Source organism: Frankia sp. AgB32, from assembly GCF_023243045.1.
Taxonomy (GTDB): Bacteria; Actinomycetota; Actinomycetes; order Frankiales; family Frankiaceae; genus Frankia.
This window is the reverse complement of record NZ_JALKFX010000008.1, coordinates 51,457-97,061: the sequence shown is the minus strand read 5'-3', so window position 1 is coordinate 97,061 and position 45,605 is coordinate 51,457. Positions and strand designations below refer to the sequence as shown.

At 72.1% G+C, this 45,605-nt stretch carries 31 protein-coding genes and 1 pseudogene; 11 read left to right on the top strand and 21 right to left on the bottom strand.

The window, feature by feature from the left end; translation table 11 throughout:
• Positions 1-193 precede the first annotated feature (193 nt).
• Positions 194-1,423, top strand: coding sequence for an HNH endonuclease signature motif containing protein (locus tag MXD60_RS04455; protein ID WP_248817661.1), 1,230 nt, complete (start codon positions 194-196; stop codon positions 1,421-1,423).
• A gap of 26 nt (positions 1,424-1,449) precedes the next feature.
• On the opposite strand, the gene MXD60_RS04450 is transcribed toward MXD60_RS04455, so the two are convergent.
• The 4 genes from MXD60_RS04450 to MXD60_RS04435 form a co-directional block, all read right to left on the bottom strand.
• On the bottom strand, positions 1,450-1,824 hold the full coding sequence (locus MXD60_RS04450; protein ID WP_248817660.1) for a DUF5313 family protein: 375 nt from the start codon (positions 1,822-1,824) through the stop codon (positions 1,450-1,452).
• 82 nt (positions 1,825-1,906) lie between these two features.
• Positions 1,907-3,667, bottom strand: coding sequence for an acetyl/propionyl/methylcrotonyl-CoA carboxylase subunit alpha (locus MXD60_RS04445; protein WP_248817659.1), 1,761 nt, complete (start codon positions 3,665-3,667; stop codon positions 1,907-1,909).
• 115 nt (positions 3,668-3,782) lie between these two features.
• On the bottom strand, positions 3,783-4,037 hold the full coding sequence (locus MXD60_RS04440; RefSeq protein WP_248817658.1) for an acyl-CoA carboxylase subunit epsilon: 255 nt from the start codon (positions 4,035-4,037) through the stop codon (positions 3,783-3,785).
• Positions 4,038-4,149: 112 nt separating this feature from the next.
• Positions 4,150-5,745 carry an acyl-CoA carboxylase subunit beta gene (locus MXD60_RS04435; protein WP_283097765.1) on the bottom strand — a complete coding sequence of 532 codons (1,596 nt, stop codon included), beginning with the start codon at positions 5,743-5,745 and terminating at the stop codon, positions 4,150-4,152.
• Between the two features lie 259 nt (positions 5,746-6,004).
• Between MXD60_RS04435 and MXD60_RS04430 the strand changes: the two genes are divergently transcribed.
• Together MXD60_RS04430 and MXD60_RS04425 are read left to right on the top strand one after the other, a co-directional pair.
• Positions 6,005-6,895: a biotin--[acetyl-CoA-carboxylase] ligase gene (locus MXD60_RS04430; RefSeq protein WP_248817656.1), complete on the top strand. Its 891-nt coding sequence runs from the start codon at positions 6,005-6,007 to the stop codon at positions 6,893-6,895.
• A 59-nt stretch (positions 6,896-6,954) separates the two neighbouring features.
• Positions 6,955-7,479: a PH domain-containing protein gene (locus tag MXD60_RS04425; protein WP_248817655.1), complete on the top strand. Its 525-nt coding sequence runs from the start codon at positions 6,955-6,957 to the stop codon at positions 7,477-7,479.
• A 40-nt stretch (positions 7,480-7,519) separates the two neighbouring features.
• On the opposite strand, the gene MXD60_RS04420 is transcribed toward MXD60_RS04425, so the two are convergent.
• From MXD60_RS04420 to MXD60_RS04395, 5 genes are all read right to left on the bottom strand, one after another.
• Entirely contained in the window at positions 7,520-8,239 is a 720-nt protein-coding gene (locus MXD60_RS04420; RefSeq protein WP_248817654.1) for a hypothetical protein, read from the bottom strand.
• A 31-nt stretch (positions 8,240-8,270) separates the two neighbouring features.
• Complete coding sequence (locus MXD60_RS04415; RefSeq protein ID WP_248817667.1) at positions 8,271-8,960, bottom strand: hypothetical protein; 690 nt, start codon at positions 8,958-8,960, stop codon at positions 8,271-8,273.
• Positions 8,961-10,224: 1,264 nt separating this feature from the next.
• Positions 10,225-11,667, bottom strand: coding sequence for a hypothetical protein (locus MXD60_RS04405; RefSeq protein WP_248817653.1), 1,443 nt, complete (start codon positions 11,665-11,667; stop codon positions 10,225-10,227).
• A gap of 381 nt (positions 11,668-12,048) precedes the next feature.
• A complete protein-coding gene (locus tag MXD60_RS29255) occupies positions 12,049-12,645 on the bottom strand; it encodes a TetR/AcrR family transcriptional regulator (RefSeq protein ID WP_248817652.1) in 597 nt (198 codons plus the stop codon).
• Positions 12,646-13,057: 412 nt separating this feature from the next.
• Entirely contained in the window at positions 13,058-13,540 is a 483-nt protein-coding gene (locus MXD60_RS04395) for a GtrA family protein (RefSeq protein WP_248817651.1), read from the bottom strand.
• Positions 13,541-13,968: 428 nt separating this feature from the next.
• Here MXD60_RS04395 and MXD60_RS04390 point away from each other — a divergent pair, with 428 nt between their 5' ends.
• Positions 13,969-14,601: a beta-class carbonic anhydrase gene (locus MXD60_RS04390; protein ID WP_518467334.1), complete on the top strand. Its 633-nt coding sequence runs from the start codon at positions 13,969-13,971 to the stop codon at positions 14,599-14,601.
• Here MXD60_RS04390 and MXD60_RS04385 read toward each other — a convergent pair.
• The 3 genes from MXD60_RS04385 to MXD60_RS04375 all read right to left on the bottom strand — a co-directional run bounded on the left by MXD60_RS04385 (position 14,518) and on the right by MXD60_RS04375 (position 18,391).
• Entirely contained in the window at positions 14,518-15,954 is a 1,437-nt protein-coding gene (locus MXD60_RS04385; protein WP_248817649.1) for a UDP-glucose dehydrogenase family protein, read from the bottom strand. The two genes, MXD60_RS04390 and MXD60_RS04385, sit on opposite strands and share 84 nt — an antisense overlap.
• 203 nt (positions 15,955-16,157) lie before the next feature.
• Positions 16,158-17,129, bottom strand: a complete 972-nt coding sequence (locus MXD60_RS04380; RefSeq protein ID WP_248817648.1) for a TIGR03089 family protein — start codon at positions 17,127-17,129, stop codon at positions 16,158-16,160.
• On the bottom strand, positions 17,126-18,391 hold the full coding sequence (locus MXD60_RS04375; protein ID WP_283097763.1) for an LCP family protein: 1,266 nt from the start codon (positions 18,389-18,391) through the stop codon (positions 17,126-17,128). Before MXD60_RS04375 ends, MXD60_RS04380 begins: the two co-directional genes overlap by 4 nt.
• A 46-nt stretch (positions 18,392-18,437) precedes the next feature.
• Here MXD60_RS04375 and MXD60_RS04370 point away from each other — a divergent pair, with 46 nt between their 5' ends.
• Together MXD60_RS04370 and MXD60_RS04365 are read left to right on the top strand one after the other, a co-directional pair.
• Positions 18,438-18,815, top strand: coding sequence for a hypothetical protein (locus tag MXD60_RS04370; RefSeq protein ID WP_248817647.1), 378 nt, complete (start codon positions 18,438-18,440; stop codon positions 18,813-18,815).
• Between the two features lie 525 nt (positions 18,816-19,340).
• Positions 19,341-21,398, top strand: a complete 2,058-nt coding sequence (locus MXD60_RS04365) for a glycosyltransferase family 39 protein (protein ID WP_248817646.1) — start codon at positions 19,341-19,343, stop codon at positions 21,396-21,398.
• Here the strand turns inward: MXD60_RS04365 and MXD60_RS04360 are convergent.
• A complete protein-coding gene (locus MXD60_RS04360) occupies positions 21,327-22,406 on the bottom strand; it encodes a glucose-1-phosphate thymidylyltransferase (protein WP_248817645.1) in 1,080 nt (359 codons plus the stop codon). The two genes, MXD60_RS04365 and MXD60_RS04360, sit on opposite strands and share 72 nt — an antisense overlap.
• Before the next feature lie 281 nt (positions 22,407-22,687).
• On the opposite strand from MXD60_RS04360, the gene MXD60_RS04355 reads away from it, so the two are divergent.
• Complete coding sequence (locus MXD60_RS04355; protein ID WP_518467328.1) at positions 22,688-24,394, top strand: LCP family protein; 1,707 nt, start codon at positions 22,688-22,690, stop codon at positions 24,392-24,394.
• A 132-nt stretch (positions 24,395-24,526) separates the two neighbouring features.
• Positions 24,527-25,435, top strand: a complete 909-nt coding sequence (rfbD, locus tag MXD60_RS04350) for a dTDP-4-dehydrorhamnose reductase (RefSeq protein WP_248817644.1) — start codon at positions 24,527-24,529, stop codon at positions 25,433-25,435.
• A gap of 104 nt (positions 25,436-25,539) precedes the next feature.
• On the opposite strand, the gene MXD60_RS04345 is transcribed toward rfbD, so the two are convergent.
• Complete coding sequence (locus MXD60_RS04345; protein WP_248817643.1) at positions 25,540-25,677, bottom strand: hypothetical protein; 138 nt, start codon at positions 25,675-25,677, stop codon at positions 25,540-25,542.
• 1,375 nt (positions 25,678-27,052) lie between these two features.
• Between MXD60_RS04345 and MXD60_RS04340 the strand changes: the two genes are divergently transcribed.
• Positions 27,053-28,651: a hypothetical protein gene (locus MXD60_RS04340; protein ID WP_248817642.1), complete on the top strand. Its 1,599-nt coding sequence runs from the start codon at positions 27,053-27,055 to the stop codon at positions 28,649-28,651.
• Between the two features lie 1,580 nt (positions 28,652-30,231).
• Here the strand turns inward: MXD60_RS04340 and MXD60_RS04335 are convergent.
• The 5 genes from MXD60_RS04335 to MXD60_RS04315 form a co-directional block, all read right to left on the bottom strand.
• Complete coding sequence (locus MXD60_RS04335; RefSeq protein WP_248817641.1) at positions 30,232-31,557, bottom strand: glycosyltransferase family 4 protein; 1,326 nt, start codon at positions 31,555-31,557, stop codon at positions 30,232-30,234.
• 37 nt (positions 31,558-31,594) lie between these two features.
• Positions 31,595-33,238, bottom strand: a complete 1,644-nt coding sequence (locus MXD60_RS04330) for a glycosyltransferase (RefSeq protein WP_248817640.1) — start codon at positions 33,236-33,238, stop codon at positions 31,595-31,597.
• A complete protein-coding gene (locus MXD60_RS04325) occupies positions 33,235-34,713 on the bottom strand; it encodes a glycosyltransferase family 2 protein (RefSeq protein WP_248817639.1) in 1,479 nt (492 codons plus the stop codon). The genes MXD60_RS04330 and MXD60_RS04325 overlap by 4 nt, the downstream gene beginning before the upstream one ends.
• Positions 34,710-36,134: an ABC transporter ATP-binding protein gene (locus tag MXD60_RS04320; RefSeq protein WP_248817638.1), complete on the bottom strand. Its 1,425-nt coding sequence runs from the start codon at positions 36,132-36,134 to the stop codon at positions 34,710-34,712. Before MXD60_RS04320 ends, MXD60_RS04325 begins: the two co-directional genes overlap by 4 nt.
• Before the next feature lie 115 nt (positions 36,135-36,249).
• A complete protein-coding gene (locus tag MXD60_RS04315) occupies positions 36,250-37,185 on the bottom strand; it encodes an ABC transporter permease (RefSeq protein ID WP_248817637.1) in 936 nt (311 codons plus the stop codon).
• 594 nt (positions 37,186-37,779) lie between these two features.
• Between MXD60_RS04315 and MXD60_RS04310 the strand changes: the two genes are divergently transcribed.
• Positions 37,780-40,368 (top strand): HAD family hydrolase, encoded by a 2,589-nt coding sequence (locus tag MXD60_RS04310; protein WP_248817665.1) that lies wholly within the window; start codon positions 37,780-37,782, stop codon positions 40,366-40,368.
• Positions 40,365-42,050, top strand: a complete 1,686-nt coding sequence (locus MXD60_RS04305) for a class I SAM-dependent methyltransferase (protein ID WP_248817636.1) — start codon at positions 40,365-40,367, stop codon at positions 42,048-42,050. The genes MXD60_RS04310 and MXD60_RS04305 overlap by 4 nt, the downstream gene beginning before the upstream one ends.
• 43 nt (positions 42,051-42,093) lie before the next feature.
• Here MXD60_RS04305 and MXD60_RS04300 read toward each other — a convergent pair whose 3' ends face one another.
• Both MXD60_RS04300 and MXD60_RS04295 read right to left on the bottom strand, forming a co-directional pair.
• Positions 42,094-44,817, bottom strand: a complete 2,724-nt coding sequence (locus tag MXD60_RS04300) for a protein kinase domain-containing protein (protein WP_248817635.1) — start codon at positions 44,815-44,817, stop codon at positions 42,094-42,096.
• A 329-nt stretch (positions 44,818-45,146) separates the two neighbouring features.
• Positions 45,147-45,605, bottom strand: a pseudogene (locus MXD60_RS04295) (hypothetical protein); the annotation flags it as partial.

The window sequence follows — 45,605 nt, the reverse complement described above, 5'->3', positions numbered from 1 at the left end:
CCAACAGACACCGGCACCCGACATGATCAGCCACCGAAGATCATCCTTGCCCGGACCGCTTAACTAAGCGCCATTGGACCCTGCGGGCGCGAGTCTTCCTCGGTTTCTGACTGCAGGTGGCAAGGTCGATCTTGAAGGAGTATCGGATACATCTGAATCTTGCGCGGACGGTGTGGGAATTCTCGAGTGCTCGATGATCGACGGTCGCCGTGTAGCTGATCTCGACGCCGCTGACTGCCTGCGCCTCGACGCCGAGATCGGGAAAAAGATTGCCCGATGTGAGGCCGAGAGACTGCTGGTCCGGGCGCAATTTGCTCAGCATCGGCCCCCTCAGCTTGACGGGAGTGAGCAGGCCTATCAGGCGTATGACGAGTTCGCCGGCGATGAGTTGGCGGCTGAGCTGGGGATGTCGCCTGCGGTGGCTGGCCGGCGACTCGCTTTTGCGGTCGGTGTCGTCCGTCGTATGCCGGTGGCGGTAACCGCGCTTGGCCTCGGCATCATTGATCTCGATCGGCTGTCGGCACTGGAGCGATCGACCGCGAATCTCGCTGACGAGCAGGCCGATGAGGTCGCGGGCTCGGTGCTCAAGGAGGGTGGCCGACCGAGCCACAACGCTTTCGCGGCAGCGGTGCGACGCCGAGTAATTCGCATCGACCCGGAAGGCGCAGACCGTCGACGCAGGAAAGCGGCTGCCAAACGCCGAGTGGATATGCGTACCGAGGTCGACGGGATGGGTAGGCTCTCCGCCCTGCTGCCGGCGGATCGAATGGTAATGGCGTTCCGTCGAATCGATGTCCTGGCCAGGCAGACGGGTGGTACTGACGACGAGCGGGACCTGGATCAACGTAGGGCGGACGTTCTCTTCGACCTGCTGATGGGGAGTAATCGCGAGAGCGTTCGGCTGGAAATCCAGGTAATCGTCCCGGTTGACTGCTTGCTCGGCATTTCCGAGAGCCCTGGCGAGATTCCCGGCTACGGGCCCATCCCGGCGGGGATTGCCCGTGAGATGGCGGAGGATGGCCGCAGCACCTGGCGCCGAATTCTGACGGATCCCGCGGATGGCAAGATTCTTGAGGTCGGTGAACGGAGGTTTCCATCTCCTGCTCTGCGTCGGTATGTTCAGGCCCGGAATCCGAGGTGTATCTTCCCGGGTTGCGATAGACCCTCCATGGCCTGCGATCTCGACCACACCAGTCCGCATCGAAACGGCGGTAAAACCCGGGGGGATAATCTTGGGCCACAATGTCGGCGGCATCATCGTCTCAAACACTCGGCGGACAGGAGCTCCCGCGGAGACTCGTCTGGTGGCGCCCGTCCGAGGCGTTACTGGAAGCTGCGTCAGCCCAGACCCGGACATTTCGTCTGGACGAGTCCGGAGGGGCGGCAGTACGAGGTGGTTCCGGAGTCGTGTCTCGTTGGCTGACCAAAGTAGGTTCGGGGCATCTGCCCTTATTCGACGCCCTCGTCGTCATTCTGTGGGAAGACGGGCGGGAATCCGTGTTGTTCGAGCCGACGATTCCGGAAGTAGCCGCTGGTAGCAAACCCCAGCCCGACCCCCGAGATCAGCAGGAAGGCTACGGTCAGAGCCCGCACCGCTATCTCGCCGGGCATCAGCGCAAAGACCAGGGCGAAAGGAAGCATCAGGATGAAGGGGCGGGCCGCCTGGCGCGTCCGCCACCCCGGACCAGTCAGATCGCGCGAAATCCACGCGTTGTAGCTGGGCGGGAGAGTTCCGCCCAGCAGGTAGTGCACGCGCCCCGTCAGCGGGGGGCGTTGGACCTCCGCTGACGGGGTGGTTACCTGCACATCCTGGTCGCTCACCATGGGGCGTTCCTCGCCAGCGTTCATACCCGCAGCTTACGAAGAGGCCGGGCGGTGAGACCTGCTTGACGGTGAGTGGGCTGTGTCAGTCCTTGATCTCACAGAGGACGGCGCCACTGGTGACCACAGCGCCGACGGCGGCCGACAGGTCGGTGACCTTGCCATCTCGGTGCGCGTTGATGGGCTGCTCCATCTTCATCGCCTCAAGAACGACGATGAGGTCGCCAGCCGCGACGGTGTCCCCTTCGCTGACTGCCACCTTCACGATGGTGCCCTGCATGGGGCTGGTCAGCGCATCGCCGGTCACCTTCGCAGCAGCGGCGCCGCCGCGGGCCCGCCGCTTGGGCGCCGCGCCCTTGGCGGTGGTCGTGGCCGAGGCACCGAACCCTGCCGGAAGCACCACCTCAAGGCGCTTCCCACCGACCTCCACGACGACGGCTTCCCTTGCCTCGGAGGTGGTATCCACGTCGGCACCGCCGACGAACGCCGGGATGGTGTTGTCGAACTCGGTTTCGATCCAGCGGTTGTGGATGCGGAACGGCTCCGCGGCGTCGTCAGGGGCGAAAGCGGGATCCCTGACCACTGCGCGATGGAAGGGCAGAGCCGTCGCCATGCCCTCGACGACCATCTCGTCGAGGGCGCGCCGCGCCCGCTCCAGGGCTTCCTGGCGGCTGGCACCGGTGACGATGAGCTTGGCGAGCAGCGAGTCAAAGGCGCCGCCGATGACACTGCCGCTCTCGATCCCGGTGTCCAGGCGGACTCCCGGACCTGCGGGAGCGACGAACGTCGTCACCGTTCCGGGGGCCGGCAGGAAGTTGCGCCCGGGGTCCTCGCCGTTGATCCGGAACTCGATGGAGTGGCCCCGGGGGGCGGGATCCGTGAAGTCCAGCGTCTCGCCCTCGGCTATGCGGAACTGGGCGCGGACCAGGTCCACCCCGGAAACCTCTTCGGTGACCGGGTGCTCCACCTGCAGACGGGTGTTCACCTCGAGGAAGCTGATCATGCCGTCGCGAGCCACGAGGAACTCGACGGTGCCAGCGCCGACGTAGCCTGCCTGCTTGCAGATCGCCTTCGACGCCTCGTACAACGACGTCAGCTGCGACTCCGACAGGAACGGGGCGGGAGCTTCCTCGACAAGCTTCTGATAGCGCCGCTGCAGCGAGCAGTCGCGAGTGCCGACGACGACGACGTTGCCCTGGGTGTCCGCGAGGACCTGGGTCTCGACATGCCGTGGCTGGTCCAGATACCGCTCGACGAAGCATTCGCCTCGACCGAAGGCAGCCACCGCCTCGCGGACCGCGCTGTCGAACAGCTCGGGAAGCTCTTCCATCGTCCAGGCGACCTTGAGGCCTCGACCGCCACCACCGAACGCCGCCTTGATGGCGACGGGCAGCCCGTACTGCTCGGCGAAGGCGACAACCTCGTCCACGCCAGCGACTGGGTCGGCGGTGCCGGGGGCGAGCGGAGCGCCGACAGCGAGGGCGATGTGCCGGGCCGCGGTCTTGTCGCCGAGACGGCGAATGGCCTCCGGCGGCGGCCCGATCCAGGTGAGACCGGCCGCAATCACAGCCTCGGCGAATTCGGCATTCTCGGAAAGAAAGCCGTATCCGGGGTGAACCGCGTCGGCTCCGGACGTCTTGCACGCGTCAAGAATCTTGTCAATACGCAGATATGAGTCGCCGGGTGTGGTCCCGCCAAGGGCGAACGCTTCGTCCGCTACTCGCACGTGCAGCGCGTCGATGTCTGGCTCGGCGTACACGGCAACACTGGTGTAACCCGCATCGCGGCAGGCGCGGGCCACCCGAACCGCAATCTCGCCGCGGTTAGCAATGAGGATCTTACGCACGATGCTCCCGTCCTCGTCCGGCCTGCCTTTGGTTAGGCGAGTCGGGCCGCACAGCTCGCTCTCGTTGAACTCTGACGTGATGTCGCCGGCATCTCACCGTCGTACTTCCGTTCGCTCACCAACCGGCCCGGGTTCGCACACCCGGGTTCAGCCCGGAGCGGCGCCACGAGCCCGCCCCGACGTGCAATGGGCCGCGAAGGGCCTGCGTGGGATCGGCCCAGGCGGAGCGGAGGGGAGGGGGCGGGGCTTCCGCCGGGGCCGACCGGGCCGCGAGCAGCGCCACCACCGCAGCGATCTCCTCGGGTGTGGCGTTGCCACGGATCAGCCGAAGATGCGGCGGGCTGGTCTGCGCGCCTTCGTCCTTGGCCACGGTCGTCTCCTTGCTCGATGCCTGTCCGGCTCGATGCCTGTCCGGCTGGATGCCTGTCCGGCCCGGTGCTCCCGCCGGCACTGCTCCGTCGTTCACTGGTCGGACGTTGCCACTACAGCGGGATGTTGCCGTGCTTCTTCGGCGGCAGGGACTCGCGCTTGGTCCGCAGAAGGCGCAGTGCACGGATGATCTCGCGACGAGTCTCGGAAGGGTTGATCACCGCGTCGAGGTAGCCGCGCTCCGCCGCGATGTATGGCGTGGCGAAGTGGTCGGTGTAGTCCTGGATCAGCTCGGCGCGGCGAGTCTCCGGGGATTCGGACTTGGCGAGATCCCGGCGGTAGATGATGTTGACCGCGCCTCGTGCACCCATGACGGCGATCTCGGCGGTGGGCCAGGCGAGGTTGATGTCGGCCCGCAGGTGCTTGGACCCCATGACGTCGTAGGCACCGCCGTACGCCTTGCGGGTGATGACCGTGACCTTCGGAACGGTCGCCTCCGCGTAGGCGTAGATCAGCTTGGCGCCGCGCCGGATGATGCCGTTCCACTCCTGGGAGGTGCCGGGCAGGAAGCCGGGCACGTCGACCAGGGTCAGCACGGGGATGTTGAAGGCGTCGCAGGTCCGGACGAAACGGGCGGCCTTCTCGCTGGCGTCGATGTCGAGCGTCCCGGCGAACTGCATCGGCTGGTTGGCGACGATGCCGACCGACGCGCCGTCGATCCGGCCGAATCCCACGATCAGGTTCTGGGCGAACTGGGCGTGCACCTCGAGGAAGTCGCCCTCGTCCAGTAGCCGCTCGATGATCTCATGCATGTCGTAGGGCGTGTTGGGTGAGTCGGGGATGAAGGTGTCCAGCTCCGGGTCGACCTCGGCGTCCAGGTCGTCCACGCCGTCGTACGCCGGCACCGGGTCCAGGTTGTTGGACGGCAGGTACGAGAGCAGAGCGCGGGCGAGCTCCAGGCATTCGGCCTCGTCGGCAGCCTGGAAGTGGGCCACCCCGCTGCGCGAGTTGTGGGTCGCCGCGCCGCCCAGCTCCTCCATCCCGACGTCCTCGCCGGTGACTTCCTTGATGACGTCGGGGCCGGTGATGAACATGTGGCTGGTCTGGTCGACCATCAGGGTGAAGTCGGTGATCGCCGGCGAGTACACGGCGCCGCCCGCGCACGGGCCCATGATCAGCGAGAGCTGGGGAACCACTCCGGAGGCCATGACGTTCCGATAGAAGATCTCGCCGTAGAGGCCGAGCGAGACGACGCCTTCCTGGATTCGGGCGCCACCGGAGTCGTTGATGCCGACGACCGGGCTTCCGGTCTTCATTGCCAGATCCATGATCTTGACAATCTTCTCGCCGAAGACCTCGCCGAGGCTGCCGCCGAAGACGGTGAAGTCCTGGCTGAACACGCAGACCTGGCGGCCGTCGACAGTGCCGTAGCCGGTCACGACGCCGTCACCGTACGGCCGGTTGGCCTGGACGCCGAAGTCGTGCGCCCGGTGGCGGGCGAAGGCGTCGGTCTCGACGAACGAGCCCGGGTCGAGGAACGCCTCGATCCGCTCACGCGCGGTCATCTTGCCCTTGGCATGCTGAGCGTCCACGGCCCGCTGCGATCCGGCGTGAACGGCCTCGTCGTTCACCCGTCGCAGGTGAGCCAGTCGCCCTGCGGTCGTGTGCGGGTCGTGAGCAGAATCCTCAGCGGGCGCAGAGAGAGCCATAGGCCGCAGCGTACGGCCCCTGTGCGTCCACGCGCTCGACTCATGTGGAGTTGATCTCATCCAATGTGAGGAATCTGTGGTCGAGCAACGGCCTGCGGTATCGCAGGTCACACCATCGGGTGCCCGGACCGTCCGGCTTGGTAGTGAGTCGACCACTCTGTGGGGCCGATACCTGAGAGTGACGATTGAAGATGAGATGTCAGCGGAGTCCGTTCCTGCTGTCGGCAGTGGCGGCGGTGGCTTCTGGCAGGCTGGCAGCATGACGTCACCGTCGGAGGCATCGTCCGCCGGACCGCCCGTCGCGCCACCGGGATCGTCCGGCCAACGCGGTCCGATGGACGTCGCGCGGCTGACGGAGCTCGTCTCGGCCGCGGGTCTTGATGTCGCGGTGGTTTCCGAGATCGACTCCACGAATGCCGCCCTGGCGCGAGCCGCACGCGCGGTCGTGGCGGAACCCGGTCTCGCCGAGATCTCCCGCCGGTGGCATGCCAGCTCTGCCGACGGAGCGGCTGCGCGTGGCCAGGTGCTGGTCGCTGAGAGGCAGACGGCGGGCCGGGGGCGGCTCGATCGTTCGTGGCTGTCGCGGCCGGGCGCCGGGCTGACCGTGTCGCTGCTGCTGCGACCGTCGCTCGAGACCGCGCGCCTGGGCTGGTTGCCGATGGTGGTGGGAACCTCGCTGGCGGCCACGGTGCAGTCGTTCGCGGGCCAGCCCGCGGTGCTCAAGTGGCCCAACGATGTCCAGGTTGACGGCGCGAAGCTGGCAGGCATCCTGACCGAGCTGGTCCCCGTCCCCGCGCCGGCATCGGTGATCATCGGTTTTGGGTTCAACGTGCTGGCGGAGCCGGATGAGCTGCCGGAACGCTCGACGAGCCTGCTCCAGCTCGGAGCCCCGGCCGCCGCGCTGGATCGGACCGCGTTGCTCGGGCGACTCCTCGGCGATCTGGTCACGGCGCTGGCTGCCTGGGAGGCGGATCCTGGGCAGGCGCGCGCCGCCTACCTGGCGCGGTGCGCGACGGTCGGCCGGCAGGTCCGCCTCATGCTGCCCGGCGGGGGCGTCGAGACCGGGACAGCGACGGATGTCGATCCTGACGGTCGCCTGGTCGTGGACGGCCGCGCCTACAGCGCCGCCGATGTCGTCCACCTTCGATGACCTCCGGGTCCCAGGGACCCCGGCGTGGCTCGTACGGGTCAGGTGCGACGATCGTCACTGTGGCATTTCCCGATGACATCCTCACCCGGGACGAAGAGGTCGTCCTGCACCTGCATCCGCACTGGGTGAGCCTCATCGTCCCCGCGCTGTGGACGGTGGCGGCCATGCTCTTCGCGGTGCTCGGTGTCTTCTTCGCTCCGGGCGGCTTCGTGCAGAAGCCCATCCAGTACCTCGTGCTCCTCGTCGCCCTCGGCGCCATCGCCTACCTGGGCGTCCTGCCGTGGCTGCGCCAGCTGACCACCCACTACGTCGTCACCAGCCAGCGGCTGGTGATCCGCGAAGGGCTCGTGACCCGGGTCGGCCGTGACATCCCGCTGGCCTGGCTGGTGGGCGCGACCGTCCAGCAGAGTCTGTTCGAGCGAGCGGTCGGATCGGGCCGTCTGGTGGTCGAGACGGCCGGCGGGCGGGGGCGGGTCGTGCTGTCGTGCGTACCGCACGTCGAGCGGGTGCAGGAGAACCTCGCCGAGCTCGCGGCGCCGTATCAGGCACGCGGCCATCCCGATTTCCCGAGCGGTGACTACTGACGGCGGCCACCGAAGCGGCCGAGGATTCTCGGGCGCGGTCTCATACCGGGCTGAAGGTGCGCCACCAGGCGAACAGGCGGGTGGGGTCGGCAGCCTCGGCCGTCAAGCCCAGGAGCTCGGCGTCAATGGTCCAGGTGATGGTGAATCCGGTCGGAGTCGCCTCGCACAGGATGGTGCCGCTTCGGCGGGAGCTGTGCGCCCAGTGTTCGACACTGGTCTGTCCCAGCCTGCAGTCCCCGGTGTCGGTGAGTGCCGCCGATCGGCGGCTGACGTCGGCTCGCAGCGCCGAGGCGTCCGCGTACCTGACGATGGAGAGCTGGGTGGGAGACCCGACTGCGCCGGCGCCCGGCGCGCATCGTAGCGCGGCGGTCACGCCAGTGCCGTCGCGTGCGCCTGGTTGACAGTCCGTCACCACGAACGGCCGTAGGGCGGCCAGCAGTCCGGCGTCGGCCGCGTCGAGGGTCCCGGCGGCGCTCGGAAGCGCGGACGTGCCTGGACCGCCGCTGCGAGCGGGGCCTGACCCGGTGGGACGAGGACGTGCGGGGCCGTCCGAGTGCGACCCGCCGGCAACCGTGAGACCGATGGTGACCGCCGCGCCGAGCACGACGAGCACCGTGACGGTGGCGATGATGGCGCTCCGCCGCCGTCCCGCGTGCCCGCGTCGGCGCCGCTGGCCGCCTTCGGCGTCGCTGGCTGGAACCGTCGCGGCCGGGGGTGACTCCGACTCCCGCGACAGATCTGGGTCGGGTTCCGCCGCCATCGGACCAGCCTCCCCGGGTGAGGTCAACCAATCAGTGCCGCAGTGGATCGAACGTGTGCCACCACGTGTTGAGCTGGGCCGCGTCGGGGTCGTCCGTCGAGAAGGCGACGAGCTTGTCGTCGTAGGTCCAGAACTCGTAGAACCGCCTGGCGAAGAAGTAGCAGAGCCGGTTGCCGCCGACCCTGTCCGTCGGAGACGTCCACCGCTCGGTGCTCTGCTGCCCGTCATCGCAGTTTCCCTCGTCGACGTAGAACGCCTCCCGGGCGCCGATCTGCCGGTCGACCGCCGAGCGGTTCGGGAAGCTGAACGCCGACACGTTTCCGCCGGAGGACGCCTTGCAGTTCAGGGTGGCATCCGCGTAGGCGCTGTCGCTGCGGGTCGGAGCCGTGCAGTCGGTCAGCGCGGTCGGGTTCAGCATGGCGCGCAGGCGGTCCTGCGGATTCCCGGCCGGAGCGGCGCTCGCTGCGCCCCCTGGTGCCGCCGGTGTCGGCCCGGCGGGAGCGGCGGCGGTCTTGGTGTCGCCGCCGGCGGCGAAGGCAAGGATGCCGAAGACGACGATCAGTACCACGGCCAGCGCGCCGCCCGCGGCCAGCAGCCGCCGGTCAACGAGGACCTTGTGTCGATCGGCCGCCGGTCGACGGAGATCCTCCGGGGTGGGGGCGGGGGCGCGCGGGCTCGTGCCGGGCTCAGGCGGCAGGCCTGGCAGAAGGCCGGGTAGCACCGCGTCGTCGTCCGGGCCGGACTCGCTCGGTCGGTACCCGCCAGACGCGCGGCCAAGTGCGTCCAGCGCTGGTACCTCGGGCAGGGGGAGTCCGCCCGTGCTCGCGGGTGGGCGATGCCCAGCTGCCGGCGCGAGCTGCGGTGGTGCCATCGGGGCGAAGGGCGGACCCGCCGATCCGGTGGAACTGGCGGGCCCGCGCAGGGCTGTCCGCTCGCCCGCACCGCTCCCCGGCCTTGTCGGCTCGGGCACAGCGCCCGGGTACGGGCCGCCGCCGGAGCCGCGGCCACCCGTGCGCCCGGGCATCGTGGAGCCAGGCGGAGTCAGTCGATAGGTGAGCTCACCGCCGTCCGAGCCTTGGCGGCCATCGCCGGACCACGTCGGTGCAGGGGGCCCCGGTCGCGCGGGAGGCGCGGGGTCAGGGGCTGGCTGACCGGGTCGCGGACCTGATGGCAGGGCCCCCGGGCCGGTCGCTGGCCGGGCCGGCGGGGCGTGGTAGAGCGGCCCGGGTGGGCCGGCAAGTCCGCCGGGCGGGTCCGGCGGTCCCGAGATCCTCGGCGGCGGGTAGGACCCGGGTGGCGGGAACGGTCCGGCGCCAGGTGCTCCAGGTGGGCTCGGCGGCCCTGGCGGTCCCACGGGCCGGGGTCCGCTGGGGGCTGCCTGCGGACCGGCCGGCCCCGTTGCGGGTGGCCAGACCTGGTTGTTCGACGTCGGTGGCCCCGGCGGCCAGCTCGGGCCCCCGGGTGCACCAGGCCGCGCGGGTACGGGCGGAACCGCCGGCCCGCCCAGCCGGGGAGGTGCGGAGGGAACGGGTGGGCCGGGTGGCCCGGCGGGTTCGCGGACACCGGCTCCGGGGCCGGTGGGGTACGGGCCGGTGGGATACGGACCCGCGGGTGGCGGCGACCACGAGGTGTGCCCGGGGCGGGCCGCACCAGGCGGTGAGCCCGGGCCCGGAGGGAACGAACCTGGCGACGGCGGACCAGCGGGCGCTGGCCCCGTGGGTCCACGCAGCGGATACCGCCCGGGGGGTTGCAGGATGGTTCGCTCGGTGTCGTCGAGATCCGCCTGCGCGCCATCACCGCCGCCGACGGGTGGCGGTGATGGCGTCTGGTCGGCTGAGCGTGGCGCTTCGTCGTCGCCACTGCCACGGCTCGGCACGGTTCCTCCCGGGATGGGTGACGTATGCGGCCCCAGCGTAGGCGTATCACCCTCCGGACACGTTCGGTATTGGGCTACTGTCGCACAAATACCGCCCTATGCCGGGAGTTCAGCTCTGCGGGACCGGGTCGAAGCCGCTCCACCATTCGTAGAGGGCGGCGCCGTCGGTCCCCGTGGCCATGAAGGCGACGAGTTTGTTGGTGTAGGACCAGTAGATGAAGTGATCGTTGGTGCGGGTGCTGCAGACCGCGGTGCCCTGGGTCTGGCCGTTGTCGAAGTTCCAGGTGAAGACTTCGTCGCCACCCTCCTTGCACTTGCCGTCCGTTGTCGTGACGAGGGACTTGCGAACTTCCTCGTCGCTGTTCAGGTCGGCAGTCGTGGCGTAGGAGTAGGCGGCGACGACCTTGCCGTCCTCGGAGTTGCAGAACAGCGAGGCCTCGATGTGGTCGCCCTCGCCGTTGGTGTTCGGCTCGCATTCGGTCATGGCCGAGTCGTCCAGCTTGGCCAGCAGGGCGCTCTCCGCCGGGGTGAAGCTTGCCGAGGCGCTTGCCGACGGGCTCGGCGAGGGTGTCGTCGACGGGCTCGGTGATGTGGTCGGCGCGCTGGATGGGGGGGCGGACGCCGTGGCGGCCGCGATCGGCTTGTTGTCGTCGGAGCCACCGCCGGAGAGCAGCGCCACCGGAATAATGATCAGCAGCAGTACCGCCACGACGGCCGCGCCGATGATGATGGCGCGCTTCCGACCCGGGTTGCTCCCGTTCGGACCGCCGCCTGCCGGGTAGCCGCCGTAGTCGCCCGGCTGCTGGTAGCCCGGCTGCGGGTAACCGGGCTGCTGGTACCCCTGCTGTGGATAGGCCTGCTGGTAACCGGCCTGCTGGTAACCGGCGTCTTGATAGCCCTGCTGCTGATAGCCCTGCTGTGGATAGGCGCCCGGCGTGGGATAACCCTGCTGGTAGCCCTGGTTGTAGTCGGTGCCGGGAGCGGGGTAGCCGCCCTGCTGGGCATAGCCCGCGGTGCCGTACTGGCCACCGCCCACCGGCGGAGACTCGCCATACGTTCCACCCGGCGGAAAGCCCGACGGGGGATACTGGTCCGCGGAGTTGTCCCCAGCCCCGCCCGGGGTGCCGTAGGAACTCGTCCCGTAGCCCTCGGGCAGCACCTGCGTGCGCGGATCCGCACCGCTCGGGCCGCTGGGGTACGGGTAGCGCTGATCGACCGGCGGGTTCGGTCCCGCGCCGGGGGGCGCGTCGCGCGACGGAGCGGGCGGTGGCCAGGCTCCGCGCCGGTAGTCGTCGGAGTCACTGACGATCCGGGTCTGCTCCGCGTCGTCGTCCTCGTCACTCGCGCCGTACGAGCTGGCCCCGTATGCCCCGGAGCCGTATGCCCCGGCCCCGTATGCCCCGGAGCCGTGCGGACCGGAGCCGTGCGGACCGGAGCCGTGCGGACCGGAGCCGCCGGGACGACCGTCGGCCGGCCATCCGCCACGCGGCGGCACGCCCGCCCGCCGGGTCTCGGCGTCCGGGTCCTGGGGGCCGGATCCCGGTGACTGCATGAGGTCCTCCTGATGCCGCGCGAGGGCGCCCTCGCCACGCGCCTCCTCGACGCGCTGGTCGGACGGCCGCGTGGTGACCGGTCATCCTGTTCCCCGCGCCTCGGAGGCAGCGCCGGCTCGGAGGCCGTGTCTGCCCAGAAGCGGTGGAATGGATGAACCGCGTGTACAACCCGTGCCGGGTTCATGCCGATGTTAGGGCTTTGCCGTTACTTTGGCGCGGCAGGTCGCCTTCTGGACACATCTTCTGCATTCCGTGACCGGAATATCACGGTGCGGCGTGTTTGGGTGGTGGCCCACCCGGCGCTGACCTCGGCTCCGAGGGCCGGACGCGCCCAGGGCGGGAGCGGACAGCCGCCGCCATGTGCGGGTTCGGGGTGTCGCTCAGCCCGCGTGGCGGATCAGGACCTCGTCCACGATCGTTTCCAGGAATGCCCGGTCGACGGGGTCGCCGGTAAGCAGGACGCGCTGGACGATGACAGCGGTGCCGATCTCGGTGAGAAGGGATCCGTCGACCTCGGCCCGCAGTTCGCCCCGGGCCACCGCTTTTTCCGCGATGGCACGCCAGCTTGCGTCGCGCTGCGCCGACAGACCGCGGCGCAGCGCGTTCCGGAGTTCGGGATTCCGGGGCATTTCCGAGATCAGTTCCGCGAGAATCCGACCGCGGTCGCTGCGGATCGCCTCGTGGAAGGACACGAGGAACTCGAGCAGGTCCAGCCGCAGTGATCCGGTGTTCGGCGTGGGCATCCGTTCCTGGGCGAACGCGTCGATCGAGTCCAGCACCATCGCCAGTTTCGACGGCCAGCGACGGTAGATCGTTGCCTTGCCGGAGCGGGCCCGGGCGGCAACGCGGTCCATGGTCACGCCGTCATATCCGAGCTCGGCCAGCAGGTCGAGCGTAGCCGCCCGAATCGCGAGGTCCCGGCTCTCGTCGCGGGGTCGCCCGCCGGTTCGGGGCGACGTGAGCGAGGACTGGGACACGGCATACCCTCCCGACGAGGTCTGGACCGGTCGGTGCGGGCCGCCAGGGATCCGGGTGCGCACTGACGCATGGTGTCTGCTGGCGGACGCGTAGCGGCGGTTTGGCGCGCAGAGCGTAACTCACCCGGGTTGCCGCGAGCGTGCGTCAGCGCCTGACCGGACCACTCTCGGTGCTGTCCGGTCGGGACCAGTATGGCGGGTGCCGCGGGCGGTCCGCGGCGTTCCCTCGCCGGGCCGGCGACTCGCGCGAACCGCCGGTGCAGGCTCTCTACCTGCGACTGCGCGCGACGCGGAGCCGGGACTGGTAGGCCGCGGACAGATGACAACGGGCTTGTGCCGAGCGGACGGCCCCGGCGGTCCGGCCTGGCCCGGCCGAGGGGCGCCGCCGCCAGCAGGCGCCGGGCGGCGGCTGTCAGACCTGGCCGGCGTGCTCCGGCACCGCGCTGCGGGTTCGCGGGTCGAGATCGGGGCGCGTGGCGGCCTTCGGGTGGTCGGGGTGCAGGAAGACCCACTTCTTGTAGGCCCAGAAGCGGAAGACCGTGCCCAGCCCGGTACCGAGAACATTGCCAAACAGGTTGAAGGCAAGCACGCCACGCAGATCGAGCGCGTATCGGGCGAACCCGAGGCAGCCGAGCGCGATCAGGAGGCCAATCGTATTCAGGATCACGAAGAGCGTGTACTCCCGCCGCAGCCCGGTTCGGGCTCGGTGGTTGAAGGACCACTGCCGATTCCCGATATAGGAGACGGTGGCCGCGATCACCGTGGAGATCGTCTTCGCGCTGAGTGGGCCGACGCCGAGAACCGTGTGACACAGGTTCGAAACCAGGAAGTCGATGGCGTAGCAGGCGCCACCGACCAAGCCGAACTTGCCCATCTCGTGGATGAGTACCTGCATCGGCGAGCGTGCCTGCCGGTGACTCACCACCGACGACCTCGATCGATTCCTACCACCAGTGGAGAGTACCGGCTGGCCCGTTCCGCGGATGGCCCCACCCCCCCGGTCTGACCGCGGGTCCGGCTCCGTCGCCCGTGGTTCGTCATCCCGATCGGCCCCGGGTGGTGATGACCTGTAACGCGAGTGTGTTTGCCGCACCCGTGTTGTGTTCCCTGTTTTACTGTAGGTGATGCAGGTGATTCGCTGCGCCGGGCTACGTGAGTGGCGCAACCCCGTCGAATCCGCTAAACGTTGGCGCTCCTGGGTAGGAGCGCGGCATCCTGGCTGACGCGGCGCGCGGGCTGCACACCGATCGGAGGACCGACGATCATGATCTGCTCTGGGAGCCGGCAGACGTGCTCACCCAGCCGGACGCACGGCTGATGTCGATGTCCAGTAGGCAGTCGATGTCCAGCGGGCAGTCGACGTCCATCAGGCACCGGGAGGCCGCAGACGTGAGCGGTGACAGCACTCGGCCGGCGGATGTCATCCCGCCGGAAGACGATCGTGAGGGCATGGCCACGGCCACGGAACTGCTGCTGACCTACGCCGCCGGCAACCCGGCCCGCCGCCAGGAGGCCGGGCTGGCGGACACCCCGGCCAGCCCGCGACTCGGAGTCGCGGTGGTCGCGTGCATGGACGCGCGGATCAACGTCGAGGCATTGCTGGGCCTGGCCGAGGGCGACGCGCACATCCTGCGCAACGCCGGCGGCGTCGTCACCACCGACGTGGTCCGCTCACTCGCCGTAAGCCAGAACGTGCTGGGCACCAAGGAGATCATCCTGCTGCACCACACCGGCTGTGGGCTGGAGAAGATCACCGAAGACGGCTTCCGGGACCAGCTGGAACGCGACACCGGCGTGCGCCCGGAATGGTCGGTGCAGGCCTTCGCGAACGTGGAGGACGACGTCCGGGTCTCGCTGCGGATCCTGCGGTCCTCACCCTTCCTGCAGGCCACGACCTCGGTGCGAGGCTTCATCTACCAGGTCGAGACCGGTGCGGTGGTCGAGGTCGAGCTCTGAGGGCAGCGGTCCGAGCGGCGGTCGGCCCAGGGCCCGGTAGGTCCAGCCGGCCGCCCGCCAGACGCGCGGATCCAGCGCTCCACGGCCGTCGATGACGACCGGCCGGGCGACGTGCGGACGCAGGACGGCCGGGTCCAGCTCGCGGAACTCGGCCCATTCGGTGAGGACGAGGACGACCTCGGCACCGGCCACCGCGCCGACCACCGAATCCGCGAAGTGAAGATTCGGGTGGACCTCCTGGGCGGCCGTCACCGCAGCCGGGTCGTACACCGCCACGTGCGCGCCGGCCCGGTGCAGGGCGAGTGCGACCTCGAGCGCCGGCGAGTCGCGGATGTCGTCGGAGTTCGGCTTGAAGGCCACGCCCAGCACTCCGACGGCCCGGTTCGCCGGCGTGTCTCCCAGCACCTCGCGGGCCAGTGCCACCGCCCGCTCGCGCGCGCGGACGTTCACCGTGTCCACCTCGCGCAGGAACGCCATCGCCGGCCCGACCCCGAGCTCGCGGGCGCGGGCCTGCAGGGCCCGGATGTCCTTCGGCAGGCAGCCACCGCCGAACCCGATGCCGGCCCGCAGGAACAGCGGTCCGATCCGGTCGTCATGGGCCAGCGCGCCGGCCAGCGCGACGACGTCGCCCCCGACGGCGTCACACACCTCGGCCATCGCGTTGATGAAGGAGATCTTGGTGGCGAGAAAGGCGTTCGCGGCGCCCTTGGTCAGCTCGGCGGTCGCGTAGTCCGTCACGATGACGGGTGCGCCGTTGTCGATCAGTCGGCCGAAGATGGTGCGCAGCCGCTCCTGCGCGTAGCCACCCGGGGTGACGCCGAAGACCAGCCGATCGGGACGAAGCGTGTCGTCGACGGCGAAACCCTCGCGCAGGAACTCCGGATTCCAGGCCAGTTCCGCCCCGGGCGCGCCGACGGCGAGCTTCGCGGCGAGGCGGGCCGCCGTGCCGGCGGGCACCGTCGACTTGCCGACGATCAGGTCGCCCGGCCCGAGCCCGGCCGCGATCAGCCCGCTGACCGCGGCGTCGACGTGACGCAGGTCGGCGGCGTCCGAATCGGCCCGCTGCGGCGTACCGACGCAGACGAAATGGGTGTCGGCCCGGTCGACGGCCTCGGCCAGGGAGCTCGAGAAGGTCAGTCGCCCGGCTTCCAGGTTCTTCCGCAGGAGCGCCTCCAGGCCGGGCTCGTAGAACGGCACCTCGCCCGTGGACAGCCGCCGGACCCGGGTGGCATCGATGTCGATGCCGACGACCTCGAAGCCCAGCTCCGCCAGGCATACCGCCTGGGTCGCGCCGAGATAGCCCGTGCCGATGACACTGATCCGCGGATCGGTCGACCTGCTCACGCCCAGCACCTCCGCCCTGAGGGATCGACCTGGCCGCCGAACGGCGCCCGGCAGCCGGGACAGCCGCGTGGTCGTCCCGACCAGCCGGGCCGGCCGCGGCGCGGTGACGCGGCCGACACCGTCCGCCGCGAAGGTCGCGCACCGAAAGCCTCCGGCTGACGAGCGTAGTGACTACCCGTCCGCGTCGGTTCCCACGAGGGCCCGTCCAGGCGTCACCCGTGGCGGGGGAGGCGCAGAACGCGCACCGCGGCCGTCGAGAAGGGCCAACCGGCCACTCCGGCCACTCCGGCCGCCTCGGCCGCACCGGCCGCACCGGCGTCCGAGCCCACAACGGTGCCGACGGCCTCGAGTGGCGCGAGGACGGCGGTGATCCGTTCGGTCTCGGCCCGGCGATCCAGGGTGCCCGGATCGAGCCGGCGGCACAGCACGATCGACGCCCCGGCCGCCAACGGCGCGAGCAGGCCGCCGAGCAGGCCCTCGGCCGTGTCGGCCGCAGCGGTGCACAGGATCCGGTCCGTGGCCGTGAGGTCCCAGGCCGCCGCGGTCCGCATCGCCGCCCGCACCAGGCCAGCCTGGTGCGGGGGGGCCGGCGGAGCGGCGAAGCGGTCGCCGTGCGGGGGGACCTCGGTGGCGTAGTCGAGGACGCCGGGGATCGGCCGGGCCAACCGGCCGCCCATCGGGCGCAACGAGAGAGCGACCGTCTCGTCGGCCGCCAGCGCCGCCGTCGAGTCGAGCCTGTCCTCGGCGACGAACAGCGCCCCGAGCCGGGTCGTCGCCGGCTCGGGGCCGGTCCCGGCGGTGTCGGGATCGGAGTCCGCCGGGATGACGAGGACGTCCAGCCCCGCCGACCAGCCGGCGAGCGTGATGACCAGGCCGAGCCAGTGGGCCGGCAGGGCGATGCCGATCTGGTCACCGGGGGCGAGGCCCAGGGTGTCCACGAGCATGTTCGCGGTCTTCGCCACCCAGTTGTCGAAGGTGGTCGCCGAGAACTCGAGCCGCTCGCCGGTCGCGTCGTCGTAAAAGGTCACCAGTGGTCGCGCCGGGTCCGTCGCCAGCCGGCGGGCGAACAGGCCGGCGATGCCCGAGGCGCCCGCGGACACCTGCGGTTCGGCCCCGGCGGCGGTGCTCGCCGGGTCCAGCAGGCTGGCCGCGGACACCAGCCGGGGCGTAGCGGAGGCGGTCACGGCGTGCAGGTGGTGTTGATGGTGAACGGCGCCGCCGTGGCGCGCGTCCCCGCCGTAGCGCCCGTCCCCGCCGTGGCGCCCGTCCCCGCCGTGGCGGTGGCGGTGGCGGTGGCGACGGGGGTCACCCTGGCGGTCCCGGAGCCGACGGCGGCGCCCACGCGGGTGGCGGTCATCATCGCGCTGGTGATCGTTGCGGCGCCGGTGCTGGTCGTGGTGGTTGCGGTGGTTGCGGTGGTTGCGGAGCCGGTCGGGAGCCCGGGGAAGGTCGTCCCGAGGATCACGACGAGTCCGTCGCCGGGAGCGGATCCGTCCTCGACGAGCCGGCTGCCGGGCAACCGGGCGGCCAGGGCACGCGCGGCGTCGGTCAGTGCCGGGGAGTGGTGGATCTCGGTGAGCGGCTGAGCCGCTGCCGTCGAGGTCGTCATCGATCCAGTGAATCCGAGCGAGCGCAGGGCGTCGACTGTGGCGGCGGCGAGTCCCGTCCGCCCCGAGGCGTTGCGCACGGCGGCGACGGGCACCGCGACGGGTGCGACGGCGGCGGCGGAACCGGTGGCGGGCGCGGGCGCCGGTGTGCCTGGCGCCGGCCGTAGCGGCGCGAGCACCCGGTCGAGTCCGGCCTGGTCGGCGAGCAGCACCGCGCCGTGCGGCGGGATGGTGCCAAGGTCGTCGACGGCGCCGTCGGACCGCAGTGCAACGCGCGTCGGGACGGTGACGAACTGCACCTTGTTCGACCGCAGCCCGTTGATCCGTTTCGCCAGCCGGAGCAGTTCCTCCTGGTTGAGACCCGAGTCGACCCGCAGGGTCCCGCCGACCGCGTTGAGCAGCGCGGTGATCTTCGGCGGGCTGGTGAGGACGCCGGCGCTGGTCGCGGTGGCCAGGAGCCGGGAGAGGAACTGTTGCTGGCGCAGGATGCGCAACCGCTCGTCGCCGAGGGCGTACCGGGTGCGGACGAAAGCGAGGGCCTGCTCGCCGTTGAGCCGGTTGAGGCCCAGATGACCGTTCCAGCCGGACATCGCGTCGTGCAGGTTGCGGGTGCTGCCACCCGGCAGTGGCGTCACGCACACGGTGACTCCACCGACCGCCTCCGTCATGGCGCGGAAGCCGGCGAGATTGATCGAGACGGTGTGGTCGATCTTCAGGCCGGTCAGCGTCTCGATCGTGCTGACCAGGCCCGGAACGCCGGCGAGGGCCAGCACCTCGGTGAGTTTCGCGCGCCCGTCGTGCGCGCTCGCCCGGCTGCGGGGGACGACCGGCACGAGCATGTCGCGCGGGAACCACAGCTAGGGTCGCCGAGCCGTCCCGGGCGAGATGCACGACGATCGTCGTGTCCGAGCGGACTCCGTCGACCTCGCCGTACTCGCCGTCGGTGCCGGCCCGGCTGTCGTCGCCGAGCAGGAGGATGTTCTGCGCGCCGGCCACCCCGGCTGGCCGGGCGCCGTCGATGGTCCAGCGTTCCCGGACGATCGCGCCGTCGAGATGCCGGTAGGCGACCCAGCCCAGGGTGCTGACCGCGAGAACGAGCGCGGAGGCCAGTGCACCGACGACGAGGGCCAGGCGTTGCCAGGGCGCGCGGCGCCGGCGCGGCTGTCGCGGATCGAGGTCCGCCGGCAGCACATGGGCAGGCCGGCGGGCGGGTCGTCGGCGCGGCGCCGGCCGGCGGCCCGGCCCCGGGGCCCGGCCGTGTGACGGGCTGTCGGCCGGACGTTGCGGATGGCCCGGACGTCGCAGGGTCGTGGTCGTCTCGGCGGACGGGGGCGACCAACCGGGCGGTGGCGGTGCGTTGCCGCGGGTTCGCCGCGGGGTCGAGCGGTCCGAGATCCCGCGCGCTGGCCGGGGCCGCGGTGGGAGACCTGATGGATCATCGTCGCGCTGCCGTGGAATGGTTCGGGGGCGCGGAACGGACGGTGTCGATGCTGGCTGACTGAAACGCACGGGGTCGCTGACGCTCCTTGATCGGATGGCTTGGGGAAGCCTTCGGAACGCGCTGGCGGCCTTGGGTTACGACTTAACTGGAGCTAAAGACCCGCGGCGGGGGGCGGGAGGTTGTCCCGGGGGTCTCCCTGCGGGTAGGCGGGACCCGCCGACCCGCGGCGGTTCGCCCTGGTCAGCCCGGCTGGCTGGCACGGAAAGTGACCAGGCGGGTGCCGGCGCTGGCTCGGCGTGGGCGGGGCGAGGGGCGGCCGGGAGGAGCCGTCTAACCTTGCGTCAACCATGGATGAGCCGGAGCTGACGCCCGCCGAGCGTCCGAACCCCCCGCCCGCCGCGCGCACCGTGACCGACGCCGAACCAGCCACGGCCGTGGCGGATGCCGGCGCCCGCGACCTGGCAGCACCCAGCGCCACCAGCGCGGATGCCGATGCCGTCGACGCCACCGGTGCCACCGCGCTGCCCGCGCTGCCCGGACAGCGCGCGGCGCCGGAGTCCGATGGTCCCCGGCGGCGACGGCGGCGACGGCGGCGACGGGGGCGCCGCGGGCCCGCCCTGCTGCTGCTCATCACCGCGGTGCACGTGGCGATGCTGGTCAGCTACGCGTTCGTCTACCCGACCTGGGCGGGCTACGACGAGGCCCAGCACGTCGACATGGTCTACGGCCTGCAGCACGGCGTCGGGTGGCCGGCCCCGGGCAAGAAGATGATCGCCACCGGGGTCGCGGCGACGTCGGACGACTTCGACCGCGGCCGGTACGCGGACATGTTCCAGTCCGGCGGCAAGCGGCGCGGCGCGCCGTCGTTCGCCGAGATCGACCCGACCCCGCGCGACGAGCGGAAGTCCTTCGACGCCCTGGGTGGTGTCACGCCGGTCGACGACGGCCGGCTGTCCAACCAGATGGTGCAGCACCCACCGTTGATCTACGCGGCCGGCGCCGTCCTGCTCTACCTCCTGCCCGGCTCGCGGGACTGGGCGTACGACCGCCAGGTGTTCGTCCTGCGACTGTTGAACATCCTGGTCGTGGCGCCGCTGCCACTGCTGGGCTGGCTCGCCGCGCGCCGCTTCGGGCTCGGCGAGCCCGCGGCGCTGGCGGCAGCCGCGTTGCCGCTGGCCATCCCCGGGTTCACCCGGGTCGGCGCCACGTTCAACAACGACGGGATCCTGACGCTGACCACCGGCGCGCTCACGGTCGTCCTCGCCGGCGTGATGCGGGGTGACCTACGTCGGCGCACCGCCGGGCTCGTCGGGTTGTGGTTCGGGCTCGCCCTGCTGTCCAAGGCATTCGCCCTCACGCTGCCCTTCATGATCGCGTCGGCGTACCTGGTGGGTTGGTGGCGCGCCGGGCGCCGCCGCGGCCCGGCGGCGGAGGGTGGCACGCGGCTGGCCCGCTGGGCGCGGACCGCGCGGTCGGAGGTGGCGTCGCTGCCCTGGGTGCCCGCGGGGCTCGGCGTCGGCGTCGGCGTCGCGATCGGCGGCTGGTGGTGGGTGCGTAACGACGTGCTGTACGGCGCCGTGCAGCCCAACGGCTGGGCGACCGATCCGCCGCGGCGGGAGCCGCTGCTGCTGCCCGACTCGTTCTTCACCTGGTTCTGGTACTTCCTCCGCACGATGATCTCGCGGTTCTGGGGCGGACTCGGGCTGTTCGAACCGCCGCAGCTCTCTCCGGTCGCGATCGTGCTGGCAACGGTCATCGTCGTCGGCCTGAGCGTGACGGCCGTCGTCGGTGGCTGGCGTCGACTGTCCCGGGCCGAGCGGCTGGTCGGCGCCGCCGGCGTGGTGGTGCTCCTGCTGCCGGTCGCCTTCGCGTACCTCTCGGTCGGTCAGCGCAGCTGGGCGGACTACAAGATCTACACTCGCGGGATCGCCGTCCAGGGCCGCTACCTCTACCTGGGCATCGTCGGTCTGGCCGTCGTGGTCGCGCTGGGGCTGCGTCGGGCGTTGTCCGGGCGCGAGCGCTTCGCCCCGTTGGTGATACTGGTGGCGGCGCTGCTGATGCAGGCCGCCGCGCTGTTGGCGATCTGTTCGTACTACTGGCTGCCGCGTCGGGTGGTGTTCACGCCGGCCCGGATTCCGCAGGTGGTGTCAGGGATCGGCCGCTGGGCGCCGTTCCCGATCGGCGTGACCGTCGCCGTGTTCGTGGTGACGGCCGCGCTTTTCACCGCGAACGTCGTCCTCGCCGCGATCGGCGCCAAGGCAGCGCCGGGGGCCCGCGCCGGCCACGGCTCTCGGCCGGGCCGGCGGACGGCTCAGACGGCGCCCTCGGATGGATCAGGCTCCCGGGACGGTGGCCACGGAGACGCGGGAGTGGTCCCCGAGCATGAGGCGGTGCGCCTTCGGTAGGGCCGCCGACGGCACGACCTCCACGTCCCGCCCGATCAGGGAGTCCTCGATGCGGCCGATGCCGCGGATCGTCGCCCGCTCCAGGACGATCGAGTACTCGATCTCGGTGCGTTCGATGGCGCACGAGTGGAAGATCGACGTAAAGGGTCCGACATAGGTGTCGATCAGGGTGGTGTTCCGGCCGATGATGGCCGGACCGCGCACGGTCGAGCGGATCAGCGAGGCGCCTTCCTCGATGACGACCCGGCCCACGATCGAACTGTCGGCGTCGACGCTGCCATGGATGGCCGGCTCGACCGATTCCAGCAGGTGCCGGTTCGTTTCCAGCATGTCGGTCAGCCGGCCGGTGTCCTTCCAGTAGCCCTCGACGAGGTGCGAGGACACGTCGCGGTCGCCGTCGACGAGCCACTGGATGGCTTCGGTGATCTCCAGCTCGCCCCGGGCGGACGGTTTGATCGCCCGGACCGCCTCGTGGATGGCCGTGCCGAACATGTAGACGCCGACGAGGGCGAGGTCACTCGGGGGTACCTGGGGCTTCTCGACCAGCCTGACGATTCGCCCCTCGGCACCGAGTTCCGCGACACCGAACGCGGACGGATTATCCACCTTCGTCAGCAGAATCAGGGCGTCCGGAGCGTTCCGCCGGAACTCCTCCACCAGACTGGAGATGCCGCCGATGATGAGGTTGTCGCCCAGGTACATGACGAAATCGTCGTCGCCGAGGAAGTCGCGGGCGATCAGCACCGCATGCGCGAGGCCGAGAGGTGCCTCCTGCTGGATGTAGGTGACGCGGATCCCGAACGCCGAACCGTCGCCGACCGCGGTCTCGATCTCCGCGGCCGTTTCGCCGACGATGATGCCGACATCGACGATGCCGGCTTCGCGAATGGCTTCCAACCCGTAGAAGAGCACCGGTTTGTTGGCGACCGGAACAAGCTGCTTGGCAGAGGTGTGGGTGATCGGCCGCAGACGGGTTCCCGATCCACCCGCGAGAACGAGGGCCTTCATGATCCGCGACTCTATCGTGTGGCGCCGCCCGGATGGAGAGCAACCGCGGGCGCGCCGTCGGTTTCTGGCCCGGTGGATCCCTTTGTCGGGGACGCATCACATGTCGCGGATGGTGACCGGCTGTTCTCGCCGCAGCGGGGCGGTGACGGGTACGCGCCATCCGATACGGGTACGTTGAGTAGCCGAAGGGGTTCGCTCCGGCCGGCGCGCCGGAATGGCGACGGGCCACCTGATCGTTCCACGACTCGTGAGATTTCGCGGCCGCCTGGGAGGGGGACACGGTGACCGATGCGCCGCCGCGTTCGCCGGATGATCCGCGGACCGATCGTCGAGGGCCTCGGGCCGGCCGCCGCGGCCGGGCCGGAAAGCAGCCCCCGGCCAGACCCGCGTCCCCGGCGCAGCCGGCATCGCCGTCCCCGTCCGCCCTGGGTGACCCGGCCGGGCTGTCCGAAGCCGGCTCGGCTGCGGGGAACGCCTCGACCGAGGTCGTCCCGGCGGGACCGGACGCCCAGCGGGAGGGCTCGCCGTTCGGGCGTCTGGCCCTGCTGCTGGCGGGCCTGCTCTCGGCACTGATCCTGCTGACCACGGTGGGCGGGTGGACCGCGTACGAGTACTTCGGCGCGCAGATCCACCGGATCCGGCTCGGCCTCGGCGATGATCGTCCTGCCGACGCCGTCTCCGGAACCCGCAACTACCTGCTCGTCGGCTCGGACAGTCGGGCCGGCACCGGCAACGAGTACCAGCGCCAGGGAGCGGTCACCGACGAACGCTCGGACACCACGATGCTCGCGCATCTGGATGCCGACGGGACGACCACGATGGTCTCCTTCCCGCGGGACACCCTGGTGCGCATCCCCGGGCACGGCCGCGCCAAGCTCAACTCGGCGATCACCCTCGGTGGCCCGAGCCTGCTGATCCGGACGATCGAGTCCCTCACCGACATCAAGATCGACCATTATGTCTCGATCGATCTCGCCGGGTTCAAGTCCATGACCGACGCCCTCGGTGGAGTCACCGTCTGTGTGAAGGCGCTGCCGGACGGCTCACGGTCGAATCTGTACGACCCGTGGTCGCAGTGGCGTGGCCGGGTCGGCGAGAACCGGCTCAACGGCGAGCAGGCCCTCGCCTTCGTGCGCCAACGACACGGCCTGCCGGACAACGACTTCGACCGCATCCGCCGGCAGCAGCAGTTCATCGGCGCCGTGTTCACCCAGGCGACCTCGACGGGTGTCCTGGCCAACCCGGTCCGGCTGGAAAGCCTGGTGCACGCGGCAACCGGTGCGCTCACCGTCGATGACGGGACCAGCATCAACGATCTGCGCGCGCTGGCGACCCGGCTGCGGGGGATGTCCGCCGACCAGATCCGGTTCGAGACGATCCCGGTGCACACGCCGACGCCGGCGGAGGGGGCCAACGCGCTCGGTGAGCTGCCGCGGTTCGGCGCGGTCCAGCTCTACGACCCGATCGCCCTGGAGAAGTTCCTCGCGCCGTTGCGCGGCCGGCCGGGCCGGTCCACCACGCGGTCCGCGAGCCCGTCACCGACGGTGCCCGCGTCCGCGGTGACGGTCGACGTCTACAACGGTGCCAGCATCTCCGGCCTGGCCGGCTCCGCAGCGACCCGGCTGACCCGGGCGGGCTTCCAGGTCGGCTCGTCCCGGACCTGGTCCCACGGCACCCTGACGGCCTCCCAGGTTCGGTACCACCCAGGGGACGTCGGGGCGGCCAGAACCGTGCAGGCGGCGGTGCCCGGCAGCCGGCTGCAGGAGGACACCGCCGTTCCCGCCGGCCGCGTGAGCCTGATCCTTGGCACGAGCTTCAAGGCGAGCGCCGTGGTCACCCCGTCGACATCGGCCCCGGCGTCGGCGTCGGCCCCGGCGTCGGCCGGCGGTGCCGCGGCGGCGAGTGCCGCCCCATCGGCCGCCGCGGTGCCGAGCGCGCCCAGTGCCCCGGAGACGGCGTCGGAGATCACCTCAGGCTGCACCTACTGACCGCTGGCCGCTGTTGGCCGCTGGCACCCTGCCGACCGCCGGTTTCGACCGCCGAGCGCCCTCGTGGCCGCGGTCCCCGCGCCGGCGCGGAGGCTGTCACGGTCCGGCGGATGGTTCTGCCAGACTCGGGCCGTGCGCGTTCTCGTGACCGGTGCCGCCGGACAACTCGGTGCCGACCTCTGCCGCCTGCTCGACGCCCGGATGGCGCAACCCGACTCCCCGGTGCGGGCCTGGGCGGGGCTGGCCCGCGCCGACCTGGACATCACGGACGCGGCGCGGGTCCGTGCCGTGGTGCGCGACCAGGCGCGGCCGGCGAAGATCCAGGGCGGCCTCGTCGTCATCAACACCGCGGCGTGGACGGACGTGGACGGCGCCGAGGCCGACGAGGCCAGCGCCTATGCGGTCAACGCGACCGGCCCCGCGCATCTCGCCGCCGCCTGTGCCGCCGTCGACGCCACCCTCGTCCAGGTGTCGACCGACTACGTCTTCGACGGCAGCGCGTCGAAGCCCTACGAGACCGGGGACGCGACCGGCCCCGCCGGCGCATACGGCCGGACCAAGCTGGCCGGCGAGGAGGCCGTGCTCGCGTTGCTGCCGGCGGCGTCGTTCGTCGTCCGCACCGCCTGGGTGTACGGCCAGACCGGCCGTAACTTCGTCAAGACGATCAGCCGGCTGGCCCGGGAGCGCGGTTCGGTCTCCGTCGTCGCCGACCAGGCCGGTTCGCCGACGTGGTCGGCCGACCTCGCCGGCGGCCTGCTCGACCTGGTCACGTCCTCGGCGTCGCCCGGCATCTACCACTGCACGAACTCCGGCGAGACCACCTGGTACGGCTTCGCCCGCCAGATCATGGCCGAGGTCGGCCTGCCCGCCGAGACGGTCACCGCGACGACCACGGATGCCTTCCCGCGCCCCGCCGCCCGGCCCGCGTACTCGGTGCTGTCGGCCCGTTCCTGGACCGACGCCGGCCTCGCCCCGCTACGCCCCTGGGACGAGGCCCTGCGCGCCGCCTTCGCCGCCGCCGGCGACGACCTGCGCGGCTGATCACGATCAGCCCGGCCGCGTGACCCGCGTACCGACCCCGGGGCCGGACGGGTCGGTGAACGCCTGCCGTCGCGGACCGAGGGCCGCGACGACAGGCGCTTCGGTCAGCGGGGCGGGTCGTCGAACTCGATGGTGATCAGTACCTTCAGCTCGATCGCGGTGAGCGGGCGCGTCAGCGGCTCCGGCTGTGCCTGAGTGACGTCGGCCGCACTCGGAGCGGGCTCCCGCCGAGGTCGCGTCACGAGCATCGCTTTGGCGAGCTCAGCCAAGCAGCATGGAGGCGGCCAGCGGGTCCCGGGTGGCTGCGACGTAGATCACAAGTGTGACGCACACCACTACGGCGAGGACGCTGGACGGCTCGGTACGTGGGGCAGCTCGTCGGTCGTCTGTGTTCCAGTCCGTCGCTTCCTGTTGGGGAACGGCTGGCCACGCCACACGGAGGAACCTACTCATCCGGACCATGGGCGCCGCCGTCCTCTTCAAGTGGAGAACGTGCAGCCGGGCACCAGGGCACCCTTATCCCGGACCGGGAGATGAGCAAGATGAGCGAGATGAGCAAGATGAGTCGACGTCTGGCCAAGGAGCGATACCAAAACGGTCGGATCGACCCGCCGCAACCGATGCTTGCTGTGCTGAGTGTGCGCTGGTACAAAAAACTCTGCTGTCGAGGGCTCACCTGAACTTGCCACTCGATGATGCATTCATGCTGCATATGCTGTCGGCCGCGAGCGGCATCCCTCGCGCCGCCCAACACCGCTCGGCGGCGCGGTGCCGTTGCCCGGTCATGGTCCACGTTGACGGCCGGAAGATGCGAGCGGCAATTCATGCCCTTTATTGATTTGCCGCTGCTGTATGGTAAAGAGAGCCGGCGTGTCGGCTCCGGATGGCCTTGAGAGAATCGTTAACGTCCAGTAGGCGACTCGCGGCTGTCAGGTTGCTGTCGCGGCAGGCGGAAGGTCGGAATGCGTTCTCCCTTCCGGGGCTTCTTTGGCTGTCGGGCGGCGGGGATCGCCGTCGCGGTGGCAGTGGCCAGCGTGGGTGGCAGCGCACCGCCAGCCGGGCTCCTTGATCCGTGGCGAGCGAGGGTTTCGCCGTGGGTCCCGGCTGCCGCGGTGGCGTCGCCGCGGTGGCGTCGCCGCGATGACGGTCGCAGGTCGGCGCGGCGCCAGCCGGGTCGACGGCTGTGGTCGAGGGCTGCGGCCCGACGGATCCCTGAATCGATGTAATGATCGAACTTCCGATCACATGCTGTTGTTGTGTGCTTCCCTCGGCGTCACCCGGTGGTCGGAAAGGTGAAACGTCTGGTCATCCCGCCGCCGCATTCATGTCACCGTGGTTTCGCCGGCATGTCGCGTGATGGTCGCCATGTTTACGTGGCCATTCCGTTGCCATCCGGACCGGTGCGCCTGACGGGCGGCTGACGCGGACATGGCTCGTCAACGTGCCTCGGGCAGGACCGCGGCCCGAGGTGCTGCCTGCCACCTGGAGGTGCATGCGGGCGGGCCTTGGATCGGGTCCGCGCGAGCACGAGACCCGTGCCACAGCGGGGATCACCGTCCGGCCAGGCGTCTCGACCCAGCCGAGGCGTTCCCGTGATGACCTGCGAGACTGCACATGATGGGCAGCGTTGACCAGGACACCGGCGAAAGCATCGGGGGGATCGTCCCCACGCAGCCTCACCCGGTCGCGGCGCCAGGCGGCGACGTGGCGGAGCCGGCTTCGGCCGTGGCCCATCCGGTGCGTCCCGCGGCGCTGTGGCGGTTCGGGCGGCGGCACGCGGTGTTCGGCGTGCTCCTTCTCCTGGGGGCCACGGCCCGGGCGCTCGTGCTGGTTGCCTACCCGCCGGCGCTGATGTACCTCGGTGACTCCGGCGCCTATCTGGACCAGGCGTGGCGCGGCCTCTGGCCCGGTGACTGGCGGCCGTCCGGTTATCCGATCTTCCTGCGGCTGATCGACGGACCGGGTCACCTCACCCGGATCGTGGTCGTGCAGCACCTGCTGACGCTGGCGGTGGCCGTGGGGCTCTACGCCGCAGCGCTGCGGGCGGTGCGTCGTCCGTGGCTCGCCGCGCTCGCGGCCGCGGCCGCCCTGCTGGCCCCCTGGGTGCTGGACCTGGGTCAGTTCGTGCTGGCCGACAGCCTGTTCGGGGTGCTCGTCGCGGCGGGGGTCGCGGTCCTGGCCGGTTCGGTCCGGCCCGGCGCGCGGGCCGCGGCGGTGGCCGGACTGTTGCTCGGCGCCGCGTTGTGCGTACGTACCGTCGGTTACGGTCCGCTCCTGGTCGCGGCGCTCGTGCTGATCGTGGACGCGGCCCGGAGCCGCCTGGGCGCGCGTGCCCGCGCCGGGCTGCCGTTGGCGGCGTTCGTGCTGGCGGCCGCCGCGCCGATCGGCGCCTACGCGGGCTGGAGCGCGTCCGAGGGCAAGGGCTTCACGGTGTCGGCGCACTCCGGCTACTTCCTGTACGGCCGGGTCGCGCCGTTCGTCGACTGCGCCTCGTTCTCCCGCCCCGACCTGCGGTCCCTGTGCGACCCGCGGCCTGTGGCCCAGCGCGGCGCACCGGTGCGGTACCTCTGGCCCGCCGACTCGCGGTTGCGCCAGGGCCACCGGGGGATCCCGGCGGGTCGCGAGGACCTCGCCGCCCAGTTCGCCCACCAGGCGGTGCGCGAACAACCGTGGATGCTCGTGACCTCCTCCCTGCGGTATCTCGCCGGCTATCTCTCGCCCGTGCCGCACGAGACGGCGAAGACCTCCCGGGCGGACACCTGGGAACTGCCGACCAGGACGACGAACGCGCTGCCGGCGGACGACCCGCACGCCGAGGACGGCTATTTCGTCGCGACCACGGTGCGCGCTCCCGCCGCTGCCCTCGCGGACTGGTCCCGGCTGTCGTACCCGCCGCTGCCGTTGATCGGGCTGGGGCTGCTCGCCGGCGTGGCGGCGACGGCACTCGCCCTCGCCCGCCCGGTCCGCACGCGCCGCCGCCCCTGGCCGGCCGGCGCGGGCAGCGCGGCGGTCGAGCGGGCCGGCACCGGGCACCTGGCCGCGGGACGGCTGTTCTGGCTGGCCGCCGGGTCCAGCGTGTCGACGCTGGTGCTGTCCGCGGTCACCGCCGGCTTCGACTACCGCTACCTGGGGGCGGTCATCGGCCCGGCCGGGCTTGCCGCAGTCGTCGGCGCGGCCTGGTTCGTCGCGGTGCTGCGCCGCCGGACCCCGGGGTGACCGACGCCGGCCGGCGGCCCGCCCGTTGCGCGCGGCGCTGGCTGGTGGCCGGGGTCGCTGCCGCCGGCCTCATCTTCTGCTCGCTGGGCCTGCTCGTCGCCGCGGTCCTCCCTCCGTTCGCCAGCGCCGACGAGGTTCAGCACACCGCCTACGCGCTCGAGGTCGCGCACGGCTCCCTGCCCGAACTCGACACGCCGCTGCGGTCGCGGTTGCCGGGGATGCCGGGCCTGCCGGTCGGGTGTCGGCTCGGGCCGGCCGCGGCCCGAGCCGCGGTGGACGCGCGGGCGGACCGGGTGTGCGGGGTGGCGCTCGGTCGGCCGCTGTCGAACTACGATCTCGTCTACACCGCCAACCATCCGCCGCTGTTCTACGCCGCGGAGGCGGTGCCACTGCGGGCTGGCACGGCGCTGGGGCATCCGCGGGCGGGGTTCCGGGCGGCCCGCGTTCTCAACGTCGCGTTCGGGCTCGCCGTGCTCGTCGCCACGGCCGTCCTCGGCCGGGTGTTGTTGCCCGGACGGCCCGAGGTCGCCGTGGGTGCTGCGGCGCTCGTCGGGGTCCTCGGCGCGGTCGTGACGTCGGCCGGGCAGATCTACAACGACGCGCTGGCCACGGCCATGGTCACCGGCCTGCTCGCCGCCGCGGCCGCGCTGGTCCGGCGGGGGCCGCGGCCCTGGATCATCGTCGGGCTCGTCCTGTTCGCGGTCGGCGCGCCGGCCAGCCGGGCGAGCGGCGCCGTCGCCCTCGCGGTCGTGCTGCCCGCGGTCGCGGCCGGCGTCGCGTTGCACGCCTCCGGGGGACCGGGGCGCCGCCTCGCGCGCGGCGCGGCGGCCGCTGGCGCCGTGTGCGCGCTGGTCGCCGCCGCGGTCGGTTGGTTCTACCTGCGCAACGTCCGGCTCTACGGCGACCCGACCGCGGCCGGGCGGATCGCCGAGATGTTTCCGGTCGCCGGGCCGCGGCGATCGCCGGAGCGCCTGCTCACCGACGGTGGGCTGTGGTGGTCGGCCTACCGTGGCCTGTTCGGCCGTCCGCGCCTGGTCACCGGGCAGGTCGAGCAGATCGTCGTCGGCGTGGCCGTCGTCGCCGCGGCCGGTCTCGTCGGGACGGCCCTGCGAGCCGGGGTCCGCCGGGGCCGCGAGCGCACCGCGGCTCGGCCGTCGGGTCGGCCCCGCGATCGTCACCGGCTGGCCGCCGCGGCCCTCAGCTGGCTGCTGGTCGTCGGTCACTGTCTGCTGGTGGTCGCGACGTTCGTCGGGTACATCGCCGCGGGCGGGGCGCCGTTCGCCCGGTACCTGCTGCCGATGGTGCCGGTGGTCGCGGTCGGCGCCGCCGCGGGCTGGCAGGCGCTGCCGCTTGGCCGATGGCGCGGGACGCCGCTGCTCGTCGCGGTCGTGGCGGTGGCGGTGGCCACCGTGGAACTGCTCGGGCGGGAGGTGGCCTGGAAGCAGCGCGGATTCGCCCCGCTCGGTCTCGCCGGGCGGCTGCGTGCCTCCTGGGCGTTGGCCGGGCCCGGCTCGCCGCGGATCGGTCTGGGCGTGCTCGCCGCCGCCGCGGCCGTCGGCGTCGTGCTGCTCGCCGTCGCGCTAGGCCGACTCGGCGACCCGGCGGTAGACGGCCGCGGTCAGCTCCGCGGTGCGCCGCCAGGTGAAGGACCGGGCGTGCCGGCGGCCGGCGTCGGCGTCGCCGGGGTCTTCGAGCAGGTTGATGATCGCCTCGGCGAGTTCGTCGGCGAAGGAGTTCCGATCCGCCTGCCGGACCAGGCGGACGGGACTGCCGGCGCGGGCGGCGGTCACCACCGCGCCCCGGTCGGCACCGCCCGGCCCGGCTCCAGCCCCGGCCCCCTCGGGAACGGCGAGGAGCTCCCCGACGACCTCCCGCACGGTCGGGATGTCGGCGGCGACGACCGGGACGCCGGCGGCCAGCGCCTCCAGGGGCGGTAGCCCGAAACCTTCGTACCGGGACGGGAAGCACAGCACGCTGGCACCCGCGACGGTGGCCCGCAGCCGGTCGGCGTCGAGGTAACCGGCGGTGATCACGCTGCCCGCCGGTAGCCCGGCGAGGTCGAGGGTCGGCCCCCAGCCGGGCGGCCCGACGAGGACCAGCGGCGGCGCGCCGAGCCTCGCGGCGTGCAACCGGCGGACGGCCTCCAGCAGGACCGGCAGGTTCTTGCGCGGTTCGACCGAGCCGACGAACAGCAGGTACCGCTCGGGCAGGCCGTGCTCGCGCCGCCAGGCCGCCGTCGGCACGGCGGTGCCGAACCAGGCGTCGTCCACGCCGAGCGGGGTCGGGGTGACCAGCGCCGGGTCGAGCCGGTAGGCGCTGATCACCTCGTCGGCCACGGCCCGGCTCGGGGTGAGTACGGCGGACGCGCGCCGCAGCCCGCGGGGCACCAGGTCGCTGTAACGCGCCGACGCGGCGCTCACCGTGTCCGGGGTGCGCAGGTAGGACAGGTCGTGGACGGTGACGACGCCGCGGGCCCGGCGTAGCGGCGGGAGCACGAAGTTGGTGCCGTGCACCACGTCCGCGGGCCCGGTCAGCCATTCGACCGGCGGGTGTTCCCCGCGGATCCACGTCTCGTGCAGCAGCCGCGCCGGTGCCCGCCGGGCCGCCACCCGGACGCCCGGCGGAAGGCTGCCGGCGAGCTCGTCCAGCCCGCGCCAGGTGAAGGCGGTCGCGGCCAGGTCCCACGACGCGGCCGCGCCACCGCCGTCGGCCGGACCACCACCGCCACCACCGCCACCACCGCCACCGGCGTCGGCGGCGGCGGCGGCGAGGCGGGCGAGCCCGGCGAGCAGATGCTCGGTGTAGCGGCCGACGCCGGTGCGGCGCCCGAGCAGCGGGGTGCCGTCGAGCACGATCGTCGTCCGGCGCCCGCCCGCGGGCGGGCCGGCTGCGCGTGTCACGTCCATCCGGCCAGCCTCGCTCTCGGTCACGGCCGCGGTCGGCTCAGGGCTGGTACAACCGGTGGCGCACCGCGATGTCCAGCCACTGGCGGGCGAACGCGGCGTCGGAGAACGCGCCGGCCCGCTCGGTCGCCGCGGCGGCGAGGCGGCCGCGCAGGCCGTCCTCGGCGGCGAGCCGCCGGGTGAAGAACGCGACCTGGTCCGGAGCGGTCCACCGGTAGCCGTCGATGCCGTGCCGCACGATCTCCCGCTGCCCGGCCCGGTCGATGACGACGGGCACGCAGCCGCCGGCCATCGCCTCGACGGTGGTCATCCCGAAGTGCTCGGCGGTCCAGGGCCGGCGGCGGTCGTCCTCGCCGTAGCCGGTCGCCGACCAGAACACCGAACTGGTCGACAGCAGCTGTTCCACCTCGGCCCGCGGGGCGTTGGGATGCAGGTGCACCGGCAGCCCCGCGCCGGCGGCGCGAACCTGCTCCAGGTAGGGCAGTTGGGAGTCCTCGCAGCCGCCGACGACGTGCATGCTCCAGCCGGGCAGCTCCCCGGCGCGGGACAGCTCGCCGAACCACTGGACCATCTCCAGCTGGCGCTTGGCGTGCCCGAGGCCCGGCAGGAAGAAGCGCCCCACGGTGATGACGGCCCGTTCGCGCACCGGCTCCGGATGCAGGCGGTCGACCTGGATCGGCGGGAACAGCACGTCGGCGTCCCGCTTCCACAGCCGGCCGATCCAGCCGCGGGTGAACTGCGAGTTCGCCATGATCACGTCGTAGTCATCGAGATGACCGAGGTCGGCCGGGTCCCGCAGCAGCCAGGGGAAACGCAGCGGCAGCCGGGCGATCGGCCCCTCCCCGCCGTCGGTGACCCGCGGGCGGCTCACCGCCACCCCGAGTTCCCGCACGTCCGCCGCACCCGGCGAGAACGCGTCGCTGACCAGGGTGAGCTCGGTGCCTTCGGCCGACGGCGGCAGCGGCACCTCGAACGGGGCGAAGTCCGGACCGATCTCCAGTTTCGCGAGCACGTCGCCGGCGGCGTCGAGGACACGCAGCGACGTGCCGCCGGGCGCCCCGGGACGGCCGAGGTCGGCCCGCAGCGTGCGGCGCTCGCCGGGGCTGACGGCGAGGATGCCGTTGCCGTTCGTCCAGGTCCACTGGCGCCGACGGCCGCCTTCCGGCGGGTACCAGCCCTGGCCGAAGCTCACCGCGGGACGAATTCCGCGCAGCAGTGGCCCGGCGGTGCGCACCGCGGCCTTGCGCCACGGCGCCATGTCGTGGTCGAACGGCGTCGGGAAGAAGCACAGGTACGCCGAGCGGCGGGACTGCGGCTCGATGCGGCTCATGTACGAGCCGTTGACGAACAGGTCGTAGCCGGCGGAGCGCGCGGCGACGTCCTCCTCGCCCCGGTCCGGCAGCCGCACGTAGCGGCAGCCGGTGAGGTCGAGGCCGAGGTGGCTGCCGACCTGGTCGAGGTCGACCTCGGAGTGCCCGAGGATGTCGACGTCGGCGCCGTGGGCCGCCAGCACCTGGGCGATCATGCCGTTGTGGCGCTCGCCGCCGCCCATGGAATGCCAGAACCGGTTGTAGACCGCGGCCCGGACCCCGCGCGCCGGCCGCTCGGCCCCCGCCGCCGGCGTGGACGTCCCCGTGGGCTCGAACGTCCCCGGCTCGGAAGCAGGCGCCGCGTCGGTGCTCATCGGCCGACCAGCCAGCTCTGCAGGCTCGCCCGCCGTTCGGTGGCTGCGGCACCGAACTCGTGGCGCGCGCGCAGCATGGTGGGCAGCAGTCGCAGGTAGGAGCCGATCACCCGCAGGCGCAGCAGCGTCGGGCGCACCGCCGGCCGGCTGCGCGCCTGCCACGCCTGGCGCAGCGTGCGCACGGCGATGGAGGCCGTCGTCACCGGGTAGCGCACCACCGCGGACAGCGCGAGCGTGGCTGTCGCGTCCTTGGTGAGCATCAGCAGGCGGTTGCGGTCGGTGTGGAACACGAACAGCGGCGACCATTCGACGCTCGACGCCGAGTGGATGTGGCGCAGCACCGCCCCCGGCACGTATCGGATGGCGTTGCCGCGGGCCCGGATCCGCCAGGACAGGTCGGTGTCCTCGTAGTAGAGGAAGAACGCGTCGTCGAACCAGCCCAGCTCATGGCCGAGGGAGGCGCGGATGGCCATCCCGTTGCCGCAGGCGGTGAAGACGTCCTCCGGCTGGTCGAACTGTCCGGTGTCGACCTGCTGGTAGCCGCGGTCGGCGCCGTAGCCGTCGACCAGCACGATGCCGCCGACATTGTTGATCACGTCGACCCGGGGGGCCTCACCGCCGACGGTGACCGTCACGGTGGTCGACTCCGGTCCGACGGCGAGCTCCGCGCGGCCGCCGCCGCCCGGGCCGGTCGGGCCGTCCCAGCTCAGCGTGACCTGCTTGCGCGACTCCGCCGCCCAGGTGAACCCGAGGGTGACCGGTCCACCGTCGGGGATGGGCACGCACAGCTCGCCCTCCCCGCGGGTCCAGAAGTAGGGGGCCTTCGCCGGTCCCTCGGCGCCGTAGGTGAGTTTCTCCCACAGGACCTCGCGCAGCGTCTCGCGCCCGTCGACGGTGACCGAGGAGACCCGGACGCCGAGGTCGCGGGAGTCGTGCGGTCCCGGGACGAAGGTCGGCGTGTGCAGCCGGATCCGCAGGAACCGCGGCAGGAACACGACCTTGCCGGTGGTGGCGCCCAGATGCCGGCCGCCGGGCTCGGCGAACGGCGCCAGCAGCGCCGCGAGCCAGGTCGGCTCGGGGATCGCGTCGTTGTTCACCAGCACCGCGTACGGGGTGCTGACCTGGCGAAGGGCCAGGTTGTTGCCGCCGGCGAAGCCGAGGTTGCGATCCGAGGCCACGACGCGCACCCACGGGTACCGCTCGGCCAGCAGCTCCCGGGAGCCGTCCGACGACGCGTTGTCGACGACCCAGGTCTGGAAGGCGAAGCCGGTCTCCTGCTTGGCGATGCCATCGAGGCAGGCGGGCAGCAAATGAGCGCCGTTCCAGTTGACGATCACAACGGTCGCGTACGGCTCCGCCGGTCCGCCGCCGGGACCCCGCACCGCGGAGCCGGCTGCCGTCACGTCGGCCGCCGTCACTGGTTCGTCCGGGGGGCGCCTCGCCGCCGGACCGGTTGTCCCCGCCTGTTCCGTCATCCCCGCAGCCTCGCCTCGTAGTCGACCTTGAGAAGCCCGTCCGCCTGCGAACCGCTGACGCCGAACAGCTCCTCGAAGCGCCTGGTCGTCACCGGAGCACCGGTGGCGGCGTCCGAGACGTGCACCTTGACGGCGAACGCCCCGAGCAGCTCGGGCAGGTGCGGCACGGTGAAGTCGACGATGTGCCGGCCCGGCCCGACGCGGAACCCGCCGGCCGGCGACTCCATCATCCAGATCGGCACCTCCTCCTGCCCCACGATGTAGGCGTGCAGGTAGACGCGCTCGGGCGCGCCCTCGGTGACGTCGAGTTCGACGCTCACGGTCAGCCGCTCGTCCGGGTTGTACTGCACCATCAGCGGGCCGCCTGGCTCCGTGGCGAAGGTCACCGCCTGCGGGCGGACGGTGGCGAACTGCCAGTCCACCGGCCCCTCGCTGGGCAGGCTGCCCAGTTTCTGGCGCAGCAGCTTGGTGCCGACGGCGGGCTGCCCGTCGTAGATCAGGGAGCCGGACTCCAGGACCAGGACCCGGTCGCACATGCTCTCGATGAGGTCGAGGGAGTGGGTGACGAACAGGATCGTGCGTCCCTGCGCGCGGAACTCCGCGATCTTGGCCAGGCACTTGCGCTGGAACGCCTCGTCGCCGACCGCCAGCACCTCGTCGACGAGCAGCACGTCCGGGTCGACGTGCACGGCGACGGCGAAGCCGAGGCGGACGTACTGGCCGGAGGAGTAGTGCTTCACGTCGTCGTCGATCTTGTGTCGCAGCTCGGCGAAGTCGACGATCGAGTCGAACAGGTGGTCGATCTCCCGCCTGGACAGTCCGAGCAGGGAGGCGTTGAGGTAGACGTTGTCCCGGCCGGACAGCTCGCCGTTGAACCCGGCGCCAAGCTCCAGCAGCGACGCGATCCGGCCCTGCACGGCCACGGTCCCGCTGGTCGGGCGCAGGATGCCGGCGAGCACCTTGAGCAGGGTGGACTTCCCCGACCCGTTCGCGCCGGCGAGGCCCACCGTCTGGCCGCGCCCGATCGTCACGTCGATGTCGCGCAGTGCCCAGAAGTCGTCGCCGGCGGGTCCGCCCCGACGGACGAACCGTTCCTTCAGGCTGGTGGCCCGGTTGTGGTACGAGACGAACCGCTTGGTGATTCCGGCGCCCCTGATCACCACGGCCGAGTCCGGCCCGGGTTCGACCGGACCTGGCGGGGTCGGCGACCCGGCGGTGGCGATCCGGCCGCCCTGGGCCAGCGCGCCAGCCAGGGTGCCGGCGCCGGACAGCGAGCCGGCGCCGGCCGAGGGTGCGGTGCCGGCCGAGGGTGCGGTGCTGGTCGAGGGTGCGGTGCCGGCCGAGGGTGCGGTGCCGGCCGAAGAGCCGGCGCCAGTCGGGAATGACGAGCCGCGCTGGTACGCGGACGAGTGTCGGGCCACTACAACTCCTTGCTGGCCGCCGGGGGCGTCCTGCCATGATCGCACCGCGTTCGGCGGGCTGGCTCCGGGGCTCGTGGCGGCGGAGGCTTTCCCGCTCGGACCGCCACGGCCTCGCCTACAGGTCCTCGGCGAAATCCGCCTGCATCGTGCGGAAGACGTACAACCCGATCCACAACAGGGCGAGCGAGATTGCTCCGGCCACGGCGAGATGTTCCAGGTAGAACGAGTATTCGTCATGCGCGAGAACCGACGCCGAACTGGCGGAGCTGCCCGGTGGTGGGTGGTAACCCGCGGGCAGGTGGTAGATCGCCCGCTGGAACGTGATGACCACCACCGCCATGGGGTTCAACAGGTAAACCCAGGTCCATTCGTGCAGCTTGGCCTGGATGAGGCCGAACGCGTAGACCATCGGGTTCAGCCAGAACCAGGCCAGCAGCGCCACGTCGAGCAGGTGGGCGGTGTCGCGATAGCGCACGTTGAGTGCGCTGACCAGCAGCGACAGCGCGACCGTGAAGGTCAGGGCGACTGCCCCGGCAGGCAGGACGAGCAGCAGGTCGGGCCCGATCAGCGGATAGCCGATGATCAGGATGACCGCGAACAGAACGACCAGCTGGAGCATGAAGTGCACGGCGGCGAACCCGACCGCGGACAGCGGCAGGACAGCAAGCGGGAAGCGCACCTTCTTGACCAGGTTCGCATTCGCCACGACGGCGCCGCACGCCGCGGAGACACTCCCGGAGAACGCGTTCCAGATCAGCAGGCCGGACATCAGGTAAATGCCGAACCGGGGAATTCCCGACTTCAGCACGATCTGAAAGACGAAGGTGTAGACGACGAGCAGGAGCAACGGATTTGCCAGCGACCAGGCGAAGCCCAGCGTCGAACCCTTGTACTTGACCTTCAGGTCCTTGCGGACGAGATTGCGAAGGAGTTCCCAGCGCACTCTCGTCTGCGCGCGGCTGCGGTGCGCGAGCTGCTGGTGCGCGTCCTGGGCGGGTTCTGGCACCCGGCTGGTTCCTGGTTCCAGGTCGGTCCCGAGCTGCCCCGTCATCGAGCCTCCTGCCGGCGGTGCGGCGTCAGCCAGTTGTGACACGGCCGGTCCCTTCGGGCCTCGGGAGGTCAGAGCGCCGCTCCCGGGCATGGTGTGGCTGGAGCTGCACCTGTCCGCTCCTCACTCGACACGAATCCTCACACGACATCACACAGAGATCCGACAGTACCGAGACCTGCCGACGTCCGGCGCGGGCCAGGCCGGGCTCCCCGTCGGGACGTCGGCGTCGGGCCTCGGGGTCACCTACCGTAAGGTCCACGCGGCGGGTGACCTGGCGGCGGGATGATCCGACGCTCGTCGAATTGCCAAAAGCCCGATGCCGGCCGGGTCGATTCTCGTCAGAATCGTGACGGTACCGCGTCCGCGGCAGGCGGGTGACGCCGCCTCTCCCGCAGCTCGGCCGATCCGTCAACCCGGTTCGGCTCGGTGAGCACGCCCGGTCCGGTGGCTGGCGTTGGCGGCGGGGTTCATAGTATCGACCCGTCCATCTGGCTTCGGCCGGCCGACGCGGCGGGGGTGATTCCCGGCGTTTCGCGAGCCGTCGGGGCCGACCCGCCGGAGGCGGCCGTCTGCGGCCGCATGGAGAGGACGGCCGTGTTCACCGACGTCCGACTACGCGAAGTGTGGTCGCATCTGGAGTCGGGCGGGGCACAGGCCCTGACTCTGGATGTCTTCGACACCCTGCTGTGGCGCATGGTTCCCGAACCCACCCATGCCTTCGTACTGCTGGGCCACCGGCTCGCCGACGCGGGGCACCTGCCGTCGAGCGTGTCGCCCGGCGAGTTCGCCCGGCTGCGCGCGCATGCCGAGCACGTGGCCCGGCTGCGGGCGCACGCCAGCCGCGGCACCCATGAGGTCCGCCTCGACGAGATCTGGCAGGTGCTGCTGCCGGCGCTGCCCGGAACCGTCGGCGTGCAGGATCTGGTCGACGCCGAGGTCGCGGTCGAACGCGAGCTGTGCCGGGCGGACCTCGCCGTGGTCGAGCTCGCCGAGCTGGCCATGACCAAGCTCGGGCTGCCGGTGTACCTGCTGTCGGACACGTACTTCTCCGCCAGCCAGCTCGAGCGGCTGCTGAACCGGCCCGAACTGGCCGGCATCCACTTCACCCGGATCTTCACGTCCTCCGACGCCGGGACGTCCAAGAGCGACGGCCTGTTCAAGCACATGCTGGCCGCGTCCAACCTCCAGCCCTCCCGGGTGGTCCATTTCGGCGACCATCCCGTCGCCGATGTCGAGGGTGCCCGCGAGCACGGGCTCGTCGCCATCCACTATCCGAAGTACGCCGGCTCCCTACGTCGCACTCTCGACCTCGAAGGCCTGCGTGGCGAGCCCGGGGACGACATTCCGATCGACCCCGTTGACGGCGACTACGGCATGACCGCGCTGCGCGCGCGCTCCCTGCACCGGGCCGACGCCCTCGCGGTGCCGGCCGGTCTGCGCCGCTACTGGGAGACCGGGGCGACCGTGTTCGGCCCGGTCTTCACCGGTTTCGCCGAGTGGGCGGTGGAACGCGCCCGGCACTTCGGCGCCGACCACATTCACTGCCTGATGCGGGAGGGTGACTTCCTGTCCCGGCTGCTCGTCGATCCCGGCGAGGACATCGGGGTCACGGTCTCCACCCTGTGGGCGTCCCGGCAGGTGTGTGCCCTCTCGAACGTGTTCGAGGGCAGCCCGGACGAGCTGCGCAGCTTCCTGGTCCGCCGGCATGCGCCGAGCGTCGGCCAGCTGCTGCGCCAGCTCGGCGTCCGGCTCGACAACATCGCCGGCATCTCGGCGATGGCCGACCGCCGGCTCGACGTGCCCGGCCTGCTCGACGACACCCTCGAGGCGCTCTGCTCCGACGAGCGGATCCGCAGCGAGATCGTGCTCACCGCGACCCGGCTGCGCGAGCGCTACGTGAACTACCTCGACGGCCAGCTGCCCGAGACGGGCCGGATCGTCCTGCTCGACCTCGGCTGGGGCGGCACCATCCAGGCGCTGCTCACCCGGCTGCTCGCGTCCACCGGGCGCAAGGTGGAGATCCTCGGGCTGTACCTCGCGACGAACCAGGCGGCGATGACCCACCGGCTCGCCGGGCTCGAACTGGAGGGTTACGTGGCCTCCGGCGGGCAGCCGGAGAACCTGGCGAACCAGCTCATGCGCAGCCCCGAGGTGCTCGAACAACTCTGCATGCCCGATGTCGGGTCGCTGGTCTCGTTCGACGAGATGAGCAATCCGGTGCTCAGCATCGACCGCACCTCGCGCACCCAGGTGGCGCAGCGCGCGGCCGTGCAGGACGGCATCGTCGCCTTCCAGCGGGAGTGGCTGCGCTACCGCCGGTCGGAGACCCCGATGCCGTCACTGGCCGCGCCCGGCGCCCGCCGCGCGGGCCTGCGCACGCTGACCCGCTTCGTGGCCCGCCCGACCGCGGCCGAGGCGAGCGCGTTCGGTTCCTGGGCGCACGACGACAACTTCGGCTCCGACTCCTCCGAGGGCCTGCTGCCGCCGGAGCTCGTGCGGCGCATGCCGTACCTCACGCCGCTCGACATCGACCAGATCTCCATGCGGGAGCTCTACTGGCCGGCCGGCGTCGCCGGGGTCGCCAACCGGCCGCTGGCCGTGGTCGCCGGGCTGGCGGCGGCGGCCGGCGTGCCCGCCGAGGAGGTCTCGCCGGAGGCAGCCGCCGGGCCGGTCGAGGTCTACGTCGACACCGGCGCGGACTTCGTCAACGGGCAGAAGAAGGCCGTGGTCACCCGGTCGGCCAGGGACGGCCTGTCCCTCGTGCGGCTCAGCGTCGAGGCGGTCGGCGCCCGCCGGGTGCGCATCGACCCGGCCGGCCGGCGCGGCCTGCTGCGGCTGGACTGGCTGACGCTGTCCTTCCACATCAACAACATCGCCGAGCCGTACAAGGTGACCATCACCTCACTGGACGATCCGGCCCAGCAGCTCGCCCTCGTTGGCCTGCGACTGCTCCAGCCGAACCTGCTGGAGATCGTCGGCGACGACCCGCAGTTCGTCTACACGATTGATCTGGCCTCGCAGCCACAGCTTGCCGGGGTCTACGCTCTCGATGTCGAAATGGCCTTTGGCTGGATGGGCATCCGGGGTGAGCCGCTGGCCCTGCCCGGCGCCGGCACCGCCCGCGACGGGCTGCCGGTCCGGGCCGCCCGCAAGATCCGGCGCGAGCTGGGAGGACTGCGGTGACCGATCAGGCGGACCCCGTCCCCGTCGCCTCCGGGCCGGCACCGGAGGCGACGGCGCGCGGCCCGTTCGAGGTCCGTGGGGGGGGTGGCCGCCAGGGCGGCCCGTCGATCGTCCGCCCGGAGGATGACCCCTCGACCCGGGCCGCTGGTGCCCGGACGTTCGCCGCCGCGGCGGCGGCCCGCGTCGTCGCCGAGTCCGCTGCGCCGCTGGACAGTTCCGAGGCAACGGGTGAACAGGCCGCGCCCCTGCCGTCCCACGGGGACACCGCGGGACGCGGCGTCGGGAGGGACCAGTCCGTCGGCGACCGGGTCGTTGGCGACCGGGTCGTGGAGGACGGCGACGAAGGCGAGGTCCGCGCCAGCTTCGCCGAGCTCGCGGCGATCGCCGCGGCCGAACTCGCCGCTACCGAACTCGCCGCTACCAGGGACGCCGCTACCGGTCAGGCCGCGGGCGGGGACCCCGGGGCCGGCGCGCTCGTCCGCCAGGGCGACCATGCTGTGGAAGCGGTGGACGCGGGCGAGGCGACGCTTGCCCCCCTGCTGCTGCACTCGCTCGCCGACCTGCGGGAGATCTGGGTGCCGCTGATCGAGGCGTCCGGCGCCCGCAGTGTGGCCGAGATCGGCTCGGAGAGCGGCGTCACCACCTCGCTGCTCGTGGACCTGCTGCGGCGCGGTGGCGGCGGTCGGCTGGTCGTCGTCGACCCGAACCCGGGCGTTGAGCCGGCCGCCGGCGGCGGGCTGGACGTGCAGGTCATCCGCGGCTACAGCCCGCAGGCCCTCGACGGCCACGCGCCGACCGACGCGTACCTCATCGACGGTGACCACAACTACGCGACGGTGCGGGGCGAACTGGCGGCGATCGCCGACGCGGTGGACCGCTTCGGCCGTTCGTACTTCCCGATGGTGATCCTGCACGACGTCGGCTGGCCCGCCGGTCGCCGGGACCAGTACTACGCCCCGGACCGGATCGCCGCGGACGACCGACAGCCCCATTCGTGGGACGTCGGTGTGGAGATCGACAATGCCGGGGTGGTGCCCGGCGGCTTTCGCGGGATGGGCGCGTTCGCCTGGGCGCTGACCGAGGGCGGCCCGCGCAACGGGGTGCGCACGGCGGTCGAGGACTTCCTCGCCGAACAGCCTGAGCTGCGCTTCTTCACGGTCGCGCCGATCTTCGGGCTCGGGGTGCTGGTCGACCGGCGGGCACCCTGGGCCCGCCAGGTGGCGGACCTGCTCACTCCGTGGGTCTCCAACCGGCTGCTGTCCCGGCTGGAACGCAACCGCGTCGACCTCTACCTGCACGTGCTGCGGTTGCAGGACACCGCGGCAGCCGTGGCCCGGGCCCGGCAGCGGGAGTGGTCCCGGCTGGACGACGAGCGCAGCCGGCTGGCCGCGACCGAACTCGCGCACCTGCAGCGGGTCGCGGAGCTCGAGGAGGAACTCGCCAGGCTGCGCCGGACCGAGGCGGAGCGGGCCGCCGCCGGCCCGTCCACCGGCGACGAGCGCACGCTCGTCCAGGTGGCCCGGCTGGCGGGCGCGGCGCTGCGGTCGAAGCTGGGACCGGGCGGTCAGGAGAAGCTGTCACGGGTGCAGACGCGGCTCACGGACAGCAACGGCGCCCTGCCCGCCCTGCGCCGCAGGTCAGGCCCGCCCGCTGCCGGTGGGGATCCGGGCCTGCGGCGGTAGTCGCTGCCCCGGGGCGTTCCGGGGGCCTGGGCGCCCCGCGCACTCAGCAGACCGGCTGGTACGGGACGTCCGCGATGTAGCGTTCCCATTCCGCCTCGCTGATCTGCTTCGACGGGTCCGCGCAGGCCGCGGCGATCAGGCTGGCGTCGTCGATCCGGCTGATCCGCACGGTGTAGTCGTCGCTCGCGGTGGCGATACCGGAGCCATCCGGCGTCCAGGCCAGAGCCTGGATCCAGTCACCGTGTCCGCTGATCGTTCCCACCGACGCCGGACGCCCGGATCCCGAGACGTCCCACAGGTGCACCGTCGTGTCCCAGCCGGCGGTCGCCAGCGTCCGGCCGTCCGGGCTGAACGCCAGGTCGAAGACCCACTTCTCGTCCGCGGGGAACGACGCCGCCGCCCGGGGCCGGGACGGGTCGCTGATGTCCCAGATCCGGGCCGTCCCGTCGTAGCTGCCGGTGGCGAGGCGCCGCCCGTCCGGGCTGAACGCCACCGCCCACACGTAGTCGGTGTGCGCGGTGATGGCCGCCAGCGGCCGCGGCCGGCGCGGGTCGGAGATGTCCCAGATCCGGGCGGTGCGGTCGGCGCTCGCGGTGGCCAACAACCGCCCGTTGGGGCTGAAGGCGACCTCGTTCACCCAGCTCGTGTGCCGGTCGAGCACGGAGAGCGCATGGGGATTGCGCAGGTCGCTGACGTCCCACAGCCGGGCGGTGTTGTCGTAACCGGCCGTGGCGAGGGTGCGGCCGTCGGGGCTGAACGCGGCGTCCAGCACCCAGCCGTCATGCCCGAGGATCACCGAGAGCTGGACGGGACTGCGGGGATTGCTGATGTCCCACAGGATGGCCGACCGGTCGTAGCTGACCGTGGCGAGCGTCCGCCCGTTCGGGCTGAAGGCGGCGTCGAGGACCCACGACCGGTGCCCGTGCAGGGTCGACAGGAGTACCGGATGGTACCGGTCGGCGATGTCCCAGAGCTGCACCGCGCTGTCGGCCCCGGCGGAGGCGAGCATCCGGCCGTTCGGGCTGATGTCCACGCCGAGCGCGGACGCGGTGTGCCCGCGCAGGATCGTGGCCGTGGCAGCGGCGAACGAGGTGCGCAACGCGGCGCGGGACTCCCGCCCCGGGCTGATCCGGTAGGACGCCAGCGACAGCCGGGCAGCCAGGTCGGCGTCGGAGTTGCGCACCGCCTCGGCGGCCAGGGCGACCCGTGCCGCCGTCTCCTGCTGGCTCGGTCGTCCGGTGCCGCCGGAGGTCAGCGCCAGCGGCACCAGGGCCGCGATGAGCAGAACCGCGAGGACCGGCGCCGCGATCAGCCCGAGGCGGCGCCGACTCCAGCGCCGGTACGCCCCGATGGTCCCGGCGCTGGGTGCGGAGGTCCGTCCCCAGACGTCCGGTGCCGCGCCGGGGTCCGCCGCCGGGTGGTCGGTCGGCACCCCGGCGGCGCGCCGACCGTCGCCCGTGCGGGCGACGGGTGGGCCGGCGTCACCGCCCGCCGTGCCGTGGCTGTCCGGGCCGGTGGGGCTGTCCGGGCCGGTGGGGCTGTCCGGGCCGGTGGGGCTGTCCAGGCCGGTGGGGCTGTCCAGGCCGGTGGGGCTGATGGGACCGGCTGGGCTGGTGCCCGGGGTCGGCGCGGGCACGATCGCGTCGGCGGCCGAACCGGTCGGCTGGGACGCTGCGGCCGGGTGCGCCGACGGCGCCGCGTCCGGCCCTGCCGACGTCGCGGAACGAGCGCCGTCCTGGCCGGCCCGGGCCGCGGGCCGCGCGTCCTCGCCGTCGGAGGGATGACCGGCACTGCCGGGCTCACCGCCGCTGCCCGCGCGTTGCGGGGGAGCGGCGTACGGGGCCGCCGAGCGGATGATCCGGGTCACGTCCGGGTCGGGGTGGGTGGGTGGTCCCATCCCGACCAGCCGCAGGAACAGCTCCTGCGCGCTCGGCCGGGCGGCCGGATCCTTGCGCATCGCCTCCTCGACGATGGGCCGCAACGCGGGATCGAGGCCGTCGAGGAGCGGTTCGCGGTGCACGACCCGGTAGAGCTGGACCGGCGTCGGGCCGTCACCAAAGGGGAACGACCCGGTGCCGGCATAGGTCACCAGACCGCCCCAGGCGAACACGTCGGCGGCGGCCGAGACCGGTTCGCCGTTGGCCTGCTCCGGCGCCATGAACGCCGGCGTCCCGATGCGCTGGATCTCCTGGCTCACCATCGTCTGGGAGTCCAGCGCCCGGGCGATCCCGAAGTCGATCACGCGGGGGCCGAGGGAGGACAGCAGCACGTTCGACGGCTTGAGGTCCCGGTGCACCATGCCCGCGCCGTGGATGGAGGTCAGCGCCGCCGCCACGCTCACCGCGAGCCGTTCCAGATCCGCCGAGCGCAGGGGGCCCTCCGCGGCCACGCTCTGGGCCAGGGTGGGGCCGTCGATGTACTCGGTGACCAGGTAGGGCAGGCCGTGCGCGGGGTCGACGACGTCCAGCACCTCGGCGGTGCAGAAACGGGCGACGCGGCGGGCGATGTCGGCCTCCCGCCGGAAGCGGGCGCGGAACTCCGGCACCCGCGCCAGATCCGGCCGGATGACCTTCACGGCGACGAGCCGGCCCGCATAGCCGGGGGTGCTCGCTCGTCCCCGGCCGAGGAAGACGGTGCCCATGCCGCCTTCGCCGAGCCGGCCCAGCAGCTCCACCTTGGCCAGATCCGTCGGGTCCGCGGCCTCGAGCGGGGTGACGAGGGCGCCGACTCCGCCGCCCGTCGGAGGATCGGCCCTGACCTCAGCCATGGGGGTGGCCGGCCTGGCCTCGGCCTGGTCCGGTGGGCGTGGTGACGCGGGCGGACCCTCGCCGGCAGGCGCCGACGCGGGTGGCGGCACGGGCGGAGGCGTCATGGCCCCGGCCCTGCCCGGCTCCCGCTTGCGGCGCAACATTCCCCCTGAGCTGAGCTGGCCGACCGCGCGGACGCGCCCGTGCAATCACCATCTCATGATCCGACATCCCCGACTGGTGGCGGTGCCGCAGCCGGTCGCCGACGTCCGGGGTCGAGACAAGTCTGCCGGCGGCCAACGGCATCCGCATGCCGCGCGATGGATTTCGAGGCAATGTCGCCGATCAACTACTCCGGGCTGTCGGATGTGGGGGCGCGCTCGGCTGGCCGGTTGTTGGCGGCTGGCACGATTTTGGCGGTCGGCGTGGTTTTCCCAGGAGGCACGATCTTCCCGGCCGGCGAAACGCCTGCGACAGGCGCGGTGTCCGCAGCCGGTGTGGTGTTTGTGGCTGGTGTGGTGTTCGTGGCTGGTGTGGTGCCGGTGGTCGGTGTGGTGTTCGGGGTCGGGTGGGGATCGGTGGCCGGCGGGGTGCTGGCGGCCGGCGGCGGATCGGCGTGGTCGCGGTCCGGGGACTGGGCGAGCAGGAGCTGTCCCTCGGCCGTGGTCTCGCGCCGGACGCGGGCGGCGCGGCGCAGGCCCACCTCCCGCAGGCCCTGCGCCGACCGGTCGGGCCGCGTGGGCGGCCGCTGCCGGCCGCCGGGATCCCCGGCCGCTGTGGAAGGCCGTCCGCGGCCGCCGCCCGCGTC

Bases quoted from the DNA above. Each gene is read 5' to 3' on its own strand.
- MXD60_RS04330 (WP_248817640.1), bottom strand. From the start codon at position 33,238: ATGAGCACCGACGCGGCGCCTGCTTCCGAGCCGGGGACGTTCGAGCCC.
- MXD60_RS04365 (WP_248817646.1), top strand. From the start codon at position 19,341: ATGGATGAGCCGGAGCTGACGCCCGCCGAGCGTCCGAACCCCCCGCCC.
- MXD60_RS04430 (WP_248817656.1), top strand. From the start codon at position 6,005: ATGACGTCACCGTCGGAGGCATCGTCCGCCGGACCGCCCGTCGCGCCA.
- MXD60_RS04390 (WP_518467334.1), top strand. From the start codon at position 13,969: ATGTCCAGTAGGCAGTCGATGTCCAGCGGGCAGTCGACGTCCATCAGG.
- MXD60_RS04450 (WP_248817660.1), bottom strand. From the start codon at position 1,824: ATGGTGAGCGACCAGGATGTGCAGGTAACCACCCCGTCAGCGGAGGTC.
- MXD60_RS04455 (WP_248817661.1), top strand. From the start codon at position 194: ATGATCGACGGTCGCCGTGTAGCTGATCTCGACGCCGCTGACTGCCTG.
- MXD60_RS04300 (WP_248817635.1), bottom strand. From the start codon at position 44,817: ATGGCTGAGGTCAGGGCCGATCCTCCGACGGGCGGCGGAGTCGGCGCC.
- MXD60_RS04395 (WP_248817651.1), bottom strand. From the start codon at position 13,540: ATGCAGGTACTCATCCACGAGATGGGCAAGTTCGGCTTGGTCGGTGGC.
- MXD60_RS04435 (WP_283097765.1), bottom strand. From the start codon at position 5,745: ATGGCTCTCTCTGCGCCCGCTGAGGATTCTGCTCACGACCCGCACACG.
- MXD60_RS04360 (WP_248817645.1), bottom strand. From the start codon at position 22,406: ATGAAGGCCCTCGTTCTCGCGGGTGGATCGGGAACCCGTCTGCGGCCG.
- MXD60_RS04325 (WP_248817639.1), bottom strand. From the start codon at position 34,713: ATGACGGAACAGGCGGGGACAACCGGTCCGGCGGCGAGGCGCCCCCCG.
- MXD60_RS04315 (WP_248817637.1), bottom strand. From the start codon at position 37,185: ATGACGGGGCAGCTCGGGACCGACCTGGAACCAGGAACCAGCCGGGTG.
- MXD60_RS04340 (WP_248817642.1), top strand. From the start codon at position 27,053: ATGGGCAGCGTTGACCAGGACACCGGCGAAAGCATCGGGGGGATCGTC.
- MXD60_RS04335 (WP_248817641.1), bottom strand. From the start codon at position 31,557: ATGGACGTGACACGCGCAGCCGGCCCGCCCGCGGGCGGGCGCCGGACG.
- MXD60_RS04370 (WP_248817647.1), top strand. From the start codon at position 18,438: ATGCACGACGATCGTCGTGTCCGAGCGGACTCCGTCGACCTCGCCGTA.
- MXD60_RS04375 (WP_283097763.1), bottom strand. From the start codon at position 18,391: ATGCTCGTGCCGGTCGTCCCCCGCAGCCGGGCGAGCGCGCACGACGGG.
- MXD60_RS04405 (WP_248817653.1), bottom strand. From the start codon at position 11,667: ATGCAGTCACCGGGATCCGGCCCCCAGGACCCGGACGCCGAGACCCGG.
- MXD60_RS04420 (WP_248817654.1), bottom strand. From the start codon at position 8,239: ATGGCGGCGGAACCCGACCCAGATCTGTCGCGGGAGTCGGAGTCACCC.